General features: G+C 37.6%; 51 protein-coding genes and 2 pseudogenes (1 of these 53 only partly in view). 34 read left to right on the top strand and 19 right to left on the bottom strand.

The window, feature by feature from the left end; genetic code table 11:
• From BCR24_RS09635 to BCR24_RS09585, 11 genes are all read left to right on the top strand, one after another.
• Positions 1 to 344: the 3' portion of a winged helix-turn-helix domain-containing protein gene (locus tag BCR24_RS09635; protein WP_069640339.1), read on the top strand. 328 nt of this gene lie to the left of the window's left edge; 344 of the gene's 672 nt are visible here — the last part of the coding sequence; its start codon lies off the left edge, out of view; the stop codon is at positions 342 to 344.
• A gap of 139 nt (positions 345 to 483) precedes the next feature.
• Complete coding sequence (locus BCR24_RS09630; RefSeq protein WP_069640338.1) at positions 484 to 4,152, top strand: pectate lyase-like adhesive domain-containing protein; 3,669 nt, start codon at positions 484 to 486, stop codon at positions 4,150 to 4,152.
• A gap of 14 nt (positions 4,153 to 4,166) precedes the next feature.
• Entirely contained in the window at positions 4,167 to 4,490 is a 324-nt protein-coding gene (locus BCR24_RS09625) for an EF2685/EF0750 family sortase-dependent surface protein (RefSeq protein ID WP_069640337.1), read from the top strand.
• Positions 4,487 to 5,296 (top strand): WxL domain-containing protein, encoded by an 810-nt coding sequence (locus BCR24_RS09620; protein WP_069640336.1) that lies wholly within the window; start codon positions 4,487 to 4,489, stop codon positions 5,294 to 5,296. Before BCR24_RS09625 ends, BCR24_RS09620 begins: the two co-directional genes overlap by 4 nt.
• Before the next feature lie 32 nt (positions 5,297 to 5,328).
• Positions 5,329 to 6,150 carry a WxL domain-containing protein gene (locus BCR24_RS09615; protein ID WP_069640335.1) on the top strand — a complete coding sequence of 274 codons (822 nt, stop codon included), beginning with the start codon at positions 5,329 to 5,331 and terminating at the stop codon, positions 6,148 to 6,150.
• Positions 6,151 to 6,238: 88 nt separating this feature from the next.
• Positions 6,239 to 7,387, top strand: a complete 1,149-nt coding sequence (locus tag BCR24_RS09610; protein WP_069640334.1) for a WxLIP family cell surface protein — start codon at positions 6,239 to 6,241, stop codon at positions 7,385 to 7,387.
• 22 nt (positions 7,388 to 7,409) lie between these two features.
• Positions 7,410 to 8,078, top strand: coding sequence for a hypothetical protein (locus tag BCR24_RS09605; RefSeq protein WP_069640333.1), 669 nt, complete (start codon positions 7,410 to 7,412; stop codon positions 8,076 to 8,078).
• 15 nt (positions 8,079 to 8,093) lie between these two features.
• On the top strand, positions 8,094 to 8,744 hold the full coding sequence (gene lepB, locus BCR24_RS09600; RefSeq protein WP_069640332.1) for a signal peptidase I: 651 nt from the start codon (positions 8,094 to 8,096) through the stop codon (positions 8,742 to 8,744).
• Between the two features lie 443 nt (positions 8,745 to 9,187).
• Entirely contained in the window at positions 9,188 to 9,763 is a 576-nt protein-coding gene (locus tag BCR24_RS09595; protein WP_069640331.1) for a TetR/AcrR family transcriptional regulator, read from the top strand.
• 108 nt (positions 9,764 to 9,871) lie between these two features.
• Entirely contained in the window at positions 9,872 to 11,566 is a 1,695-nt protein-coding gene (locus tag BCR24_RS09590; RefSeq protein WP_069640330.1) for an oleate hydratase, read from the top strand.
• A gap of 284 nt (positions 11,567 to 11,850) precedes the next feature.
• Entirely contained in the window at positions 11,851 to 12,072 is a 222-nt protein-coding gene (locus BCR24_RS09585) for a hypothetical protein (protein ID WP_069640329.1), read from the top strand.
• 60 nt (positions 12,073 to 12,132) lie between these two features.
• On the opposite strand, the gene BCR24_RS09580 is transcribed toward BCR24_RS09585, so the two are convergent.
• Entirely contained in the window at positions 12,133 to 12,870 is a 738-nt protein-coding gene (locus BCR24_RS09580) for a class A sortase (RefSeq protein ID WP_069640328.1), read from the bottom strand.
• A 269-nt stretch (positions 12,871 to 13,139) separates the two neighbouring features.
• Here BCR24_RS09580 and BCR24_RS09575 point away from each other — a divergent pair, with 269 nt between their 5' ends.
• Complete coding sequence (locus tag BCR24_RS09575; protein WP_083244374.1) at positions 13,140 to 13,922, top strand: hypothetical protein; 783 nt, start codon at positions 13,140 to 13,142, stop codon at positions 13,920 to 13,922.
• Between the two features lie 84 nt (positions 13,923 to 14,006).
• On the opposite strand, the gene BCR24_RS09570 is transcribed toward BCR24_RS09575, so the two are convergent.
• The 6 genes from BCR24_RS09570 to BCR24_RS09545 form a co-directional block, all read right to left on the bottom strand.
• A complete protein-coding gene (locus tag BCR24_RS09570) occupies positions 14,007 to 14,411 on the bottom strand; it encodes a DUF1622 domain-containing protein (RefSeq protein ID WP_069640326.1) in 405 nt (134 codons plus the stop codon).
• A gap of 19 nt (positions 14,412 to 14,430) precedes the next feature.
• Positions 14,431 to 15,177 carry a class I SAM-dependent methyltransferase gene (locus BCR24_RS09565; protein WP_069640325.1) on the bottom strand — a complete coding sequence of 249 codons (747 nt, stop codon included), beginning with the start codon at positions 15,175 to 15,177 and terminating at the stop codon, positions 14,431 to 14,433.
• Positions 15,178 to 15,268: 91 nt separating this feature from the next.
• A complete protein-coding gene (locus tag BCR24_RS09560; RefSeq protein ID WP_069640324.1) occupies positions 15,269 to 15,652 on the bottom strand; it encodes an ACT domain-containing protein in 384 nt (127 codons plus the stop codon).
• A gap of 17 nt (positions 15,653 to 15,669) precedes the next feature.
• Entirely contained in the window at positions 15,670 to 16,137 is a 468-nt protein-coding gene (locus BCR24_RS09555; protein WP_069640323.1) for a GNAT family N-acetyltransferase, read from the bottom strand.
• Positions 16,138 to 16,239: 102 nt separating this feature from the next.
• A complete protein-coding gene (locus tag BCR24_RS09550) occupies positions 16,240 to 16,716 on the bottom strand; it encodes a GNAT family N-acetyltransferase (RefSeq protein WP_069640322.1) in 477 nt (158 codons plus the stop codon).
• Between the two features lie 173 nt (positions 16,717 to 16,889).
• A complete protein-coding gene (locus tag BCR24_RS09545; RefSeq protein ID WP_069640321.1) occupies positions 16,890 to 17,255 on the bottom strand; it encodes a hypothetical protein in 366 nt (121 codons plus the stop codon).
• A 241-nt stretch (positions 17,256 to 17,496) separates the two neighbouring features.
• Between BCR24_RS09545 and BCR24_RS09540 the strand changes: the two genes are divergently transcribed.
• The 3 genes from BCR24_RS09540 to BCR24_RS09530 all read left to right on the top strand — a co-directional run bounded on the left by BCR24_RS09540 (position 17,497) and on the right by BCR24_RS09530 (position 19,773).
• Positions 17,497 to 18,261, top strand: a complete 765-nt coding sequence (locus tag BCR24_RS09540) for a C39 family peptidase (RefSeq protein WP_069640320.1) — start codon at positions 17,497 to 17,499, stop codon at positions 18,259 to 18,261.
• A gap of 153 nt (positions 18,262 to 18,414) precedes the next feature.
• A complete protein-coding gene (locus tag BCR24_RS09535) occupies positions 18,415 to 19,113 on the top strand; it encodes a glucosamine-6-phosphate deaminase (protein WP_069640319.1) in 699 nt (232 codons plus the stop codon).
• Positions 19,114 to 19,215: 102 nt separating this feature from the next.
• The gene (locus tag BCR24_RS09530) at positions 19,216 to 19,773 is read left to right on the top strand and encodes a DNA-3-methyladenine glycosylase I (RefSeq protein WP_069640318.1); all 558 of its coding nucleotides are present in this window, start codon (positions 19,216 to 19,218) and stop codon (positions 19,771 to 19,773) included.
• 301 nt (positions 19,774 to 20,074) lie between these two features.
• Here the strand turns inward: BCR24_RS09530 and BCR24_RS09525 are convergent, their stop codons facing one another.
• Entirely contained in the window at positions 20,075 to 20,611 is a 537-nt protein-coding gene (locus tag BCR24_RS09525) for a DUF4865 family protein (RefSeq protein WP_069640317.1), read from the bottom strand.
• A gap of 103 nt (positions 20,612 to 20,714) precedes the next feature.
• Here BCR24_RS09525 and BCR24_RS09520 point away from each other — a divergent pair, with 103 nt between their 5' ends.
• Both BCR24_RS09520 and BCR24_RS09515 read left to right on the top strand, forming a co-directional pair.
• Positions 20,715 to 21,503 carry a LysR family transcriptional regulator gene (locus BCR24_RS09520; RefSeq protein ID WP_244884611.1) on the top strand — a complete coding sequence of 263 codons (789 nt, stop codon included), beginning with the start codon at positions 20,715 to 20,717 and terminating at the stop codon, positions 21,501 to 21,503.
• 16 nt (positions 21,504 to 21,519) lie between these two features.
• Positions 21,520 to 22,278 carry a MurR/RpiR family transcriptional regulator gene (locus BCR24_RS09515; RefSeq protein ID WP_069640315.1) on the top strand — a complete coding sequence of 253 codons (759 nt, stop codon included), beginning with the start codon at positions 21,520 to 21,522 and terminating at the stop codon, positions 22,276 to 22,278.
• Positions 22,279 to 22,397: 119 nt separating this feature from the next.
• Here the strand turns inward: BCR24_RS09515 and BCR24_RS09510 are convergent, their stop codons facing one another.
• Positions 22,398 to 23,861 (bottom strand): AcpB/EbpR/MafR family transcriptional regulator, encoded by a 1,464-nt coding sequence (locus tag BCR24_RS09510; RefSeq protein ID WP_069640314.1) that lies wholly within the window; start codon positions 23,859 to 23,861, stop codon positions 22,398 to 22,400.
• Between the two features lie 446 nt (positions 23,862 to 24,307).
• Between BCR24_RS09510 and BCR24_RS09505 the strand changes: the two genes are divergently transcribed.
• A complete protein-coding gene (locus BCR24_RS09505; RefSeq protein ID WP_239574244.1) occupies positions 24,308 to 25,723 on the top strand; it encodes a lytic polysaccharide monooxygenase in 1,416 nt (471 codons plus the stop codon).
• 187 nt (positions 25,724 to 25,910) lie between these two features.
• Here BCR24_RS09505 and BCR24_RS09500 read toward each other — a convergent pair whose 3' ends face one another.
• The 3 genes and pseudogenes from BCR24_RS09500 to BCR24_RS09490 all read right to left on the bottom strand — a co-directional run bounded on the left by BCR24_RS09500 (position 25,911) and on the right by BCR24_RS09490 (position 27,694).
• Positions 25,911 to 26,261 carry a DUF4260 family protein gene (locus BCR24_RS09500; RefSeq protein ID WP_069640312.1) on the bottom strand — a complete coding sequence of 117 codons (351 nt, stop codon included), beginning with the start codon at positions 26,259 to 26,261 and terminating at the stop codon, positions 25,911 to 25,913.
• Between the two features lie 2 nt (positions 26,262 to 26,263).
• Positions 26,264 to 26,686: a MerR family transcriptional regulator gene (locus BCR24_RS09495; protein ID WP_069640311.1), complete on the bottom strand. Its 423-nt coding sequence runs from the start codon at positions 26,684 to 26,686 to the stop codon at positions 26,264 to 26,266.
• Positions 26,687 to 26,827: 141 nt separating this feature from the next.
• A pseudogene (locus tag BCR24_RS09490) lies at positions 26,828 to 27,694 on the bottom strand (AraC family transcriptional regulator).
• A gap of 150 nt (positions 27,695 to 27,844) precedes the next feature.
• Between BCR24_RS09490 and BCR24_RS09485 the strand changes: the two are divergent.
• Both BCR24_RS09485 and BCR24_RS09480 read left to right on the top strand, forming a co-directional pair.
• Positions 27,845 to 28,648, top strand: a complete 804-nt coding sequence (locus BCR24_RS09485) for a MerR family transcriptional regulator (protein ID WP_069640310.1) — start codon at positions 27,845 to 27,847, stop codon at positions 28,646 to 28,648.
• A gap of 74 nt (positions 28,649 to 28,722) precedes the next feature.
• On the top strand, positions 28,723 to 29,343 hold the full coding sequence (locus BCR24_RS09480; RefSeq protein WP_069640309.1) for a GyrI-like domain-containing protein: 621 nt from the start codon (positions 28,723 to 28,725) through the stop codon (positions 29,341 to 29,343).
• 190 nt (positions 29,344 to 29,533) lie between these two features.
• Here BCR24_RS09480 and BCR24_RS09475 read toward each other — a convergent pair whose 3' ends face one another.
• The 3 genes and pseudogenes from BCR24_RS09475 to BCR24_RS09465 form a co-directional block, all read right to left on the bottom strand.
• A complete protein-coding gene (locus tag BCR24_RS09475) occupies positions 29,534 to 30,169 on the bottom strand; it encodes an NAD(P)-dependent oxidoreductase (RefSeq protein ID WP_069640308.1) in 636 nt (211 codons plus the stop codon).
• Positions 30,170 to 30,288: 119 nt separating this feature from the next.
• Complete coding sequence (locus BCR24_RS09470; protein WP_069640307.1) at positions 30,289 to 31,110, bottom strand: endonuclease/exonuclease/phosphatase family protein; 822 nt, start codon at positions 31,108 to 31,110, stop codon at positions 30,289 to 30,291.
• A 156-nt stretch (positions 31,111 to 31,266) separates the two neighbouring features.
• Positions 31,267 to 33,367, bottom strand: a pseudogene (locus tag BCR24_RS09465) (PTS transporter subunit IIBC); the annotation flags it as partial.
• A gap of 182 nt (positions 33,368 to 33,549) precedes the next feature.
• Here BCR24_RS09465 and BCR24_RS09460 point away from each other — a divergent pair.
• The 4 genes from BCR24_RS09460 (at position 33,550) to BCR24_RS09445 (ending at position 40,435) form a co-directional block, all read left to right on the top strand.
• On the top strand, positions 33,550 to 35,889 hold the full coding sequence (locus tag BCR24_RS09460) for a glycoside hydrolase family 65 protein (protein WP_275579448.1): 2,340 nt from the start codon (positions 33,550 to 33,552) through the stop codon (positions 35,887 to 35,889).
• Entirely contained in the window at positions 35,882 to 36,556 is a 675-nt protein-coding gene (pgmB, locus tag BCR24_RS09455; protein ID WP_069640304.1) for a beta-phosphoglucomutase, read from the top strand. Before BCR24_RS09460 ends, pgmB begins: the two co-directional genes overlap by 8 nt.
• Before the next feature lie 113 nt (positions 36,557 to 36,669).
• Complete coding sequence (locus BCR24_RS09450; RefSeq protein WP_069640303.1) at positions 36,670 to 37,689, top strand: LacI family DNA-binding transcriptional regulator; 1,020 nt, start codon at positions 36,670 to 36,672, stop codon at positions 37,687 to 37,689.
• 280 nt (positions 37,690 to 37,969) lie between these two features.
• Positions 37,970 to 40,435, top strand: coding sequence for a heavy metal translocating P-type ATPase (locus BCR24_RS09445; RefSeq protein WP_069640302.1), 2,466 nt, complete (start codon positions 37,970 to 37,972; stop codon positions 40,433 to 40,435).
• Positions 40,436 to 40,707: 272 nt separating this feature from the next.
• Here the strand turns inward: BCR24_RS09445 and BCR24_RS09440 are convergent, their stop codons facing one another.
• Entirely contained in the window at positions 40,708 to 41,025 is a 318-nt protein-coding gene (locus BCR24_RS09440) for a winged helix-turn-helix transcriptional regulator (RefSeq protein WP_069640301.1), read from the bottom strand.
• A 399-nt stretch (positions 41,026 to 41,424) separates the two neighbouring features.
• On the opposite strand from BCR24_RS09440, the gene BCR24_RS09435 reads away from it, so the two are divergent.
• Complete coding sequence (locus BCR24_RS09435; protein WP_083244373.1) at positions 41,425 to 42,333, top strand: AEC family transporter; 909 nt, start codon at positions 41,425 to 41,427, stop codon at positions 42,331 to 42,333.
• An 84-nt stretch (positions 42,334 to 42,417) separates the two neighbouring features.
• Here the strand turns inward: BCR24_RS09435 and BCR24_RS09430 are convergent, their stop codons facing one another.
• Positions 42,418 to 43,935 carry a UDP-N-acetylmuramoyl-L-alanyl-D-glutamate--L-lysine ligase gene (locus BCR24_RS09430; RefSeq protein ID WP_069640300.1) on the bottom strand — a complete coding sequence of 506 codons (1,518 nt, stop codon included), beginning with the start codon at positions 43,933 to 43,935 and terminating at the stop codon, positions 42,418 to 42,420.
• Positions 43,936 to 44,399: 464 nt separating this feature from the next.
• Here BCR24_RS09430 and BCR24_RS09425 point away from each other — a divergent pair, with 464 nt between their 5' ends.
• The 5 genes from BCR24_RS09425 to BCR24_RS16745 all read left to right on the top strand — a co-directional run bounded on the left by BCR24_RS09425 (position 44,400) and on the right by BCR24_RS16745 (position 48,912).
• The gene (locus BCR24_RS09425) at positions 44,400 to 46,049 is read left to right on the top strand and encodes a putative polysaccharide biosynthesis protein (protein ID WP_069640299.1); all 1,650 of its coding nucleotides are present in this window, start codon (positions 44,400 to 44,402) and stop codon (positions 46,047 to 46,049) included.
• Between the two features lie 87 nt (positions 46,050 to 46,136).
• Positions 46,137 to 46,859 carry a pseudouridine synthase gene (locus BCR24_RS09420; protein WP_069640298.1) on the top strand — a complete coding sequence of 241 codons (723 nt, stop codon included), beginning with the start codon at positions 46,137 to 46,139 and terminating at the stop codon, positions 46,857 to 46,859.
• Between the two features lie 118 nt (positions 46,860 to 46,977).
• Positions 46,978 to 47,865, top strand: a complete 888-nt coding sequence (locus BCR24_RS09415) for an ABC transporter ATP-binding protein (RefSeq protein WP_069640297.1) — start codon at positions 46,978 to 46,980, stop codon at positions 47,863 to 47,865.
• Positions 47,862 to 48,683 (top strand): ABC transporter permease subunit, encoded by an 822-nt coding sequence (locus tag BCR24_RS09410; RefSeq protein ID WP_069640296.1) that lies wholly within the window; start codon positions 47,862 to 47,864, stop codon positions 48,681 to 48,683. The genes BCR24_RS09415 and BCR24_RS09410 overlap by 4 nt, the downstream gene beginning before the upstream one ends.
• Positions 48,684 to 48,726: 43 nt before the next feature.
• On the top strand, positions 48,727 to 48,912 hold the full coding sequence (locus BCR24_RS16745) for a hypothetical protein (protein WP_100630387.1): 186 nt from the start codon (positions 48,727 to 48,729) through the stop codon (positions 48,910 to 48,912).
• Between the two features lie 81 nt (positions 48,913 to 48,993).
• Here the strand turns inward: BCR24_RS16745 and BCR24_RS09405 are convergent, their stop codons facing one another.
• Positions 48,994 to 49,845 (bottom strand): NAD(P)H-hydrate dehydratase, encoded by an 852-nt coding sequence (locus tag BCR24_RS09405; RefSeq protein ID WP_069640295.1) that lies wholly within the window; start codon positions 49,843 to 49,845, stop codon positions 48,994 to 48,996.
• A 151-nt stretch (positions 49,846 to 49,996) separates the two neighbouring features.
• On the opposite strand from BCR24_RS09405, the gene pepV reads away from it, so the two are divergent.
• The 4 genes from pepV to BCR24_RS09385 all read left to right on the top strand — a co-directional run bounded on the left by pepV (position 49,997) and on the right by BCR24_RS09385 (position 55,788).
• Positions 49,997 to 51,418 (top strand): dipeptidase PepV, encoded by a 1,422-nt coding sequence (gene pepV, locus BCR24_RS09400; protein ID WP_069640294.1) that lies wholly within the window; start codon positions 49,997 to 49,999, stop codon positions 51,416 to 51,418.
• 269 nt (positions 51,419 to 51,687) lie between these two features.
• Positions 51,688 to 52,983: an NlpC/P60 family protein gene (locus BCR24_RS09395; RefSeq protein WP_069640293.1), complete on the top strand. Its 1,296-nt coding sequence runs from the start codon at positions 51,688 to 51,690 to the stop codon at positions 52,981 to 52,983.
• A 329-nt stretch (positions 52,984 to 53,312) separates the two neighbouring features.
• Positions 53,313 to 54,266, top strand: a complete 954-nt coding sequence (locus BCR24_RS09390; RefSeq protein ID WP_069640292.1) for an ABC transporter ATP-binding protein — start codon at positions 53,313 to 53,315, stop codon at positions 54,264 to 54,266.
• Between the two features lies 1 nt (position 54,267).
• The gene (locus BCR24_RS09385; protein ID WP_069640291.1) at positions 54,268 to 55,788 is read left to right on the top strand and encodes an ABC transporter permease/substrate-binding protein; all 1,521 of its coding nucleotides are present in this window, start codon (positions 54,268 to 54,270) and stop codon (positions 55,786 to 55,788) included.
• Positions 55,789 to 55,857: 69 nt separating this feature from the next.
• Here BCR24_RS09385 and BCR24_RS09380 read toward each other — a convergent pair whose 3' ends face one another.
• Positions 55,858 to 56,148 carry a hypothetical protein gene (locus BCR24_RS09380; protein ID WP_069640290.1) on the bottom strand — a complete coding sequence of 97 codons (291 nt, stop codon included), beginning with the start codon at positions 56,146 to 56,148 and terminating at the stop codon, positions 55,858 to 55,860.
• Positions 56,149 to 57,671 lie beyond the last annotated feature (1,523 nt).

Here is a 57,671-nt window from a genome sequence, read left to right as displayed (position 1 = left end):
CGTTCGTTCGATTAGGAAATAAATATAAGGAGAAGTCAAAAAAAGAGAAAGAGACATCACGAGTAATTCAACTGAATGAACTAAATCAGTCTGTAGTTGTAAATGAAGTAGAGAAAGAGTTGACTCGAAACGAGTACAAGGTATTGTCATTACTCTATGAAAAACCAAATACTACTGTATTATACAGCACCCTAGCAAAATCGTTGTGGCCGGGAAAGGAATTTAACATTTCACGTATAGCCAATATTGTATGCCATATACGGAATAAAATAGGAAAGAACGATACCTGTTCTATTGCGACAATCCGATCAAAAGGGTATATGTTTCGCCTGAATAACTCTTGATAAAACAGATATTGAACGTCTATGTGTTCCGGGAATTTGATTAAAAAGAGAGTATTTCAGGAGACATGTTTTTTTATGTAAGGGGGGTGATACTATTTTTTAGAAGAAACCATGTCGTACATAAGAGAGGAGGAATAAAATGAAAAGAAAAAAAACTATTTTTTTTCTAGTGGGTTTGATTGCATCATTATGTGTGTATCTATATTTAGGTGCGCCACTGATTAAAGCAGATGAAATGACTCAGTCAACTACAGAAATGGCTGCAGCTATAAAATCATCTGAAACGAGTATGTCTAAGGAAGACGGTACAACGATAGATTCCGAACAGAGTATGAAAGAACCAATTCAACCAAGAATGGAAAATATTGAAGCCTATGAACTTACTGCGAATGGTACGGGAATTGTTGCTAAAAATATAGCAAAAACGATGACAGATATCCAAGGTTACAATGGCGATATTGCCGCAATCAAACAAATGATTCTCAAAGAGACAGGTGCCAAAGCATATGGGTTATCCGGGGGATCTGTAGTGGATGTCACAGACAGTATCCAAGTATCTGACTTAAAGGGACTAGAGACCGTTTCATCGAATGATTTGCAAGAATTTCATTTAACGCTAACAGTACCGGCGACTCAGTCAGGAACAGGTAGTGCGTTGAGTAGTGACGTCATCGTATACATTGGAAATGTCGCAAAGGTAAGTAATTGGAGTCAATTAGATGCTGCTCTAATGAGCAATACGGTAACAATCGTTGATGTACAAAGTTCTATGACAAATACGGCGACTGGTAGAGCAGACCGTAATCTTTCAGACAATCGGCCCAATTATGTATTACTAGGGAATGGCTATTCGCTCGATTTCATAGGCTATTCCTATAGATGGGGCACGAATACATCCATCGTGCACAAAGCAGTAGTCGATAACGTTGACCTATATGGCGGACACTACTATGGACCTGTGACAATGTGGGATCGAAATGCCTATGGTTCAAGTATTACGTACCGCAATGTAAATTATACTGGATCACAATTGACCGCTTCTTTCCAAGCTGTTCTGCGCTTTGAAGGGAAAAATGTGATTAAATCGAAAGCTACTCAGTATACATCCTATAATGGGACAGTCCGAAATATGGCTGATACAAACCAATCTGGTTTGGAGTCACACACACTAGTATTTGCATCCAATACAGATACGACTATTGAAGCAGAAAACGGAGACGGTGTGATCTTAGGTAGCTGGTATTCTGACTGGGATACGGTCGCTACTATTCAACCGTCATTAACACTTGAAGAGAATGCCACCGCTACAATTCGTACATTAGGTAATACAGGGGAAACCAACTCTTGGCAAACAAATGGAGGAAGTATTCCGTCCGTCATCAGTGTACAAAGAAATGGAAAAATCGACGTTGGGAAAAATGCTAATCTAAATGTTGAAACGGCTGATGGTACGACACGTGTACCAGTTCGTTTGGGTTATCAGGCAGCAACATCGCAATGGACAACGAGTATCAATCTTGAAGACAGTAGTAATTTCAATGTAACGATCAATGGACCAATCAGTAACACCAATTCTCGTGCGGGATTCATGCTTCAACAAAATTCAGCAATCAATGTGGGAGATAATGCAGAGATGGTCATCAATGCCAATCAAATGACCACTGGAGCACCAGTTATTTCGATGGGACAAAATGCCAAATTTGATGTCGCCCAAAAAGGAAGTCTCGTCTTGAACAAAAACGGAGGAACTGGTCGTCTTTTGGATCTTTCAACGGGATCGAAATTCCAAGTAAAAGACCAAGGTGTGACGAAATTCACTTCTACTAATGAAGGGGCCTCTACTAGTTCAATGATTTATGGTGGAAGTGGGTCATCCTTTATCATTGGTGATAAAGGAACATTTGAGTCTGTGATAAAAGATGGTACAGGCGTAAGGAATATGTTGGATTTTGGTAGTAACACGACGTTCCAGTTTTCAAACGCACAAAAAATCGATTTGGACTCACGTGGCAATACTAACGTAAATCTGATTAATATGAGGAATCCAGGTACGTTTACTGCGGATATCCAAGAGGTTTCTGCTTGGAGTAAAGCAGATGCTAGCCAAGCAACGCCAACTTTCCATTGGACACCAATGTATGGTATGTCAATCAAGTACAATGGTACTACTACAACAAGTGTAGTAGGAAATAGTATTACTAACGCTATTCAGAAAAGCTTTGTAGATAATTATCGGACAGAGAATTTTTCTAGAATTGTATACGACTATATTCCGGACGTTCTTGTAGGATTTGACCAACCAAGCGACAATAAGACACTGGAAAGTGGACAAAAACTAACGGGAACGGTCAATAATAATGCATTGATGCTCTTTTATCTTGTAACGGATGAAAGTGATCCAAGTACAGATGTCCTATTGACAGCACCTACTGTTACCTCTCCTATAGAAGGAGATACACGTAAATTTAATACGATCGCCGATAATAATGGGAAATTTACATTTGATTTACCAAGTAGTGTAACGTTAAAAGCAGGCCAAAAAATCAAAGCATACGCTTGGTTAGATGGTAAAGACAGTTATGCACTCCAAACGGTCGTAGATAAAACACCGCCCGAAGGAGAATCTGTCAACTATCAGGTTGCGTTGAACGGCCCAACACCAACTGCAGATAAATTCGTAAAAAATCCGACTGATTCCAATCCAACGCCACAAAACTTCACGTATGCATTTAATGCTGAAACGCCACAATCAACGGTCGAGGGCTTTATGAGTCAAATTGGCGAACATACAGTGAAAGTGGATTTATTCGATGAAGCAGGCAATAGGACGACCATCGTATCAAAACTTACAGTGAATAAAGTGATAGACGGTTCTGATTTTAATGCACCGTATAAGGACATTCGTGACTTATCCGATGATCAATTAAAGAGCTATATCCTTGAGCAGAGTCAATCAACGGCGTATAAAATTGTTGATGGGCAGAAAACGGATATCAGTTCTTTGATAAAAGTAACTGATTTTGGCGGATTGAATGAGACTGAAAATCTTCGACCTAAAGCATATCCAGTAACATTGACGATAAAAGCAGCAGATTCAGGATTAGCAACAGATATCTCAATAACAATCAATGTGACGGTTGTTGACATGGATGCTGTATTACGTGTTGAATTTGTGAATGAAGCGAATCAAGTGCTTTCAGGTTACACAGTAACTATCAATACAATAGTAGGCAATACCGTAGACTTAACGACAAATGATGCCGTTCAAACTCAAGTAGAAAATGTCACCGCTGCAGGGTATGACATCGCGGAACGTCCAGCTAACGAGAACGCAATCACAATCGATAATACGGCAGTTACTGTACAGTACAAGCTGCAAGGAGTCTTAAGTCTGACATCCGTGCCCAATGCCCTTGATTTTGGAACCTTGACATACGATGCAATGACTAAACGCGTGGAAGATCCATCTTTCGACGAGCAATTAGTCGTAACGGATACACGAGCAGATGCTAAAAATGGTTGGCGTATGACCGCATCTTTATCTACACCAATGCGCAACAGTGAAGGACAAGAATTGGTTAATGCCTTGCGCTATATGAATCAAGGCAAAGAAACAATATTATCTCAGGATGCACAGGTGATTTACACTAATACTAAAGGTACAGCTGGTAGTTATGCCATCAGCGATGGTTGGGGTAAAACATCTGATACAGACGGGATAAAACTCCAAATCAATTCCTCTGATACGGTATATACGGGAGATTATGTCGGCGTCATTACATGGAAAGTGATGGCAGGACAACCATAAAAGGAGAGAGGGAAATGAACTATTCACGCATTATCTTGTTCGGCTGTTCTCTGCTTCTATGGGTGGGTACAATAGTTTCTGGACCCATTGTCCAAGCTAAAGAGGGGACTGGCGGTCAAGTCAGTACGACAGGTAAGATTTCTTTTTATGAAGAAGTGACTGAACCCAGCAGCTCTGCTCCAGTGGAATCAAGCACAGCGAAGCCGACTAAACCCATTGGGAACTTTCCTAGTACTGGGGAACAAATTCGAACGTACAGTTTGATTTTAGGCGGTATGATCCTTTTATTCTTTCTCTTACTCTTTTTACGGAAGCGTAGGAAGGAGGAGCGGGAATGAGCGTAACAAAACAAACTTTTTTACTCAGTATGGTACTAATTATCGTGCTTTTCAGCAGTACTTTCAATTTGACTGCTAACGCAACACCTGCATCGTTAAATCAATCTGGAACTGTTTCAGTTGAAGGGAGCGTAGTGACGAATCCAATCGACCCTGAAAATCCAGGAGTACCTATTGATCCAGGACCAGGTCCGTCCACAGAAGGACCACTACGTATCGACTATGCATCATCTCTGGATTTTGGCGAAAGCAAAATCAGTAAAGGTACGCGTAAGTACAATGCATTAGCACAACAGTTTTTTGGAGAAACTGGACCTAGAGGTAGTTATATCCAAATTACGGATCAACAAGCGGATTCCTCTGGTTGGACACTACAAGTTAAACAAGAAACACAGTTTACCAATCAGATTATTCAAAATAAAAAGGAACAAGAACTCAAAGGAGCCGTTCTTTCCTTAGATAAAGGATGGGCGAATTCTAGCGGCACGAGCGAAGCACCAACGGTGACGCGTGAAACGATTGCGTTGAATTCTATCGGTTCAGCCTATGAAGTAGCGACAGCACGAGCTGGCAGCGGAAAAGGGGTTTGGACCATCGCATTTGGAGCGTCAGATACCAATACGAATAATCAACCACATACCTTGAGCCCTGTAGTGGATGCTTCAGGCAAACCAGTAATAGACCGCACCTACAACAAACCGGTCTATCATAATTCAGCAATCACTTTAACTGTACCAGAGTCGACGGTTATTTATCCGGTCGAATATCAAACGGAGTTAACTTGGATATTAGCCAAGTTGCCTTAATAGATTACACACATTTTAGGAGGAAAAACAATATGAAAGCAAGAAGTCTTTGTACAACAACATTAGCAGCAATCTTAGGAGTAGCGGTGGTAGGAACAGCATCCCCTGCTTTTGCAGCACCAACAGAATTAAGTTCAACAGGAAATGTAACTGTAGAAGAAGGAACAGCTGGTGGTGGTAACCAAGGAACGGTCGATCCAGAAAATCCTGACCAAACATTACCAACACCAGATCCAGACTCTCCAGGAGAAAATACAAACCCAGATACTGGTTCCCTAGTGATTGAAAAAACAACAAATTTAGACTTTGGAACAATTAAAACATCAGCGAATACTGTAACAAGTTTTGCGAAACCAATGAGTTTTGAAAGTGGTGCGAAAACGCGTGGCGCATACGTACAATGGGCAGATGTTCGTGCGGGAGGAACATACGGTTATACAGTGACCGCTCAATTATCAAGCCAATTCAAAGATAGTACAGGAACAAACGTATTGACAGGGTCAACAATTGATTTCAGTAATGGAATAATTGCTGCACAAGGCGACAATACAAATACAGTACCATCAAGTGCACAAACTGCTTTTCAACTAACGGAAGCAGCGAATGATGCCAAAACAATCGTAACGGCAAGCAAAGATAAAAAAGAAGGTAAAGGTCGTTATGCAATGGAATTTGGTCAAAGTAAAGATTCAACTGTGGGTGTCGCAGGTACTGATGCGAATTCAGTGAAATTAACTGTTCCAGCCGCTACAGCTTCAAACATGGCAGCAACAAATTATACTGCAACAGTCACATGGAAAATTACTGCTGCACCAGCTGCAGAAGAAACACCAGAAGTAACGCCAGAAGGATAAGCATGATCTTCGATTTTTGCAGAGGAACAAGTTTAACTTGTTCCTCTGTGTACATAGAAAATATACTTTAGAATAGACGAGGTTAGTTATGAAATCACATACAGTATCTACAAAACATTGGGTGAGTATTTTCTTGAGTGTCATGGTTATTGGTCTCTTTTTTTTACAAGCAGTTCCTAGTTATTCCGCTGCTGAGAATCCAGCAGGTGCTACAGGTTTTACCTACAGTATCACTTTTCCCGACAATCAAGTAGATAAAGAATTAGGCTATTATCAATTAAAAATGACACCAGGCCAGCATCAAAAATTAGCAATTGCCTTAAGCAATCCCAGTGATGAAAAAGTGACCATTGATGTGAAAGTCAATGGAGCAAAAACCAATCAAAATGGGGTCATTGAATATGGGGAGTCTACGATCAAAAACGATCCGTCTCTAAAATTTGACTTTACAGAGTTGGTAAAAGCACCAGAATCTGTCGATCTAGCGCCAGGAGAAACCAAAAACTTAGAGTTGACAATTGATATGCCAGAAACCAGCTATGATGGCGTTATAGCTGGGGGTGTTCAATTGATGCGTGCTGGCCAAACAAATGCCGCAACAGACGGTGGAGGATCGAAAATCATCAATCAATATGCCTATGTTATTGGGATGGTTTTACAAGAAACTGAGACCAAGATAGATCCTGATTTGACTCTAAACAACGTCAAAGCTGGGCAAAGCAATTATCGTAATGCAATTTTCGTCAATTTTTCTAATGTGATGGCTGCGTATTTAAATAATATGACTGTTGAAGTACAAATTACAGAAAAAGGAAAGGAAACGGTATTATACGAACGCAAACAAACAGCGATGCGGATGGCACCAAACTCATTTATTGATTTTCCAGTCAGTATGAATGGAGAGCGAATGGTTCCAGGCGATTATGAAGCGGATATCCTAGTTACTTCAGGGAAAAAAAAATGGACATGGAAAAAGGAGTTTAAGATTACAGATGAGGATGCCAACAAATTTAATGAACGCGATGTAGGTCTGGTTCAAGAAAAAGGATTAGACTGGAAATTGATTCTACTAATCGTTGCAGCCTTTCTCATATTGATCATTCTGCTCTTTATTCTTCTACGTTTTCTTCGAAAAAAGAAACAAACCAAAGAGGACATAGCCAAAAGAGCACGTAAAAAAAAGAAAAAACAAGTAACTGAACTGACAAGCAACAAACGAAAGAAGCCAAAGAATTAATGGAGTATAGGAGCTGAAGAGAGTGTCTATCGTAGATTGGATTTTCGTTACAGGTATCGCACTAACGATCGTTGCACTCCTAGGATCCGCCTATTTTTTGGTACAGATCTTACGAACATCGCAGCAGATTCGCCGGCTACCAGTCAGACGAATAAAAAATAAGAAAAAACGACGTTTTATAGCGCGCAAACGTCAAAAGTTGATAAATAAGAGGAAACGAAGCCTTAGATATTGCCTTATTCTATTGGTAGTGACGGTTCTATTTGGTGGAGCATCTGGCTATCTTTCCTACTATCAATCAATGAATTTGACAACAGATGATTCGGATTCTGTGGTTAAAGGGTATTATCTATTGCGTGATTTTGAACAACAGATCACGATTGCTAAAGAAAAGGGCGATGACGAAGAAAAAATGCAAAAAAATATTCGGTATCTTGCTACCGCAATGGCAAGTTACGGATCGAAAACGGCAAGTACGTCTAATTCGCAAGAAGGGCAGTTGACATTGAATCGCTATTATAATGCCGTCAAACAATTAGGGATGAATGCCAGTACTCAAACCAAAAATTTTTATGGTAATGACGCTGTTGTGGACGATTTTTTAGAAGACATCAAAAAGGTACAGACGTATGAAAAAGCAGCATTCGCTTATTATAATGTGGATGAGTCTGCCTTCTCACAAGAGAAATAAATGGAGTGAGAAACGATGAAACAACGTCCGATACCTAAAAAAAAGAACACGACTAAAGTTAGTCGTAACACCCGTATACCATCTAGTGGGAAAAGACGCAGTCCTTCAAGAGACAAGCGAGTCTCTAAGCAAAAGTGGCGCAGGCGCAGGTGGCAGATAAAAGAATTCTTTCTAGCCGTGACTTTAGTTAGTATAGTAGCTATTGGAGTAAGTGTCTTCTTCATCAGCATCCTAACAGTTCGCGGTTATAGTATGGTTCCGACATTGCGTGAAGGAGACAAGGTATTAATTCAAAAAAAAACAACGTTTCGCCGATTTGACATAGTCGCATACACTGTCGGAGACGGAGAACCGCAGATTCGACGAATCATCGGATTACCAGGAGAGACAATCCGATATACTCAGGATACGTTGTTTGTGAATGAGCAACCAGTGGATGAAAAATTTTTGGTAGACGAAATCAATGAAAGTCAAAAAAATGGGCGTGATTATACAGAAGATTTTGAGCAACAGCCGATTGTGATTCCAGAGGGGTATTATTTTGTACTAGGGGATAATCGACCCTATGCGACGGATAGCCGGCATTACGGATTGGTTGCGGAAAAGCGTTTCCTTGGTAAAGTGACCACACAGTTGTTTCCGTTTAATGAAATCAAAGCATTTTAAACTATAGTGAGGTCAGAATATAGGCTCCATTAATAAAAATAGCAAGTTGAAAATTTTTCTCAATTTTCAACCTGCTATTTTTGAATTAATGGGAGAATTATCCTTTAGGCTGTTGAAATAACTAAAAGAAAGTTTAATTTTAAAGTATTTATGAAATCTTGTTTAGATAATAAATAGTAACGGTTGTTTCTACTACCTCATGAAATATTAAGCATTCATCAATGAATAGATAGCGTATTTTGGTAAGTATAATGGAAGGAAGTAAACAAGATTTATGTTATCAGTTTTGAACAGCAATCATAGAAAAAACGAGAGATGATTTATTAAAAGCCCCTTTCCAAGAGGACCAACCATTAACAATCCCTAAAAATCCCTCAAAACCTTATATTTTCTTTCGCTTTTTTGGTATGATAAACCTATCTAAAAAAAGTGAGGAAAAAACTATGAGTGAATCACAAATAACCAAAAAAGCTATCTCATCGGCACTGATCGAACTATGCGATAAAAAGTTGTTTAGTAAAATCAGCGTTCAAGATATCACCAAAGAAGTCGGTTTGAATCGCCAAACTTTTTATTACCATTTTACTGACAAACAGGATCTCTTGCGCTGGATATATACTCACGATGCATTGATTTATCTGGATTCACCAGATATCAGTATCGACAATTGGGAAGAGCAAGCCTTAAAAATGTTAAAAGCAATCCAAGCTAAAAGTGATTTCTACTATAATACAGTTAGTTCTGATTCAGATATTTTAAGAAAGTGTTTTTCAGCGATCACGAATAGACTATTTATCAATTTATTCGATCAAATGGATAAAGAAAATCAATTGCTTCCAGAAGATAAAATCTTCTATGCTCGTTTTTTTTCATACGGATGCAGTGGTGTCTTAATCGATTGGATATTAGGTAGTTATAAAGAGTCACCGCTAGAAATCGCTACACAATTATTCCGACTAGCTAAAGACACAGAGTTTTTCTCGTATCGTTTATACGCCCAAGAAAACGAACTATTGTGACAAATTGTCCATAGTGTCTAAAAAGAAGACGAAATGGAAAGGCTATCACAAGACATTTACATGAAATCATTGTACGCTAGATTCATAAATTGAATCGGAGGGATTTTCATGAAAAAAAGACATATTGGATTAGCAGCAGCTGGTGCATTAGGCGCGGCTTATCTTGCTAAAAAAGTAGCCGCTGAAAAGAAAGACGAAAAAGTTGCTGAAGTGGAAGAAGAGATCAACAGCCGTTATTATGGAGACAAACAAGTTTATCTAATTGGCGGCGGGATTGCGACAATGGCAGCAGCAGCTTACTTGATTCGTGATGCAAACTTTAATGGAAAAAATATCCATGTGATCGAAGGCATGAAAATACTTGGTGGTAGTAATGATGGAATAGGGACAAACGAAAAAGGGTTTGTCGCACGTGGTGGTCGTATGTTGAATGAAGAAACTTATGAAAATTTCTGGGAACTATTTGCTAGCATTCCTTCCCTTGAATGGCCAAACCATAGTGTAACAGAAGAAATTTTGAATTTTGATCATTTACATCCTACTCACGCACAAGCACGTTTAGTGACAAAAGACCAAGAAATCCTTGACGCTCACACAATGGGCTTTGACAATGAAGATCGTTTAGCGATGACAAAATTATTAGCAGCTTCTGAAGAAAGTTTAGATGGTGTAACGATCGAAGAGTGGTTTGGTCCTCATTTCTTTGAAACCAACTTCTGGTACATGTGGCAAACAACTTTTGCTTTCCAAAAATGGAGCAGTGCCTTTGAATTACGCCGTTATATGAATCGGATGATTTTAGAATTTTCTCGAATTGATACCTTAGAAGGAGTTACTCGTACACCTTTAAATCAATATGATAGCGTGATTTTACCATTAAAAGCATTTTTAGAAAAACATGGGGTAGACTTTACCTTAAATGAAGACGTGGTAGATTTAGAATTTAAACCAGGTTCTGAAATCACTGTAACTGCATTAAAACTGGGAAATGGTGAAACCATCGAACTAAATGAAGAAGATGTTGTGATCATGACCAACGGAACGATGACAGATAGTTCAACAGAAGGTGATTGGAGCACACCAGCACCAAAAGTGACGGAAGAATCACGTTCTGCACGTCTATGGCGCAATATTGCCAAGAAAAAAGCAGGATTAGGTAATCCTGAACCATTCTTTGGTAATGAAGCTGAAACGAACTGGGAAAGTTTTACTGTTACTTGTCGAGGGGATAAGTTATTAAAACGAATCGAAGAGTTTTCCGGCAATATTCCTGGATCAGGTGCTTTGATGACGTTGAAAGATTCTAGTTGGTTGATGAGTACCGTTGTTGCGGCTCAACCTCATTTTAAAAATCAAGATCCTGACACGACTATTTTCTGGGGCTACGGTATTTACACAGATAAAGTTGGTGATTATGTGAAAAAACCAATGCGTGATTGTACTGGGGAAGAAATTTTATATGAATGGATCTGTCAAATGGGCTGGCAAGCAGATTGGGATGAAATCATTAAAGATGTGGTGAATGTGATTCCTGCCTACATGCCATATATTGATGCACAGTTCCAACCACGTAAAATGACAGATCGTCCGCAAGTTGTTCCTGAAAATAGCACAAACTTTGCAATGGTCAGTCAATTTGTGGAAATTCCAAAAGATATGGTCTTTACAGAAGAGTACTCTGTTCGAGCTGCAAGAATTGCGGTTTATACACTGTTTGATATTGATAAGGAAATCATTCCTGTTACACCGTATAATCGTGATCCAAAAGTGCTGGCAAAAGCTGCACAAACGATGCTTAGATAAACTAAATTGCTTAAGAGCGTGGGACAAAACGAAAACTCAGTTTTGTTTCGCGCTCTTAATTCGAGTAAACGGCGAGAAAAAAGCAGATCCTTCGGAAATAAGCTTTTGTCTCGTCCTCTTTTTTCGTGAAAAGTAGAGTCAAAACTATATAGGGTCATTGGACTAGAAAAATCTCAGTCTTTAGATGGATGTATCTCTCAAGAGAAACAAGTACAATAAAATAGTAGAGAACGAACCAAGAGAAAAATACGAGATAAAGTTAAAAAAGATTGGGGAAATGAATCATGAAGCGTTTATTTAAAACAGTTGTATTTGAGATGAGTTTGTATTATGGGTTGATGGCACTTGTTTTGCCTTTGATTTACGCCGTTACCTATCATGTAGCTTTTATATCTGTTTTCAACGTAGAATGGTTTGCAGTAACGCTGTTCATGTACCCCATTGTACTTGTATTATCTGCAATTCGTTATAGTTATGGTCGAATGAGAAGGACAAGTCGCTTATAGATAGAATTAAAATAAGCTAGGAGAGAAGTTAACACTTCCGTCCTAGCTTATTTTGAAATATTATAACGTCAATTGTTCCATGTTAAACGCATCTGTCATCGCCTGTGTTGCTTCTTTCATCGGTGTAACAGTTTCTAATTCACCTTGTACAGCGATTCGAGTCGTAGCGTACATATCGCCACATGTAATCAAGGTGATCATTTTTTTGCCTGGAACATCATCGATCAACTCAACTCTAGAAGGATCGATTTTTTCAACATAAGTAATCTTATATGTATAAACATTATTTAAGTCAGTTGTATAAATCAATTCACCAGGTTTTGAGTATTCTAGGGGTGAAAATAATGAAATCATATCCTGTACCCGATGACTGGCAAGAGCGTAGTTTCCTTTGCCCATTTCTTGATCAGGTTTCATCGTTCCTGCACCAGTTAGTAAAACAACATTGTCTAAACCACGAAAAATCGGTAAGTTGATTTTTACATCAGGCAATGCAACTGCACCAACAACAGGTAGATTTTTATTGGCTAGCTGCGCTTTAAGAACAGCTTCGGTACTAAGCGATTCAACTGCTTCAAAATCAAAAGAAGTATCTGTTTGATTATTTTTTGCAACGATCTCAGGTGTTAACTTCTCCACTGCGTACTCTTTGCCGTTTTGTTGAATCAACCAATTTCTGATTTGTGTATTAAAAACTAAAGCTAAACCAACAACCAATAATAAAAATAAAAAGATATTGATTAGCCAATTTCTCTTTTTAGATTTTTTCTTTTTAGGGCGTTCTTTTCTTGAGGCCATATGCTTCCTCCTTTTTCTTTTAAGTGTATCATAAATCAAATTGAAACCCTAGTTTAAAATCTTTATTTTTTTCTAAATATTATTATTTAAAAGGATCCTTAAAAATAGGGTACGCGAATGCTATTTTTAGACGTTTATCCGCTATCTACTATAGATTGTTGCTCCTTTTTAACTGTTTGTAACTGAATCTTAAAATAAAAGACACAAGCTTTTTTTGCTAAAATATTGTAAAATGAAAGAGAAGACAATTGATAGGGGTGATAGAACAAATGTTGGAATTGATTTATGTACATATTGATATGACAAGTAATGCAGTATTATCAAAAGGAATCACACATACAGATTTTACGCGCTCTATTGTTCATCACCCTAAGAACCTGCTTTTACTGAACCCTTCTGCTGAAGAAGGCGAGTATGATATGCATAGTGGCTTGAAGATCATTCGTGGGCAAGAGAATGTCGAACAGTATTTCTCTATTGCTCATCGTCGCAAGATAAACGAAGAAATCAAATGGATCGATTTTTCAGATGTGACAATGCTCAAGGAATTAACGCCAATGGAAATTTCAGAGTTGCTTTACTTTGGTCATATGAAAACAAGCTTACATTCGCCTTTTTTTTATAAATTACAAAATGATTTCGTTTTTTTTGAATTTGTGGACCATATGACTAGAGTTTACTATCGCTATATTGACGAATTTTATCGTATTTTAGCTGATAAAATCACTCGGGTGATCTTAGAGAAGGTCAATGATCGCAAGACATTTTTCAAACGTGGGATTCCAGTTGAGAAGCTCGATGGCGAATTATTGAAGGAAATGAAACCGATTTTGCAAGAAGGCGTTGTTTTTTGTTTTGATCAGATGGATATCAAAGGCAAAGAATACCATATTCCAATTCATGTGGTAGAAGATTCTTTATGGAAAACCAAGAATTTCGCTTACCGAAAGGAACCCGTAATTGCTATATTGATTTATAATACAGCTAAACGGACTTGGCGTTTAATGCAAGAAGATGAATTTGGCTTTATCGAATTACCGAGACAGGCTTAACTAAAATAACAAAGAAGAGGCTCTTTACCAACATTAGTTGGCAAAGAGCCTCTTTTATTGAATTTATCCTTCTAGGCCGTGTCATCACAGATCAACTCGTTTTTTTTGGTCATCTTTACTTTCTTTATCTTTCAATGCATCTTCGATTTCTTTATGCAAGAAATAGGAAATAACCGTTCTGATCACAACTAAAATCGCTAGTTTTAAAATATCTTGAAAAGTCGGTTTGATGATCGACTCAATAATATCTGCAGCAATTAAAATTTCTAAACTAAGTAAGATATAACTACCTAGAAAACTTTTAATAAAGTTGTTTTGTCGAGCCATTACAACACGGTTTCGATCGGTACGTTCACTTTTCAGGAAATCGATACCCGCCATAATAACACCCCAAATCAAGACGACAATCGAAAAAATATTCAACGCTAAAATAAATAAGTCAAAGAAAGGAATCAAGTTGTCCATAATGTTTTGAGCTAGGTCGTGCATAGAAGAAACCTCCTTTGGGCTAATTAGTTTGGTTCGTTGTTTTTTTTGCAGAAACGATCAGCATCATTGGTCTACGCAACTCATCACGCATCTCAGTATTGGCCGCTAACATTTCAGGAGCTGGCATCGGTTCAATCAAATGAGTGAGTTGAAAACCATTGATTAACAGCCCGTTTATGTAAGTAGTCAATGTTTTATGGTATTTTAAGACCTGCTCGCCTAAGAAACTGGTTTCACGAATGCTTTCGTCGAAGTAGCGATCAACTGGCCAGTAAAGTGGCTGACCGTTTTGATCATAAATCCATTCTTGCGTTCCTTGTGCTGAGAAAATCGGATGCTCTGTGGAAAAAATAAAATCGCCGTTAGGTTTTAAACAGTCATTGACTTTTTTTGCAATTGTATCAAAAGAAGAAACATAATGAAGTGATAAGGAACTGATCACGATATCAAACGTTTCATTTAAAGTATCAATTTCTTCCATACTCATTAAAAGGTAGCTGATTTTTGAAGAATCAGTCATGGCTTGGGCTCTTTCAATCATTCGCTCAGATAAATCAATGCCAATGACTTTTTCCGCACCCTGTTCCACTGCATAACGACAATGCCAACCATAGCCGCAGCCAAGATCAAGGACTGTTCTTCCAGTGAAGTCAGGTAATAGTTTTTTTAACTCATACCATTCTCCAGCACCTTCAAGACCTTTTTTTGAACGAGTCATTTGACTGTAAGCATCAAAAAAATGAGGATTATCGTATTCATTTTTCATATTATGTCTCCTTTAAACCAGCGTTCATGTTATCCCTTTTATTGTAGCAGATTGTTCAAATAATACCCATAAAAGAGAATTCAATGAAATATTATTGAAAGGTATGACCGTACTGGCTAAGTACATGGATAGCTTTTTCTTTATCCCTATTTTTAATCAGAAGGTAATCAGTATTATAAGTAGATAAAGCAAAAATTGAAATTAGATTTTCAGCTAATGGATTGGCTAACTGAGTCAAAATACCAACGAGAGAAAAATCCAACTCGCCGACGACCTGGATAATGAACCAGTTACTATCAATAGATAAAGCGTCTTTTGTTTCGATGGTTGCTGTCGGTACAACAAGAGAACACTCTTCTTTGGTGTAGGTAATGCTTTTGAACGTGTCTATTTTATAAAAGAAAGTGGGGATTTCAGCATGAGCAGGTAATTTTAAAATTGTATAATCGATAGAATCTAATAGCTTGAGTTGCATAGGATACCTCCATTTATTTAAAGTAGAATCTGTAGAAAAACTTGAGAACCATAAATATCAGGCAACTCACTATAAATATTTTGAAACCCAGCTTCTTTGCATAATACCTTGGTGAAAGCCTGATCTTCATTGACGATGATCATCAGTTCATCAATAGTCGGAAACTGTTGTCGGACGAAGGCTGGTAATAATTGAACCGCTTGTTGGACATAGCCATTCCTTAAATGACGATAATCAGTTGAGAGATCTTGTACTAATAAACAGTTTTTATTTGTAGAGTAAAAGCTGCCACCGTTGGCTTCATAAAGGGTTAAAAAAGCTACTAAATAGTCGCCTTCAAAAGCAAGAATAGCGTGTCGCAGTGGATCTTTTTTTATTAAAGCTGTAGCTATTTTAGGTTCACGAACGTAGCGCATTTTTTTTTCTGATAAGCAGTAATTATGAATAAGTGTTTCGTGGGTATCTTCATACATGGTTAGATACATGATCGTTCCTCCTGCCTTACGTAATGTTTCTTTTAGCCGATAGGAAAATAACGATTCCTCTATAGCTAGTATAACTTTTTTGACGGCACTTGTGCAGTTGATTTATAGTATTTTTTTCATTGGGGTAAAAATAATTCCATCAATTTCCTGCTGAATGTCTGTAGGGCTAAAGCTTAGATGTTTGTAAGCTTTAATTGCGTAAGGGGAAGAGTTGAGTGTCAGTTCTGAAATATTGTGAAATGTTTGGCAGTATGTCGCAACGGTTTCCACAAGTCGGCGTGCAATCCCTTGTTTGTGATAGGCTTTGTCTACAAAAAGTAAGGAGATATGGTTTGGTAGACGCAATGCAATCATTCCTGTTATTTTTGATTCATCGGAGAAATGGGACCAAATCATCAATTCTTTGGCAACTAGTTGTTGAGTGATTTCATCAAAAGTGATAAATTGTTTGAAACGTTCGATCCCTTCATTAGCGTAATCAGGTGCTTCAAATTCTTGGAAAACTGAGTGAACAAGTGTGAGTGCTTCTTTAAGCTGAGCTCCATTTGTAGATAAGAGCGGTTTGATTGTGTTGTTCATAGTATCCTCCAATGCTTCTTTTTGTTCATTTTATCACAAAAAGATCGATTCAAATCACATGATTGGAGAAAATGCTTGTTCTCCTAGCCAATGGATGAGCGAAATGGTAGAGAGAATTGATCTTTAAATAAAAAAATTAGAGAAAAGCGCTTATGCTCCTCTCCAACAGTTTTTTATTTAATCAGACGTTTGTCATTTTTAGACAAGGTACTAACTTTTTTTATATGGTCAACAGTGATCATCCGGATTTGTTGGCTATCTTCTTGTAAGCGTAACATGATCGAATCACTTATATTCTTGGAGACGATCCATCCAGAAACTGTTTCGAATTTTTGAGAAGTCGGCACTTCTTTTAATTGTAAAACAACTAAACTTTTTTGCGCAGAAGCAACTTGTAATTTCTTAAGAATTTCTTCACGCTCTTTATTTTTACTCTGCTTATCTTTAGAGTCGTCTAAAAATGCCGAAAAGAAACTTTGGGAAGATTGGCTGATCAATTTTGAAATGCTTTTCATTGTTGATTTATGGTTGTTGTCCATTCTTCTACCTCCTTCGCGAATTTACTGCTACTATCAGACTCTGAATAATCAGGTACTACTATTCTACCTAATAAAGAGAAATAATTCAAGAAAATATGTTCGCAATAACTTTATAAATGATTATTCTTACTTGCTTTTTTCAGCAGATTCAGTAATATTAGAAGTACTGATTACGTTTAAGTAATTTGTTTGAAAGTGAGAGAAATAGCTGGAACTTTCAACTTAAAAGAGGGAGATATCAATGAAGCAAAAAATAGAAAAAAAATCAACATTACCTATTATTGCATTACTAGTAGTAGCAGCATTTGCAGGGGCTATTTTAGCCAAAGTAGCACCGATGGAAGAAGGGCATGGTTTTTCAGCATTATTTGCTGATGGAAAAGCAGATGAACCAAAAGTAACGGAGACAAGTGAGAGTTCAAAAGAACCAGAGAAGGTCAAAAAACTCACCTATACAGAACAAGTCAATGAAGATTTAAGACAAGGAAAATTTGTCAATCGAATGCCGATCGAGTTATTGTTACAAACTGATGATAAATGGAAGGCCACACCTTATGGTATGGGGAATCCTGATGGAAATACTCTAGAAATCAATGGCTGTGCGATTCTTTCATTAGCGATGGTCTCTTCTTTTTTAGATAACAAACAATATACACCACAAGATATTCTAAATTGGTCCAAAAATGATTACTATTTAGAAGGGGAAGGAACAGCGTGGTCAGCTTTCTCTGATTTTGCAATGGCTAAGGGCTATCAATTTGAAGATCTTGAAACAGATATTACTGCTGTTGAAGAACAGCTAAAACAAAATCATCCAGTCATTATTTCCGTGAAACCAGGTTTATTTACAGAAACTGGCCATATCATGGTACTTACTGGGACAAATAATGGGAAATTCTGGCTGAATGACCCAAATGATTCTGAAATTAAAGGACATTCGAAAAAGGAATTTACAGCAGATGAATTAATGAATGAAGCTTTGAATTTTTGGGCGATCTATAAATAAAAAAAAGGTGAACCAGACCAACCTTTGTGTGAGGAGGGCGGGTTCACCTTCAATCAAAAAAGAAAACGTTCTATTTATTTTGATTAAGCCATTGACATGGGATGGTTCCCACATTATACAATTGGAGTATAAGAAGGAAATGGAGTGAACGGAATGAAAATTATTATCGAAAAAGATTTTGAAGCGATGAGTGAAACAACTAAAAATATTTTATTAGGTCATATGAGTCAAGATAAACGCGTTAATTTATCTATAACAGCTGGCAATACACCTGTTGGAGTCTATAAAAGAATGGTAGACATTGTCAAAGACTCCCCAGATTATGCGAATGTTCATTATTATAATTTCGATGAAATTCCTGTAGCAGATCAAGCAGAAGGCATCACGATTACTGATTTACGTAAATTATATTTAACACCTGCAAATATCAATGAAGCAAACATCCATCCTCTAACAGTAGAAAACTATGCAGAACAAGATAAACGATTAGCGATGGCTGGCGGTTTGGATGCAATGCTGATTGGATTAGGCGGAGATGGCCATTTCTGCGGGAATATGCCGACAACGACAAGTTTTGAAAATTTGACTTATAAAATCAAAGTCACTGGAGAGGAGCCGTGGTTTGTACCAGATATGATGGAAGCAGGACTAGAATTCGTGACGATGGGTCCTGTCAGTGTGATGCGTGTGAAGCATTTGATTTTGATCGTAAATGGTGAGAAAAAAGCTGAGATGGTCAAAAAGGTACTGCGAGGTCCAGTAACAGAAGAGCTTCCAGCATCCGTCTTACAGTTACATCCAAATCTTACAGTTATTTTAGACGAAGCTGCAGCCAGTGAGCTTGACAAATAAAAGAATGAAAAAAATTAAGGCGATAAAATGTCTTAATTTTTTTACACATTTTACAAACGTATGTTCTCGTGTTATGCTTAGTAAAAAAGAATGGAGTAGGATATGGAAAAAATTCGGTGTGATTGGGCAAATGGCAATGAACTAGAAGAGAAGTATCATGATGAAGAGTGGGGCACTGCGCAACACGATGATCAAAAACTCTTTGAAATGTTGATTTTAGAAAGTATGCAAGCTGGTTTGAGCTGGTCAACGATTCTGAAAAAAAGAGCGACCTTGACTAGTGCCTATGATCAGTTTGATTATTTAAAAATTGCAAAGTATGACCAAGAGAAAGTCGATTTGTTATTAGAAGATCCAGGCATTATTAGAAATAAACTAAAAATCAAGGCCACGATCAATAATGCACAGGCCTTTATGGCAATTCGAGAGGAATATGGTCGCTTTGATCGATTTATCTGGGCTTACGTAGATGGAAAGCCTATCAAAAATCGATGGCAAGATATCAAAGAAGTCCCAGCTTCTACAGAATTGTCTGATAGAATCAGTAAAGATCTGAAGAAAAAGGGCTTTAAATTCTTGGGGACAACGACCGTTTATGCGTTTATGCAAGCAACAGGCATGGTAGATGATCATTTACTTCATTGTTTTAAATGCCAGTAATGATAAAAAATAGAGTCTGGGACGTAACTCTACGAGTTATGATGTGCACCCTAAAAGTTGTACGTGAAAAATACAATTTTTTGGGGTCACATCATTATATCTCAGACTCAAGGAATCCGTATAAACGGTGGGAGCAGAAGCAATCACTACGCTTCGATCACATCAAATTCTAAGTGCTAAAGCACTAAGATTTGAAGGCTTCGGAAATAAGCTGAAATTCACAAAAATTTGAAGAGCAATTTTCGTGAATTCCTTCTTATTTCTCGGGATTAAACACTCCTGTCCCAACCTCCATTTTCTTTTAACTGGTAGAAATATGAAGTATCTCATATAGAGCTACGGTACTGTGCAGAGGTTTTTCAGCGTAAAATTCAAAAACGGCTGCTAGCCATTTATCAGGATTATAGATGGCTAGATAACCTAGACTATTTTTCGAGAGTGTTTGATTGTGTACGATTTTTTTGCCTATATCAATCAAAGATAATTGTTCATTGATTGGAATCATTTGTTCCGTTAAATAAATAGCATCCGTAAAATTTTCTGGTAAAACTAAGGTTAAAGGTATACCGATTTGGACCGACTGCCAGCCAAAGTCACGAATGATATGGTCGTAAAATCCTCCAAAAATAAATTGATTCATCCCTTCAGACTCGCGCCATACATATAAAGGCGCATATGAATTAGAAATTGCTCCTTGAACTTTTTCTGAAATAAGATAAGCTTTAAAAAGTAATCCCTCAAAATGATCTGTTTTTGTTCCATTGGTCGTTACTCGATTTCTAATCACTGACATGTCATAATCGTCTGGTAAAGTTATTTTGTATTGCATCGCATTCATTTCTGTTGCCTCCTATTCTTGATAAATTCATTATATTCTTTTCAAAAAGTGTTGCATAATATGCAAAAATGATATAAGGTATCAGTAATTGTGATAGCAAGAAATGGGTGGTAAGATGGAATTGAACGATTTAACGATCTTTCAATGCGTAGCAACCGCTGGTTCGATGTCAGAAGCCGCCAGAATAATGGGGTATGCACAATCCAATATAACTGAACGCATTCGACTATTAGAAGAAGAACTGACAGTGAGGCTTTTTGAGCGGACAAATCGAGGGGTTATACTACTTCCAGAAGGAGAAAAGTTATTGGAGTACGCAACAATAATTTTGATCCAAATCGATGAAATTCAACGTCATTACAAAAAAATCCCGCTAAAGATCGGTTGTACACAAACGATTGCACTTAATTACTTTGAATTAACCAAGGTCATCCCTTATCAGCCTGCGATAGAGCTAATCATTGAGGGGACAGATCGCTTAGAAAAAATGTATGCAAGCAAAGAAATTGATGTATTGATCACAAATAAAAGGACTTCTCTTGATAGCAATGTTTTATTTTATGAAGAGGTTGGCCGGCTGTCTGCCTCAGATATACAAGATGTGTGTCTGATCAGTCGGGACAAGGAATGTCCATATAGAAAGATGATGCTATCTTTAATCAATCCGCAGACATGTAAAATTGTCGAAGTGGACTCTATTTACTTGATGATCGACCTAATAAAAAAAGGAGTAGGTTGGTCGATATTACCCAAGCGTTTCTTTCTGGAGAAGCAAAATCAATCGTTGCTTTTTGCTCCAATTGAGCAGCAAGTTCCTATATATATCGTTGGAAATCAAAAGGACAGGCAACATGTTCGTTTATTTTTGGAGCAGAGCAACGATCTGATATAGAGAGGATTTGATTTATGTGAGCGATATTTATAAAGATATCAATTCAAACTATGAGCGATTGTCAGAAGCTGAGCGGGGAGTCATCGATTTTATTTTAAAATTCGAAAAAATTGAAGAACTAAAATTAAAAAATATTAAAGAAGTGCTATATGTATCAAATGCTACAATCATCAGAGCATGTAAAAAGTTGAATTATGCGACATTCAGTGAATTGAAAGCTGCATTTGTTCAATCAAGGGAAGAAAGACAACGTAGTTACCCAGTGGCTTCTAACTTTGTCCGTGTCTTAGAGGATATAAAAAAAGACACCTTGACAACTTTAGAATTGATCGATGAAAATAATGTCGATCAAATTTGTAATTGCTTGATTAATGCAAGAAGGATCTTTTGTGTAGGGACGGGTTCAAGTTCTCAAGTAGCCACTGAATTTAATCGTAAACTAAAATTGAGTGGACTGTGGACAAATGACTATTCTGATAAATTTTTAATCGAATGTATTCCTCAAATGAGTACAGATCAGGATGTAGTCATTGTTTTTTCTTTAAGTGGCCAAGTGGATGAGATCAATGAAACCATGATCAAAGCAAAATGTAATAGAACAAAAATTATTTCAATCACGAATGTAGCTGCGAATAAACTAAGAGCGATCAGTACGTATTCTTTATTGACTAGCAGTTCTGGAGATCAGAAAAAAATTCGTTCAAGATTGATGTTACATGTAATGAGTACACTGATTTTTGAAAAGTTAATAACAAAAGTACCTAGTTTTGAGTAAAAACTGTACATAAATAGGTATTTTTTATAAAAACTATGAATGGTTATCATCAAGAAGGAGCGTGGACAAAACTAAACTTTAGTTTTGTCCACGCTCCTTTTATTGTATACAAGTACCAGTTAATTTTGATCAAAATAATCTTCATAAACCAACATTAATTTATCAAAACTCTTCGCATCTGGAATCAAAGGAATAACGATAGTTGGAATCGTATTGATATAGATTTCTGGGATATTGGTGATAATACAATCATATTCTACTGCTTGTTTTTCTAATTCTTCTAGAGATGTAATATGTAAAGGTGTGCAAGAAAAACGGCCACGCAAATAATAAGTGATCCGCTCAGAAAGCATATCCATATACTCTATACTAGAGTTAAATAAAAGGCAGGCTTTCATAGTAGGTGTTGAATACTCTAAACGATCAAGCAAGTCAGGCCAATTTGTGAATAGAATAGAAATGGATTCGTTGATCATGTACTCTTTATGTGGGCTAGAGTAAAAAATTGCTTGTAAAGACTGAATCAATTCCATCGGAAAATGGCCATACAGATTCTTAATGCTTAAAAGAAACTCTTTATTTTTATCATGTAAAATATAAGTCCGTCCGTGAATCTGATAGTCTAAATTATACAGACGTATAAAAATATTTTCGAAATTGTGGCATTTACTGTCCATCTTTTTTTCTATTTCCAATAGAAGAGTTTCAATTTTTTGATATTTTAAATAGGCGTTTCGATCATTTTTAATCATTTTTTGTGCTTGTGCTAGAGAGTCGATGTATTCATCGCTGAAAAACAAGTAAAAAAAAGTATTTAAGTTTGCTTGGGATAAAGGCAATTGGAATTGACTATAAAACTCATCGCAAGCATATGTATCATTGAGAATCGCAAATTGTTTTTCTGCGATATCAGACAGTTGATTTTCACTATTATGTTTTAAGAGATTAATAACGGTGTACGTATAAAAACGTAGGCGATTCAATAAAGAAAAATCTAAATCATGTGAGGATTTATTTGGAAGCGCCTGTTTCACGATCTGAAGGCCAACTTGGTCTAAAATAATCAGTTGAGGCGGAGTCAGAAGACTTTCTGCGACGCCATACTTCTCATAAAAATAGTGCTGCATAAAATTGCAAATACTGTGTGGGTCACCAACGAGCTGCATTTTCTTCAAGTTAATGGTGAAGCCTTCTAATTGAAGCAGTTGATTCACTCGTAGGACGATTCGTTTGATTGTGGAGACGCTGGTGTACAGATTGTCAGCTAAGTCGATGATTGTAGAAAAACTATGTAAAAAAATATTTTCGATAAGTTGGAACTCAACGCTATTTTTTATGAATTTTTGATAGATACTCGTTTTGCAGAAGTCATAATTTGCTGCGAGACGAATCCCATACTTTTTGGAAGCTTCGATCGTAGTAGGTGCTAGCAATGCTTCTAGTTCAATAATATCTGATTTTAACGTTTTTACTGGGGCATTTAAAGTCTCTGATGCGGTGGCTAAAGTAACCCAATCATTGTCGGCTAATAATTCTACTAGCTCCAATTGCCTTTTGGAGCGTGAGGAAAGAATGTCTTTCATGGTATCAACACTTTCTTTTTTTGTTTTTTTATTTATCTTTAACTTCTAATGAAATAAATCTCAAGGTGTTTCTTATTTTAACGTGAAACAATCCGCTTTGTCTATATAGCAATCACTATTACTTTATACTTTTTAAAATGATTTGAAATATATCATTCAATTTTTTCTTTTAAATAGAAAAATATGACCTTTTAAGGGGGGGTTTTTAGATAACATTTGTGATATTCACCTTGTATTGTTTGGAATTTGTTTTTGTTTTCTTATAATAGAAAAAAAGATCAACTATTACTTTTTTTTGACCATAAATGACCCTTTTTTTTCTTACATAACGTTTAAACTATTGTTAAGCCAGTTAAAGGCAAAATAGTAAACGGAGGAGAATTATAAAGAAAAAATTAGTAGGGTTTGTATTGGTCTCATCAATTATTTTAGGTGGAGTAGGTTTGATGAACGCAGAGGAAGCCAATGCTCATGGCTATGTAGAAAAACCAGCAGCTCGAGGTTATCAAGGTTCATTAGATAAAAATACAATGGGGTGGAGCGCGGCGATGGAGAAATACGGAATGGTAATTACCAATCCGCAATCGTTAGAGTTTGACAAAGGATTCCCGCAAGCAGGACCCGCTGATGGCAAAATTGCTTCAGCAGAAGGTGGCAAAGGACAAATTACTGACTCAGTAATGGATAGTACTGGTATGAATCGTTGGACAAAATCAGACATCAATACTGGTTTAAATATATTTACGTGGCATTATACAGCACCTCATAGTACGACTAAATGGCATTATTATATGACTAAAGTTGGTTGGAACCCAGAAAAACCATTAGCAAGAGCTGATTTTGATTTTCTTGGCGAAGTCAAACACGATGGCTCAGCAGCTTCAAACAATAAGTCGCATCAAATTGTTGTCCCAGAAAACCGTTCAGGATATCATGTGATTTTAGCAGTCTGGGATGTCGCAGATACAACAAATGCGTTTTATAATGTCATTGATGTGAATGTAAAAGGCAATGGTGAGGTCACACCTCCAACTGAGGTAGTGCCAGAAACGCCAACAAATGTAAAAGCAACTGAGGTAACGACGTCTTCACTTAAATTAACGTGGAGCCCTGTTACAAATACAAAAGAATACAATGTCTACCGTGATGGTAAAAAAGTAGGAACAGTTGGTGGTGCCCAATTTAATGATGCAAATTTATCAGAAAATACAACATATACTTATCAAGTAGAAGCAGTTGGAACATCCGGGGAAGTTTCTGAAAAAAGTACAGCAGTGAAAGTGACGACCCAATCATCTGCTGTAGAAGATGATCAAAAACCAACAGCGCCAACAAATGTACACTCGATGGGTACGACTGAAAATACCGTCGATTTAATGTGGACCAAAGCAACTCACTTCTTAGGTGTTAAACACTACGAAATCTATCGTGATGGTAAAAAAGTAGGAACAACTGAAAAAACAAGCTTTAAAGACACTGGTTTAAAGGCAAACACAACGTACAACTATACAGTAAAAGCAATTAGTGTTGGTGGAAATGTATCAGAAACGAGTGCAGTATTTTCTGTGAAAACAAAAGAAGCACCAAGTGGTCAGACAACGTGGGATGCTGACAAAGTGTATAATGGTGGGGATAAAGTAATCTTTGGTGATTTAGAATATGAAGCAAAATGGTGGACGAAAGGTGATCGTCCAGATAAATCCGATGCGTGGAAACTTCTTTCAGATAAAGTACTGAATTGGGAAACGAGTAAAGCCTATAGTGGCGGAGACAAAGTGATCTTCCAAGGAAAAATTTACAAAGCAAAATGGTGGACACAAGGCAACGAACCAGCAACTTCAAATGTTTGGGTACTAAATTAATCAATACAACTTGTAGACACAGTAATAAACAAATAATCATTACGACATAGTATGAGCAATAAAGAGATTGAGACAGGAGTGTTTAATCCCGAGAAATAAGAAGGGATTGCTTCTGCTCCCACCGTTTATAAGGATTCCTTGAGTCTAAGATATCACTCGTAGAGTGATATCTTAGACTCTTTATTTATCATAAATTTTGAATATGTGTATGTTTAAATTCATCTGGATATTTCAGACCATAACCTAAGGTTCGATCCATAAAAATATGAGCGCTCCAAATGATCGCAATCGGCAATAAGAGGATGATAGGTATGACAAGATAAAGTAAAAGTAGTAATACAGGGAAAACTAAAGTGTGGCCTAAATTGTAAATTTTAGCGCCGAGTGAGGAACCACCTAAATAACCGATCATGGTGATATCAGGTAGTAAAAGAAAAAGGAAGAAATAAAAGATTGGGAACCCTAGATAGATAAATAATGAGAGAGCTAAAAGAAAGAGTGTTCCATTTTCTAAACGTAAAATGGTTTTATTGGTCATGTTTAATGCACCTCCAATCCATAGCTAGCCAATTGATCGATCAAACTGAATAATTCGGCGTGCTGTTCTACATAGCTATTATTTTCAATCGTAGTATTTATTTTTAGTAGCAGTTGATAGGCCATTTCGTAAAAATCAATTTTTTTCTTAATAAAGTCGATTTTGTTGATTAGAAATTTAGTTGAGTCGTCGTTGCATTGAATGGAAATCGGGCGTCTTTTTAATTCAAGTACATAGCTGATTTCCTTTATCGAAAAATCCAATGCTTTTAAAGCTAAGATGATTTTAAGGTCTTGCTGATCCGCTTCTGTAAATTCACGATAGCCGTTTGGCTGACGTTCAGGCTTTAGCAGACCAGAGCGTTCATAAAAGCGAATAGCATCAGTTGATAAGTTGAAGCACTGGGCAAATGCGGTTATTTTCATGGATATCCCTCCTATACAATTAGTGTAACATTGGATATAAGTCAAAGGTCAAGAGTGGATTCAGAAAATCTGCAGTTACGACTAACAAACCAAAGCCGCTGACATCATACTCAACAGCTCAGGTTTGAGAGTAACTCGGGATCATTGTGATTTTATAACAGGCAGCCAAACTTCAAAGCTGGCATTGCTTGGATTAGCATCAAGGTAAAGTTCGATATCAGGGCCATTCGCGTATTCGTATCCAGAACTTGGCAGCCAATCTGTGACGATTTATTTTTCTAACTCTTGGATAGCGTGAGGCATTGCACCATGTCCAGAAAAAACAGCCCATGTGAATGCTGGTATAGTGTATTCTTCTAATGTATCCGGAGCTGGTTGATCACTTGCAACGGCGATATAATATGATGTTCCTTCACTGCTTGAAAAATCATTTTTGTCTGTAGGGGCAGCTTCAAAACCGACACTAATCCCCATTACGCCTCTTGGTTCCTGAGTCATTAGCGGAATCAAATTGTTCAATGTGCCGTCCATTCCGACTTGCTGCCAAAATAATGGGGTTTCCTTAAAGTTTTCCTCAATGTCTGCAGATAATGCTTTTTTTGCGCCGATAATCCGAAACGCTTCTTTTGTTTCAATGCGATATTCCATTTCTACATCTCCTTTGATTGTGATATGGAACTTGATTCTAGGATATGAGGTTAGTAGACTCCCTTCTTCTTGTGCTTGAGAAGGCGTGATTCCGTGCTGGTTTTTAAAAGCGCGGGCAAATGAATTCGGTGATTCATAGCCGTATTTAATGGCGACATCAATTACTTCAACACCTGCTAAAGACAATTTTCTACGTCGAATGTAAACGGCTAAGGGGACGCCAACCATGTAAGAGAAAATACGTTGGTAATGATAAGTAGAGCAGCAGGCGAGGGTAGCTAAATGCGCAAAATCGATTTCTTCTGTTAAGTGTTTTTCGATATAGTCTAATGAATTTTCCAGTCTAGTAACCCATTCCATGATATGATCAACTCCTGATTTCATTGTATAATAGTTAAACTAAGTGTGCCTCACTTTCTCTGCCCAAAAAAGAGTGGCAGGGAAAATTTACGGGATACTTGACTTTCAAGTGCAGTGTAAGGTTTATACTATAAAAAAGGTGGTGAGCAGATGAAGTACAAAATCAATGAATTTTCAAAAATGACAGCTATTCCAAAATCAACGTTACGTTATTATGATCGAGAAGGGTTGCTGATTCCTTCTTTAAGAGATCAAGAGAATGGCTATCGCTATTATGACGAAGCAGATTTCACATTAGCGAATCAACTGACGTTATTAAGAAATAGTGATTTTTCGATTTTAGAAATCAAAGAAGTGTTGAATGGTATTGAAGAAGAGGGCGATTTAGCCTATTATTTGCTTGAAAAAAAGGCCTTTATTTTAGAAGAAATACAAGAGAAAGAACGATTGATGAAAAAAATCGATCAAATGATAACGGTAGGTGAAATAGATGCTTGTGAGCAAAAATATAGAATTGAACCACATACCAAATCAGCGCAAAGAGTCATTACTAGGAGATGTACTTGTCCATTTGATGAAATGGGACCGGAAGTGGATCACTTATATCAAGCAGCTAAGGAGGCTGTTGTGGGTGAGCTGTTCACGAGTCAACGTGAGCTGTTAGATGAGAAAATACAATATGAAATAGCTTTGCCTGTTCGGCAGTTTATTGAAAGTAAACAGGTGAAAAATGAGATTTTTCCTGAAATGACAGGGATTCGAACACTTCATTACGGGGATTATCAGGAGATTGGTCAGGCGTATAAAGTATTGATCGATCATGTAGAGCAACATCGATTGGAGACAGATTTTTCGTTTATCAATACATTTATTAAAGGAAGTGGCAAGAAGTTCAAGGGGAACCAAGCGAAATACGTTACGGAAATTTTTTTACCTATCAAATCGTTTATCTAGCTTTGCGGGTCAATAATCCATCCTATCGTAATTGTAAGCACCTGTTTAGCCTTTAAAATAAGGAGGAAATAACAATGAAATTTGAGTGGAGAAAACAAGAGAAGGAACTATATTTACCAAAAGAAAAACCAATCAAGATTAACGTTCCAGAACAAAAATTTTACACACTATCGGGGCAGGGGGATCCTAATGGACAACAATTCTCAGAAGAGGTCAGTGCTTTGTATGCGCTATCCTATGGTATCAGAATGTTGGCTAAAAAGGGGCTGATTGGTAAGGAACCCTTTGAATATAGCGTTTATCCTTTAGAAGGACTTTGGGCGTTATCAGATGAAGCGGTGGCAGAGGGGCGGGCCTTTGATAAGGCAGATTTGGTCTATAAAATTATGATTCGACAACCTGATTTTATTACGGAAGAGATTGCGTTCGCTAATTTAGAGCAGGTAACTAAAAAGAAACCAAATCCGAATAACCAAAAGGTAAAATTTGAAACAATCGAAGAGGGGATATGTGTACAAATGCTGCATGTAGGTCCATATAGTGAGGAAGGCAAAACATTTGAAGTGATGGAGCGTTATTGTAGCGAACATCGATTGAGTAGAAAGACATTTTCCCATAGAGAAATCTACCTTTCTGATGGGAGGAAAGTAGCGCCTGAAAAAATGAAAACAACACTACGCTATCCTGTTAAATAATTCCTATAAGAGAGGCATAAGAGCAGCTTTTTATGCTCAGAATATCGCTAAAAAGGAGTTAGTCGTCATGCTAGCTCCCTTTTAGCTATTATTTGTATTGATTTGAAGTGAAAAAGGCGTTGGCTTTGTATTACTGTATAAGCTAGCGAGCTACTTCTTCTATCAATTGAAAAAAACATGTCCTGTTTTTTTATGTCTGTCGTTGCGTGTAAAGCGACGTTTTCCCCTCCACCACATTCGACAGTTCTACTGCGAGTTTTTCTCTGGAGATCGGAGTATAATTTTGGACAAGCTTTCTAACACCTGGTATTTTTTGCATAAAGGTAATAACTCGTCCTCCGGTGATTGAAAGAAAGCGAGCTTTACCGACAACAAAACTAGGATAGACAATAGTATAGGGCTGACTGCTATCTTTAATCAATTGCTCTGCTTGTAGTTTCGCATCCATATATTTTCTTAAAGGAAGCGGCGCGCTATTAGCTGAGATAAATAAGAATTCAGCAGTTGGATTATGCTTTTGTAGATAATCTAGAATTAGTTGGACAGGTTGTAGAATAAAGCGATCATAAGTGATTTTTTTGTTAGGATGCTCCCAGAGAATACCAATCGTATCGATGACCCAATCGGCGTGTTTGACAGCTGAATGCCAATGCGTATCCTGTAAAATATCGGAGTGAACCCAGGTTGCTTTTTTTGACCATGGAGCGGTTAAGCCTACCGGCCGCCCACTTCTGGAAATGCTCGTCACATTATGTCCGCGGCTCGTTAATTCTTCTGTTAGTTTTTGTCCAACGAATCCGCTACCACCGAAAATCGTGATATTCATCTGAGTCTCCTCCTTTTGTAAAACGGTTATTATCAGTTAGTTTATCATTGATTTTGAAATGAGAAAAAAGAAACAGTCCGTCGAAAATTGAATTCTCCATAAACGTACTGTTTCGTATTTTATTGAATCGTTACTGCTACGCCAAAATGGTCACTGACAATGGGCGTGTATTTTCCGTCAAACACAACCTGATAGCTGGAAATCGCCATTTCTTGTGAAGTGAAGATGAAGTCGATCCTCAATTTCTCTTGATTTTCCCCCCAGCCATCGATTGCTTTTTCCACAGTGTGTTCGCCCCTTTTTTCTTTAGCAGCTAAAAAACTATCTTGCAACAAAAGAGGACTGTTAAGGACAAGCTCGTAGCCAGTATATTTAGCTGAAGCAGGGTTGTTAAAATCTCCCATGATGATTAATGGAGAACTGAGGTTTTGCAATGCGGCTTCAGTTTTTGACCATTCATCAGCGAATCCACCAACTTCTGTCCACCAAGAATAGTGGCAACTTACAGCAGTGATTGATTTTTTACCAACTTTGGTTTGTCCGATTAATGCAACTCTAGTCCGGTAATCATTAGGATCTTTTTCTGCAGACACAACGAGTGCAGTTGGCTGGATTGGTTGTTTTGACAGTAAGGCAACACCTTCGTGGTAAAGGTCATATCCGATATGATTATAGGTCCAGCTCCAATGGTAGTCGTGCCCTTGTTCTTTTAGTCGTTGAACTAAAAGGTGCGCGAAATTATCCTCATGGATTGGTAATTGCTCTTTGGTTGGGTGGAAATTTTGTGGAGAAATTGCTAGTGAGCTGTCGATTCGCTGATTGACTTCCTGTAGGGCGATTATTGCATAGTCTTCTCTAATGATTTGAGCAGCTAATTGTTGTAATTTTTCTAAGGGATGTTTTTCTAACCAACTATGGGTGTTTAATGTCAGTATGTTCATATTTATTTCCTCCATAAAAACAGGCTCAGAATAAAACTCTGTGAGCTTTACGCCGAACCTGTTTAGAAATTTCCGTATATTAAATGTCTAAGCGTCCGATAGCTGTTCCGGGATTTTGTTTACCGACTTTATCCAAATGGAATGTCTTGATCTTTTCACCGTTGGTAAAGACAACGATCATGGTTGTTTGTTTACCGGCTGCTTTGATTTTTTCTAAATCAGCCGTGGCGATTGCTTCACCTGCGGTTACTTCTTGTCCTTCTTTGACTAGGATCGTAAAGGCCGATTCTTTCATTTCAATCGTATCTAGTCCCATGTGGATCAGGACTTCGAGGCCTTCTGCTGTTTGGATGCCTAAAGCGTGTTTAGATGGGAAAATACTGCTGATTACACCATCAATTGGGGCGTAAATCATTGTGTCTTCTGGAATGACAGCAAAACCGTCGCCCATCATTTTTTGTGAGAAGACAGGATCATCTACTTGATCCATAGTGATCACTTCACCATTAGCAACAGGTACGATTGTTTTTGTTAGACCAAGATACGTTGAGTTGTTTTCGGTCGTAGCGTTTGTTTCAGTTTGCTGCGGTGTGGGAATTGCAACGCCTGAATCTAATAGGTCTTGAATATCTGATTTTAACACATCTGCTTTGGGTCCGTAAACAGCTTGGACACCATTATCTTTTACAATCAGTCCCATCGCGCCAGCTCTTTTCCAGGCATCTTCTGCTCCGACTTTACTCTTGTCAGTAACACTGACCCGTAATCGAGTCATACACGCATCAACATCCACGATATTTTCTTTTCCGCCTAGCAGATGAACGATATCGATGATTTGAGGGTCGATTCCAGCTGTACTCTGAGCGCTGTTTGTAGTTGAGTCAGTTTGACTGTCATTATTATCATAGTTGCCATTTCTACCAGGTGTAGCAAAGTTGAATTTTTTGATCATGAAATTGGCGATGAAATAAGTCAAAACGCCAAATGCGATAGTACAAAGAACGAAATTCAGCAAATCGCCACCTAGACCGGCTTTTATGGCTAAGGGTGTTCGGGTCAAAAGTTCAATATTTCCAAATGAATGAACCCGTAATGCAACGATGTCTGCCATCGCGAATGCTGCACCTTGGATGATGGCATAAACAACATATAGCGGCACTGCCGCAAACATAAACATAAATTCTAAAGGCTCTGTGACTCCTGTTAGGAATACGGCTAAAGCAGCTGAAAGGTACATTGATTTATAGTTGGAACGCTTATCAGGGTCGACATTACGATACATAGCTAGCGTCATGCCCATCAAAATACCAGAAGCGCCGATCATTTGTCCTACTTTGAAACGAGCAGGCGTCCAGTTTTCCAAGACGTAGTTGTATTGTGATGTATCACCAGCGCCTTTTAGATTGACCAAATCAGTTGCCCAAGCTAACCATAATGGATCTTGCCCGAATACTTGCGTGCCAGCTTGTGCACCAGATAAGATTTCATAAGTTCCGCCTAATTGGGTATAGTTGATCGGAATCGTCAACATATGATGCAAGCCAAATGGCAATAGCAAGCGCTCTAATGTTCCGTATAAAAATGGTGCGAGAACAGGTGCAGTATCTTGAGATTGAGCGATCCAAAGACCAAAATTGTTGATACCAGCTTGGATGTAAGGCCAAACAATAGCTAAAAGAATCGCAACGATCGTTGACCAAAGAATCACAACGAATGGAACAAAGCGCTTCCCATTGAAAAACGAAAGAGCATCTGGTAGTTTGCGGTAATTGTAGTATTTGTTGAACGCCATCGCGCCGACGAAACCTGCAATGATCCCGACGAAAACTCCCATATTCAAGGCGGGTGCTTCTAAAACGCTAGTAAAGAAGCCTTTGACCATGATTTTTGTGCCAAATAAGGTGTGCGTAAAGGCTTTGTCATCGGCTAACATATCACTAGTGACACCAAAAATCGAACCAGTGATGCGGTTGATCAAAATAAAAGAAAGTCCAGCCGCAAATGCTCCGCCAGCACGTTCTTTTGCCCAGCTGCCGCCGATCGCAAGTGCGAACAGAATATGCAAGTTGCTGATCACAGCCCAGCCAATATTTTCAATAACCCCACCTGTAGTTGCTAGTGCTGCCCAGTCTGGGTTGATTAGAGGAATCGTTTTCCCGATACTGATCATTAACCCTGCGGCGGGCATAACCGCAATTACGACCATTAATGCTTTCCCAAACTTTTGCCAAAACTCAAAACTTAGTAACTTTTTCATCTTTTTCTCTCCTTTGCAATCATAGTGCAACCGATTTCGTTGAATGTAGTATAAATCAGATTCTTATATTTGTAAACCCTTAACCAAAATTCTCTCTTTTGTATTATTGATAAAATGATATTTCTATTATAATAAAAGGATTTCTATCTAATAAGCAGTAGAGCATAAAGAAATGTTTGACAATGCAATCGGTTGCGTTTATTATGATGCTAAGAAGCAACTCATTTACAGGAGGAGAGAAAATGAAGCATTTAGTTGAAATAGACCCATGGAAAATTACTACACATCAATTAGAACGTAATGAACGCCGTCTTCAAGAGTCACTAACGTCAATGGGAAACGGTTATATGGGAATGAGAGGAAATTTTGAAGAACAATATACAGGGGATCATCATCAAGGAACCTATTTAGCTGGTGTTTGGTATCCAGACAAGACGAGAGTCGGTTGGTGGAAAAATGGGTATCCTGAATACTTCGGAAAAGTTATCAATGCAGTCAATTTTATCGCGATGGACATTTTTGTGAATGGAGAAGTGGTAGACTTAGGTGTACAAGAACCAAAAGATTTTTACTTAGAATTAGCTATGCGTAACGGGCTGTTGACACGCACATTCATTCTTGAAAACGGGAATACAAGGGTCAAATTCAGATTTGAGCGTTTTTTGAGTATTGTGCAACAAGAACTGGCTGTGATTCGAGTAACGGCAGAAGTTCTTGAAGGAAGTGCAGAGATTCAAATTATCTCAAAAATCGATGGCGATGTTCGTAATGAAGATAGTAACTATGATGAAATGTTTTGGGAAGCACAACAATCTGGCTTTGAAGAAGCAATCGGCTTTTTAACAACTAAAACAATTCCAAATCCGTTTGGTATTGAACAGTTTAGTGTAACGGCCGCGATGAAACATATAACAGAGGCCAAAGTAGGTGTTGCCGAAACAGAGCCTTTAGTAGTACAACAATCATTTCAAGCGAAGCTACAAACAAACGAAGCGATCACGCTAGAGAAACAAGTCATCGTCTTAACTAGTCGTGATATTCCAGAAGCGCAACAACAAGAAAAGGCCATTCAACTATTGAAACAAACGACGAAAACCTTCGATGAATTATTGAGTGAGCAAAACGAAGCTTGGAAAAAACGTTGGGAATTGGCTGATGTTGTGATCGAAGGAGACGATGCAGCGCAACAAGGGATTCGGTTTAATTTATTTCAATTATTTACGACCTACTATGGAGAAGATGAACGTTTGAACATCGGACCAAAAGGCTTTACAGGTGAAAAATATGGTGGTGCTACTTATTGGGATACAGAAGCTTACGCGGTTCCTTTATATTTAGCTTTAGCAAAACCAGAAGTAACAAAAAATCTATTGAAATACCGCTATAACCAATTAGAACAAGCAAAACATAACGCTCGCCAACAAGGATTAGCAGGTGCTTTGTATCCAATGGTGACCTTCACAGGAATTGAATGCCACAATGAATGGGAAATCACCTTTGAAGAAATCCATCGAAATGGTGCAATTGCCTATGCTATCTACAATTATGTGAATTACACGGGAGATAAGGAATATTTAAAAAATGAAGGCCTGCAAGTTCTAACTGAAATTGCACGTTTCTGGGCAGATCGTGTCCATTTTTCTAAACGCACTGGAAAATACATGATTCATGGTGTGACAGGGCCAAATGAGTATGAAAATAATATCAATAACAACTGGTACACCAATACGCTCGCAACTTGGGTATTACGCTATACATTAGAGAATTACACGAAATATCAAGCAGAAACACCTGTTGATATTTCTGAAGAAGAGCAAGCACATTGGCAGGAAATCATCGAAAATATGTATTATCCATTTGATGAAGAGTTAGGCGTTTTTGTCCAACATGATACATTTTTAGATAAAGATTTACTGCCGAGAACAGCATTATCACCAGAGGACTTACCATTAAACCAACATTGGTCTTGGGATCGTATTCTACGTTCTTGCTTTATCAAGCAAGCAGATGTTTTACAAGGTATTTATTTCTTTGGCGAACGTTTTTCACGAACAGAAAAAGAACGGAACTTCTTGTTTTATGAGCCGATGACGGTGCATGAATCTTCTTTATCGCCAAGTGTTCATGCGATTTTAGCGGCAGAACTCGGGATGGAAGAAAAAGCGGTAGAAATGTACCAACGGACAGCTCGTTTAGATTTAGATAATTACAACAACGATACAGAAGATGGCCTGCATATCACCTCAATGACAGGGAGCTGGCTTGCAATCGTGCAAGGCTTTGCGCAAATGAAGACGGCTGATGAAAAATTAAGCTTTGCACCGTTTTTACCAAGTACTTGGACAAGCTATGCCTTCCATGTGAATTATCGTGGGCGATTGTTATATGTAACGGTTGATAAAGATCACGTTCGTTTACAACTTGTTTCAGGCTCAGAATTGCCATTAACACTATACGGACACAATGTCGTTTTGGCTGATGAATTAGTGCGTGAGATGGAAAAGGTGAATGAGGATGTTTAAAGGTGTTTTATTTGATTTAGACGGTGTGCTAACGGATACAGCGGAGTATCATTATCAAGCATGGCAACGGTTAGGAAAAGAGATTGGGATTACGATTGATCGTGCCTTTAATGAAGAACTGAAAGGGGTTAGTCGTGAAGATTCATTAACGTTACTACTAGCTCATGGTGGAAAAACAAATGCCTTCACTTCAGAACAATTTACTGAGTTAGCAGCGCGAAAAAATGAGTATTACGTGGAAATGATCCAACAAGTCAGTCCAAAGGATGTTTATCCAGGGATTTTAGAGTTGTTAAAAAGCTTAAAAAGACAAGGAATCAAACTCTCTTTGGCTTCTGCTAGTAAAAATGGTCCTTTTCTATTAAAAAAAATGGCGTTGAAGTCCTATTTTGATGGTATTGCTGATCCGGCCGAAGTTGCAAAGGGAAAACCTGATCCAGAAATTTTTCAATTAGCAGCCAAAAACGTTGGGTTGACAGCAGCAGAATGCATCGGAATCGAAGACGCTAAAGCGGGTATCCAAGCCATTATTGCAAGCCAGGCGTTACCGATCGGTGTGGGGCGTTCAGAAGATCTTGGGACGGATATCGCACTTGTTTCGTCCACGAAAGAATTAACGTTCGAGTTCTTACTATCTATCTGGAACACAGCGAAAGCAGAGGATTGATGCCAAGGAATCATTCCTGAATGAAAAGACGATAACAACAGAGTATCAATCTATGGTATTATTTTCTACGATAGAATGATTTTATAAGATTCATCATGAAAGGAGGAGAATAGATGACAATTACTGTTAAAGATGTTGCTAAAAAAGCTGGTGTGGCTACTTCCACTGTTTCCAGAGTGATCAACGACCACTCAAGTATTTCAGATGCGACGAAGAAAAAAGTCTATAAGGTAATGGAAGAAATGGGTTATGTGCCCAACATTGCTGCGAGAAATCTCGGGAAACGCTCATCAGGTGCAGTTGGGGTGATTTTACCACCTTTAGATTCTCGTGAACGTATGGGAAATCCTTTTTACTTGGAAATCATTGAGTCGATCAATGCTGAAGCGCGCAAACACAGTATGACAACAGCGATTGCTACGGCGCAATCTTTTGAGACGTTGTTAGAGAATGTTCAACTGATGCATCGTCAAAAGCAAGTCGATGGATTCATCTTACTATACTCAGATAAAGATGATCCAGTCATCGATTATCTATTCGAAAATCAAGTTCCCTTCTCATTGATCGGTCAGCCGTATACAAATGAAGATAAGGTCATTTATGTGGATAATGATAATCAATTACTCGGAAAACATGCGACAGATTACTTAATTGAAAATGGGCATAAGGATATTTTGTTTATTACGAATACGACCCATGAAAATGTTTATTATGAGCGTTATTTTGGCTACCAAAAGGCGATGATGTTAGCAAATTTGACGGTATTTCCTTCAGTAGATATGGAAAAACCGGAAGATTATGTAGCGTTTGAACAGCTTTTAAAAGAAACAAAAGCAACAGCGGCTGTCGTGATCGACGATATTTTTGCGATGCGAATGATTCAATTAGCGCAAATGTATGGCTATCGCGTGCCAGATGATTTTTCGGTGATCAGTTTCAATAATTCGATTTATGCAACACTCGTTCATCCTTATTTGACCAGTATCGATATCGATATTGCAGAACTTGGCAAAATGGGGATGCAAAAGTTGATCGAATCATTACAGGAAAAAGCGGCGACAGGCGTTCGGATGGTGATTCCTCATAAACTCATCAAAAGAGAGACAGTCCTTTCTTTGAAAGCGATAGAATGATTTTACTAGCTAATTTTAATGATGAAATAAGGAAGGATAGGACAAAAAAATTGCTTTTGTTCTTACCGTTAAATCGGATTCCTTGAGACTGAGATATGACTCGTAGAGTCACATCTCAGTCTTTTTTACTATTTGGAAATTAAATGATAATAGAAAATAATGGATTATTTGGTTGACAAATGGACTATTCTGCCTTAATATAAAGAAGAAATGATTCGACTACAAATATAGTCATTGTGATTTTGATTATAAAAATGAAGTAAGTAAGGGAGCTGGGAAAATGGAAGCAAAAACATTCGATATAGAAGGGATGACGTGTGCCTCATGTGCACAAACAGTCGAAAAAGAAACAGCCAAACTAACGGGTGTGTCAAAGGCAACGGTCAACTTAGCGACAGAAAAGCTAAATGTTGAATATGATGAAAGCCAACTTTCAGAAACTGACATTCAAAAAGCAGTAGCCGATGCAGGGTATGAAGCATTGAGCAATCTCCAACAACGAACATTTGATATAGAAGGAATGACGTGTGCTTCATGTGCGCAAACGATTGAAAAAACAACAGGAAAATTGAACGGCGTTACAAAAGCATCTGTCAATTTAGCCACAGAAAAAATGGTCGTCGATTATGACCCATCAATTTTAAATGTCTCAGATATAACAAAAGCCGTAGCCGATGCAGGGTACGGTGCAGTCGAACAAATAGATTCGGTTGATACGGTAGACAAAGACCGCGAGAAAAAACAAAAACACATCAAAGATATGTGGCAACGTTTTTGGCTGTCAGCAGTGTTCACGGTACCTTTATTGTATGTTGCAATGGGACATATGGTTGGATTACCATTGCCAGCTTTCATTGATCCAATGATGCATCCTGAAACGTTTGCTCTGGTCCAGTTGATTTTAACGATGCCTGTTTTATATTTGGGCAGAAGCTTCTTTATTGTCGGTTTCAAGGCGCTATTCAAAGGACATCCGAATATGGATTCTTTGGTCGCTCTAGGAACCAGCGCTGCTGTAGCCTATAGTTTGTATGGTACGGTGATGATTTTTGCCGGAGATCCGCAATTTACGATGGCCTTATACTATGAATCAGCAGGTGTTATTTTAACGTTGATCACATTGGGAAAATATTTTGAAGCTGTTTCAAAAGGAAAAACTTCTGAAGCCATCAAAAAATTAATGGGCTTAGCACCGAAAAATGCTCGTGTTTTCCGTAATGGTCAAGAAATGGAAATCCCAGTCGACAGCGTTCAATTAGAAGATATTATTGTCGTCCGTCCAGGTGAAAAAATCCCAGTGGATGGTGTTGTGATCGAAGGCTCATCTGCCATCGATGAATCCATGCTGACAGGTGAAAGTATGCCTGTTGAGAAAAAAGTTGGCGACAATGTTATTGGCGCAAGCATCAATAAGAATGGTAGTTTCCGTTTTAAAGCAACTAAAGTGGGTAAAGATACTGCTTTGTCTCAAATTATCAAGTTGGTAGAAGATGCCCAAGGCTCGAAAGCACCAATCGCTAAAATGGCGGATAAAATTTCTGGTGTCTTTGTACCGATCGTGATGGTGCTAGCTGTTTTAGCTGGTTTAGCATGGTATTTCTTAGGACAAGAATCTTGGGTTTTCGCCCTAACAATTACGATTTCCGTTTTAGTTATCGCCTGTCCTTGTGCTTTAGGATTAGCCACACCAACTGCAATCATGGTAGGAACAGGAAAAGGTGCTGAAAATGGCGTATTGATCAAAAGTGGGGATGCACTTGAAACGACGCACAAAATCCAAACGATCGTTTTCGATAAAACAGGAACAATCACAGAAGGGAAACCCAAAGTAACGGATATTTTAACCGTAAACGGCTTGGAACAAGATGAGCTACTACGTTTAGCGGCATCTGCTGAAAAGGGCTCAGAACATCCATTAGGTGAAGCAATTGTTAATGGAGCTGAGGAAAAAAACTTAGCTTTTGCTGCAACTGAAGGATTTAATGCCATTCCAGGGCATGGAATCGAAGTAACGATCGAAGGCAGCCATTTATTATTAGGAAACAAAAAATTGATGGATGATCGTGCTATTTCTTTAGGTGATTTAGGAACGACTTCAGATCAATTAGCGGAACAAGGAAAAACACCGATGTATATTGCAAAAGACGGTATGATCGCAGGTATTATCGCTGTTGCAGATACGATCAAACCAAACAGCATTCCCGCAATCAAAAAACTACATCAAATGGGCATCGAAGTTGCGATGATCACAGGAGACAACAAACGGACAGCCCAAGCGATTGCGAAACAAGTTGGAATCGACCGTGTCTTAAGTGAAGTCTTACCAGAAGATAAAGCCAATGAAGTAATGAAACTTCAAAATGAAGGAAAAAAAGTTGCCATGGTTGGTGATGGCATCAATGATGCCCCTGCGTTGGCACAAGCAGATATCGGGATTGCGATTGGTTCTGGGACCGATGTTGCGATGGAATCAGCAGATATCGTCTTGATGCGCAGTGATTTGATGGATGTACCGACAGCAGTAGAGTTGAGTAAAGCGACGATCAAGAATATCAAAGAAAACTTATTCTGGGCATTTGCTTATAACACGCTAGGTATTCCAGTTGCGATGGGCGTGCTTTACTTATTCGGCGGTCCATTGTTAAACCCAATGATTGCAGGAGCTGCCATGAGTTTTAGTTCAGTGTCTGTATTGTTGAATGCATTGAGATTGAAAGGCTTTAAGCCTTCAGCGTTGAAGAAATAAGAGCTACTACTATCTATTTAAGTGAAAAGAAACGAAAAACCGACTATTTTCTTAGCAAACAGTAAAAAGATTACTGATTCTAAGATAATTAGTCGATTTTTTTTTATAGAAGTGTAAAAGCGAAAATAAGGAATTTTATACGACGATCGTCAAAATTTCATCTTTTGTTTGGCGTTTTTTCTGGTGTATTTATAGTCAAGTTGATTTCCTCCATTTATTTAAAAGTTTATCGCGTTAAGCAATAAGTGACTTTAGTGTAATGGAAGTAAGGATCATTGTAAATCGGGGAATTTTTTTATACCAACTGGAGCCAACGTTCGCCCATACTCTGTTACGGAATAACTCACAACTATGGGCTTTTCCTGTATGACGGTTCGTTGAATGAGCTTATCTGCTTCTAAGTCTTTTAATTGTAAGCTCAACATCCGTTTAGTGATACAAGGGAGAAAGCGGTGCAATTCACTGTAACGATAAGCAACTTCAAAAATTAAATGGTACAGTAGCACGCATTTCCATTTACCTGAAATTAGTTGTAAGGTTGATTCTACAGAACAACCATCTAAACAATTATGGATTTTTCTTTTTTTCATTTTCTCATGTCCTTCTATTCATTTTCTTCCACTGACTGGAACAGGAACTGCGTTGCTTAATTGCCTCAGTTTAGCATTGACTGACTTTCAAGATGTGATCGGCACAGCTGGTGCGCTCTTTAGTCTGGGTTATTAAGCTTGTTCACCTTTGGAATGAGTCTACTTGATAAGGGAACCTTATACATGATACCAGTGTATTTTTTGGTGATTGGAAGTGTGATGCTGCTTTTAATGCGAGCATTTCTTTTTTCAAAGGATATACAAGCGTCCTAAAGAACATTTACTATAATGAATCAACAATGCATCTGCGTAAAATGCTGTGCAGATGTTTTTTTACATAGAGCGTTTCTTTTTTTGTTATAATTGGAGATAGGAATAAACAAGTGAGGGGCGAGTTGGTTGAAAGAAATTTTACTACAAGCGATAGGTTTTTGTTTTATGATATTTTTAGGCTATTTAATGAAGCGGATCGGACTGTTGAATAAAGCAGACGGGAGCATGTTGTCTGTGATCATTGTAAATATCACGTTACCTGCCACAGTGATCGTGAGTTTAGCGAATGTAGTCGTTTCAGAAACACTATTTTTCTTGCTGATTATGGGGATCATATTGAATGTTCTCGTGATTTTGATTGGCAGTCAAGTCAGTAAAAAGCGTTCTGTTTTAGAACAGAAATTTCAAATGTATACCATGTCTGGCTATAATATCGGTAATTTTAGTTTGCCATTTATTCAAGGTTTTTATCCTTTGGCAGTACCTTTTCTGTTGATGTTTGATATCGGAAATAGTGTGATGCTGACGGGTGGGAGTACGCTACTAATCGATAAAATGGTTGGCTCTAAAGAGGAAACTACGTTGAAAAAAATTAGTTTATCGTTGCTTAAATCTGCTCCTTTTACAGCCTATCTGATCATGTTATTGCTTAGGATCGGCCAAGTTAGATTACCTGTGGAGCTATTAGGGATATTGGATATGATGGCAAAAGCCAATGGTTTTTTATCAATGTTTATGATCGGGTTGTATTTTGAATTAAGACTGCCTAAAAAAGCGCTTCACTTAGTTAAGGAAGTTTTGTTTTGGCGGTATCTATGTGGCGCAGTATTAGCGTTGTTGTTTGCGTTTGTTGTACCATTGTCGCCATTATTACGAATTGTTCTAGTTGTCTTGTGCTTAGCGCCAATGCCGACATTTTCGGTGATCAATAGTGTTAAGGCAGGCATGCCTGAGGAAACGGTTGGCTTTACTTCTTCTGCGAGTATTTTGATTAGTTTGGTTTTGATGACGATTGTGATGATGTTGATGGGATGATACAAGTAAAAAAGAGAGCAAGAAAAACACACAAAGGTATTCGTCTTGCTCTCTTTAACTGTTTATCGGTTTGACGTCTGTATCTTACTTAGTGATCAAGCGTTCCGCAATTTGGAAATCACCTTCATAAGGCATATCTTTCCCATGGACCTTTTGGTACAAGTCTGCCCCTTTACCAGCTAAAATGACAGCATCTTCCGCTAGGCTGATTGCCAGAGCTTCTTTGATTGCTTCACTGCGGTCCGCAATTATTTTGGTCGGGATGTCTGTTGTGATGTGGGCTTTGATTTCTTTACAAATAGTGACTGGATCTTCATCGGCTGGATCATCGGTGGTTAAAATCGCAATATCCGCTAATTCAGATAAAACAGCCCCAAAATCTTTGCGTCTTGAAATCGCTTTGTTTCCTGTGCTACCGATCACAACAAGTAAACGACCAGTTGGATGTTCTTCTTTGACAAACGTTAAAAGATTCTTTAGACTGTCATAATTATGCGCATAATCGACATAAACTTTCGCACCATTTGTATTCGTCAATAACTCCATTCGTCCAGGGACGGTCGTTTCTTTGACTCCTTGCTGACAGTCATTTCGATCTGCGCCTACTAAGGCACTCGCAAGAATAGCGCTCAAGGCATTTCCTTTATTGAAATCGCCACCCAAACGAAGTTGGTAGTCACCGGTGACCATTAGTTGATCCTCTTTTGCTTCAATAGAAAAAGCTAGGGAATCTACTGGATCTGTTTGGTAGCAATAGTCGGTATCCAATGCTGCTTGATTGCCATAAACAAGATAAGGAATACTGTAAAGCTGCGCAGTTTCTTTCAACAAGTGAAAATGATCCGATTCATGGTTCAAAATCATCGTTTTCGACTGTTTGATTAGTTGCCGTTTGCAATAAAAGTAATCATCATATGTTGGATGTTCGATCGGGCTGATGTGATCAGGTGTAATATTTAAGAAAATACCCACATCAAAAAATAAACCATAGACGCGATTGGTCTTGTAGGCTTGTGATGAGACCTCCATAATGAAGTGACTCATGCCGTGGCTCACTGCTTCATTCATCATTTTATAAAGATCAAGGGATTCTGGTGTTGTTAAATGGGATTTAAAAAATGTTTGACCATCTAAAGTTGAATTCATAGTAGACAACATCGCTGTTTTTTTGTTTGTTGTCTGATCTAAAATGAATTTAGTGAAGTAAGCAGCTGTTGTTTTTCCTTTGGTCCCTGTAAAGCCGATCAGTTTCAATTTATGTTGTGGATAATCATAGAAAGTCATACTCAAAACAGCCATTGCTTTTTTGATATCTGTGACAATGATTCCCAATGCTGCGGGCACGTCATAAGGTTGTTCTGCTACATAACTATCAAGACCAGCTGCGACTGCATTTTCTAAGTATTCAGGTTTGAAATTGAGTCCTTTACAAAAGAAAAGTGTCTTAGAACTTACAGTCCGGGAATCATAAGAAAGAGCATCAAATGTTTTGTCAGCCAACGAGTTAGGCAGAGTCAAAGACCAAGTTTGCGTAGAAACAAATTCTTTTAAGAGATGTTCTTTAAGTAAACATTCGCGGATTTTTTCTAAAGAAATAGTCATCATTACGCCTCCAAGCGGTTTTTAAAATCTGAATGTAAGGTTTTTGGAATAAAAATCTGTTAGAAATTCATCATACAATTTAAATGTTAAAACTTCAAGATGCTTGCTGGAAGAGGACGAAAAAAACACGGAGGAGTTCATCGCCTAAAGTGAAGAATTTCCAATATAATTTTTCTATTAAAATAACAAATACATATTAGACATATTTATGTGAAATATAAAGAAAATTATGAATTAAAAGCGATATCTAGTACTTTTATCTTTGAATATAAACAAAAAAAGAAATAGTTATAAATGAAGTGTTTATTTGGTTTTTAGATATTTCAAAAATGAAAACGACTGTTTTTTTACAAAATCTGTGAGGAAACGATAAATAAGTTAATTTATTCAAGAAAGTCGTTGCATATACTTGATTTAACAATTAAAATAAAGAAAGCATGTTCAAAGAAAGTTGGAGGAGTTAAATGATAAATCAACCAAATCCTGCTGATCAACCGATCTTGACTAACCAAGAAAAAATGGTTAAAGGATCGGCTTGGATGACAGCTAGTAATATAATTTCTCGTTTGTTGGGTGCGGTATATATTATCCCATGGTATGCATGGATGGGAAGTCACGCTAATGAAGCAAATAGTTTATCTTCAATGGGGTATACCGTATACGCTCTCTTTTTATTAATATCTACAGCAGGAATACCTGCAGCAATCGCCAAACAAACCTCTTATTATAATTCGTTGAATGAATATAAGATCAGCCGACAGCTTTTTTACAAAGCGCTTCAATTAATGGCTATTTTAGGAGGTATTTTTGCCATCGTCATGTATTTAGCTTCTCCTTTGTTAGCGAAATGGTCTGGTGGGGGAGAAGAATTGATTCCGACGATGCGTTCGCTCAGTTTAGCTGTTTTGATTTTTCCATGTATGAGTGTTGTTCGCGGTTATTTCCAAGGAAACCAAGATATGATGCCCTATGCTTTGTCTCAAATCGTTGAGCAGATTGCTCGTGTCTTTTATATGTTATTGACAGCATTTATCATCATGAGAGTTTTTGAAGGGAATTATGTTGATGCTGTGACCCAATCAACACTGGCAGCATTTATCGGGATGTTAGCAAGTCTCATTGTTCTAATCTACTATTTTCACAAACAAAAACCGATGTTTGACTATTTGGCAGCACATAGTGCCAATGAACACAAAGCTTCAACTCGTGATTTATTGACGGAAACACTAAAAGAAGCATTGCCATTCATCATTGTAGGTTCAGGTGTAACAGTCTTTAAATTAGTCGATCAATTTACTTTTTCTAATTTTATGAATACATTTACGACTTATTCAGGAAGCCAGTTAAGAACGCTGTTTGCGATTTTTAATGCAAATCCGGACAAATTAACGATGGTCGTGATTGCTTTAGCAACCTCGATTTCAGCGACAGGATTGCCCTTGATTACTGAAGCGATTACGTTGAAAAAATATCGAGACTTATCAAAGTTGATCAGTAATAACTTACAGTTATTCATGTTTGTTATGCTGCCAGCAACCTTTGGTATGATCGTTTTAGCTAAACCTCTTTATACGATGTTTTATGCGCCAGATGCGCTAGGCGTTTCCGTATTGATCCAAGCTTGTTTTGCAGGACTATTTATGGGTCTTTATATGTTATCATCGACGATGTTGATGGGGATGTACGAAAATGAGGCAGCGATTAAATATTTTGCTTTAGGCTTAGTGTTGAAATTGATCGTACAATACCCAAGTATTCGTTTGTTTGAAGTGTACGGTCCTTTGATTGCGACAATGATCGGTTTTTCCTTGTCTTGTTTCTTGATCATGAGAAAAATCAAGAAAGTCAGTCACTTTAATTTTGGCTTGACATTGCGACGTGGATTATTGATTTTCTTGATCACATTAGTAATGATGATTGCCGCAATTGTGATGCGCCAATTCTTGTATTTATTCTTAGATCCGTCACGTAAATTCCAGTCTTTCTTGATCATTATGATCGTTGCCGCATTTGGTGGTGCGGTATATGGCTATATCACGTTAAAATTACGTTTAGCAGATAAGTTGCTGGGAGCGGGCGTAGGTAAAATTCGTCGTAAGCTAAAAATAAAATAGAACAATAAGAGGTTGGGATGTGACTCATGGAGTTATGTTCCATCCTCTTTATTAGAAAAAATAAGTTCTGATAGTAAGGGGAAACATATGCGTTTAGATAAATTTCTTGCAGAAACAGGTGTTGGCAGCCGTAAAGAAGCCAAGCAGTTGCTGAAAAAAAGTATGGTTACTGTAAACGACCAAGTAATCAAAGAGGGTAAAACACAAATTGATGAAAAACAAGATGTTGTTAAATTTGCTGGGGAAAAATTGACTTATCAAAAGTATTACTACTATATGCTGCATAAACCTCAAGAGGTGATCTCAGCGACAGAAGATAAATGGGATCAAACCGTGATCGATTTATTGCACGATGAAGATTTCCGAGAAGATTTATTCCCTGTTGGACGTTTGGATAAAGACACAGAGGGGTTGTTGCTACTGACAAACGATGGTCAGCTGGCTCATCAATTATTGTCACCTAAAAAACATGTAGATAAAGAATATTTTGCAGAAGTTGCAGGAATTGTGACAGAAGAAGACATTGATCTATTTGCTGCAGGATTCGCTTTAACGAATAAAGAGCTGGTAAAACCAAGCCACCTAACGATCGAAGCTGTAGATGAACAAAATCAGCTGTCAAAGATTCGCTTGATTATCCAAGAAGGCAAGTTTCATCAAGTAAAACGAATGTTTGAAGCAGTTGATAAAAAAGTCGTTTACTTAAAACGTCTGCGGATGGGCAGTTTGTGGTTGGATGAAAATCTAGCATTAGGTGAGTATAGAGAACTAACTGCAGCAGAGCTTGAAGGATTAAAAGGAAAAGTATAGTCTGATCGAAAGAATGTTGCAGATTCAAACATTCCATTCAATCAGATTTTTTTGACTAATAAGTTAACCTAGATATATACTGCAATTGACTAAGAGGTCAATGAGGAGGAATCGTAAAATGAAGGCCATTGAACTTATAGGCTTGACTAAAGTGTATAAAAAACAAGCAGCGATCGATCAAGTGAATCTTTCTGTAGAAAACGGTGAAATCTATGGTTTTATCGGCCCAAATGGTGCAGGAAAATCAACAACAATCAAAGCGATGTTGAATTTTATTTATCCAGATCAAGGAACTGCGACTTTACTTGGGTTGGATAGTATCAAAGATGCCAAAGAGATTCGTAAACGCACAGGATATGTTTCGAGTGATGTACGATTTTATCCCCATATGACCACAGGTGAAATACTGCAGTATGTAGCTGATTTTCATCAAATAAAAAATAGCAAGCAACAAATCGATTACTTTATCGAGCTGTTCGATATTGATAGACAAAAAAAGATGTCCGAACTATCTTTAGGAAATAAAAAGAAAGTCGCTATCACGGCTGGTATTTTACCAAATCCAGAATTATTGATTTTAGATGAGCCGACCAATGGGTTAGATCCACTGATGCAGCATCGACTATTTGAAGAGCTGGAAAAATATAACCAAAAAGGCATGACGATTTTCTTATCCAGTCATGATTTAAATGAAGTGCAACAGCATGCACACCGGGCAGCATTCATTCGTCAGGGGAAAATCATCACCGTTCAAGATATTACAAAAGAAAAATCACTTGGAAAAGTTATTACATTGATCGGTGATCATATTCCGTTATCGCTTTTCGAAAAGATGGGGGCAGCAATTTTAAAACATCAAGGAAACGAAACACGATTATTTTACGAAGGCGATCTTCATAAGGTTTTACCATTGTTAGGAGATGAGTCGATTGAAGACTTTACAGTCACCAATCCAGAACTAGAGGATCAGTTTATGGCATTGTATGAAGGAGGAGCTGCAAAATGATCACAGCCAAAATCGAAAGTAAGTCATTAGTCAAAGGATTGATTATTTGGACGATTCTATTTGCAGTGATTATAGTTGGATTTAGTGCCGTGTACCCACAAATGCACAGCTCAGAAATGAAAGAGTTGTTGGATGCAAAGTTAAATGGGTTGTCTCCTTCACTATTGAAAACCTTCAATATCAGCGTGAGTGGACAAGCAAGTTTTTTAGTAGCAACAGGTTTTTTTGCGTACTATTTTCAGTATATGTTCTTAGCAGCTTCTGTTTATGCAATGATGTTGGGAAGTCAGTCATTGATCAAAGAAGAAACGGACGGAACGATTAAATTTTTATATGCACAACCAGTAACGCGTAGCGGCATTGTTACAAGTAAGATAGCAGGAAACGTCTTTATCTTAGCAATTTTTTGGCTAGTATCATTTGCCGTTTCCTTAGGAGCAACGTTAACATATCGGCAATCAACAGATTCAGTAACGACGATCATCCGAGAAATTGGGAAGATTTTTACGCAGGAAAGTTTGATTTTATTGTTTTTCTTGTCTTTAGGTTTCTTCCTTTCAACACTTTTAAAATCAAGTAAACAAAGTACGAGTATTTCTTTAGGGATCGTATTTGGCTTTTATTTGATCGGGATTTTTTCCGATTTGAAAGAATCATTTAATTGGGCCAAAAACATTTCTCCGACCCATCTAGGAATTCCAAGTAATTTGCTGGATAAAGGATTGTCGGTAGTAAGTGTTGGTGTCTTAAGTGTTTTGATTGTGTTATTTTTTGGTGGAACATATTTGGTTTATCAACGGAAAGATTTGAAAATCTAAGGTAATTTTATTAGACACCTTTCTGATAAAACCGACAGACTACATGAATCGTAATTGGAAACTGACGATTCAACTGTTATTAAAGACTGTCGTACAATTGCCTGTTAAAAAGGAGAGTTCTAAGCAGGATATCGTTCAGTTGATAGTAGGCGTAGTTAATCAAATTATTGAGGAAAGCCTTCCGTTTGGAAAGAAACATCCTGAAGCTAGTGAAGTTTTACGAATGTAATTTCTAGCAGAGTGGATGGAAGTATATATGGGGATTTTACAAACTGATTTTTTTAGAAAAAAGACAGAAGGAAAGTGAGCCTCATTTTCCTTTTGTCTTTTTATTTATGTTTTCAGCCAGTTTCATGAAGCGAGGAATCTGCTGACTAATTTCAGTTGGTAAGACAACATAACGTTTTTTACCCAATTCTTCACCAATCTGGCTATGAAGATACACTGCTGCACAAATTGCGGCTTCTTTATCAGGAAATTGAGCTAAAAAACCAGTGATCATGCCAGCTAAAGTATCCCCCATTCCCCCAGTAGCCATAGCTGGAGTGCCTAAGGGATTTCGATATTGTTCATTCGTCGTATAGATTTCAGTTCGATGGCTTTTTAACACGATCGTTGCACCTAATTTTTTTTGAGCTGCTTGATTATTATCTATCGTCTGATGCGTCAGCTTAAGACCGCTCAGACGCTGCCATTCCATTTGGTGCGGAGTGAAAACTATGTGTTCTGGATAATTTAAGTGACTGTCGCTCTGAGCAAATAAGGAGATAGCAGATCCGTCAATCACAAGCCATTGAGTAGACGTTTGCTGTTGAAGAACCAGTTGCAACAGCTGTTGACTGTGTGAATCTAAACCTAGCCCAGGACCAATCAAGAGAACAGTTGCTGTACCTAATAACTCACTGACTGCTCGCGTAAGTGTCCAGTCAAGCACCATTGCTTCTGGTAAACGAGCATGCAGTGCGCTGTGATTATGTTTGGCTGTAATAACGGAAACCAATCCAGTCCCTGTTCTGACAGCAGCTTCGGTACTCATGATGATCGCGCCGCCATATGTTGCATTGCCGCCAACCAATACTGCACGTCCAAATGTTCCTTTGTGAGATTCTTGTGGACGTGGCTGGATCACTGCGGTTAAATCGTCTCTGGTTAAGTCTTTCATCCCGATAGTCTCCTTTAATTGCTTTTCTTTTAGTATAAATCTGTTTTGGAACAAGAGCAAAAGATTATGAAAAAACCATTTCCGCCTTTTTCTTTTAAACAAGTTAGTGGTATGATGGGAAGGTAGAATAATGAATTGGAGTGACTAAAAAATGACAATTGATTGGCAAAAAGAAGTAGACGCACGTAAAGATGCGCTATTAGAAGATTTACAAAATCTATTACGCATCAATAGTGAGCGTGATGACTCAAAAGTTACACCAGATGCACCATTTGGACCAGGACCTGTTGCTGGCTTGAAGCATATGTTAGCTTATGGCGAGCGTGATGGTTTCGTTGTGAAAAATGTTGATAACTACGCTGGACATATCGAGTATGGTGAAGGCAACGAAACCTTAGGCATCTTCGGTCACATGGACGTTGTACCTGCTGGGGACGGTTGGGATACAGATCCTTATGAACCTGTCATCAAAGATGGTAAAATCTTCGCGCGTGGTTCAAGTGATGATAAAGGCCCAAGTATGGCGGCATATTATGCGTTAAGAATCATCAAAGATTTAGGCGTACCATTATCTAAAAAAGTTCGCTTTGTTGTTGGAAGTGATGAAGAAAGTGGCTGGGGTGATATGGATTATTACTTCAAACACGAAGAAAAACCTGATTTTGGTTTCTCTCCTGATGCAGAATTCCCAATCATCAACGGTGAAAAAGGAAACGTATCGTTATACGCTCGTTTTGGCGGATCAAGCCAAGGCGAATATGAATTAGAAAGCTTTAATGCTGGCTTACGTGAAAATATGGTTCCAGGTACGGCAACGGCTGTAATCACAGTTCCAACTGTCGAAGCAACTGAAAAAATGCAAGGCGCATTTAGCGTATTTGTAGATGAGGAGCCAATTTCTGGCGAATTTGAAGCGAATGGTGCAACTGTTACAATCAAAGTTGTAGGAAAAGGCGCACACGGCGCTAGCCCTCAATCTGGGATCAATGCGGCAACATACTTAGCAATATTTTTAAACAGCTATGCATTTGCTGGCGCAGCAAAAGAATTTATCCAGGTTGCTGCAACGCTTGTTCATGAAGATTTCTATGGTGAAAAATTAGGCGTAGCCTTTGAAGATACTAAGATGGGTAAATTAACAATGAACGCTGGTTTATTCGTCTTCAAGAAAGATGCTGAAGAAGGCAACTTTATGAGCTTGAATTTCCGTTACCCTAAAGGCACAACAGCTGCTGAATTAGAAGCGGGTGTGAAAGCTACAGCAGGTGCAATCGGTGCTGAAATCGTTCAAGGTGGACGTAACCAAGAACCACATTACGTGCCAGCGGATGATCCATTGGTTGAAACCTTATTACAAGTTTACGAAGATCATACTGGTCAAAAAGGCCATGAACAAATCATCGGTGGCGGAACTTACGGACGTTTACTAAAACGTGGCGTGGCGTATGGCGCAATGTTCCCAGGTTATACAGACACCATGCATCAAGCCAATGAATTTATGGCGTTGGATGATTTATTCCGTGCGACAGCTATTTATGCGGATGCGATTTATAGATTGGCTGGAAAAGTATAAATTGTATTATAAAAGAACTGGTAAGAATTGTACTGAATTATAGAAAGGCAGCTACTTTACTCGATTTTTTACAGAGTAAGGTAGTTGCCTTTTTTTAGATATTTAAAAGAAATTTATATTTTTTGAAAGTGAGGTATTATACGATGTATTCACTCGATTTGGATGTTTTGTATTTTATTTTTTTTGTCTGCTTAAGCATTTATAGTGTTAGTTATATATGGTATCATAAGTGGGTAATCAATTATAGTTAAAAAGATAGGAGTTTTATAATGAGATTAAAAAAGTGTAGTTTTGTTATTGTAGCAACATCATTATTCCTGTTGATACCCATTCACGCTTTTGCAGAAAATGATAGAGAAACTAACGAGCTAACTAGAGTAGAAACAACTGAAAAATCTGATGCTAGTCTTTCAGAAGTACATGCTTCACAAAATTTGACTTATGAATACGCTAGTCAAGAAGAAATTCGTATCGTTAGTGAATGGGGAACAAATTATGATATGAGGATTGCTGTTGGAGGCCATGGTATTTTTAATCAGCCAAAGGGGCTAAAAGGGACAATTACTTATGGAAATACCACAAATCATATAAATAGAGAAGTAAAGGTAACGTATGCCAAAATGTTGTCTAATAAAGAAACATACTATCAGTATAAGATGGATGGAAATACGTATTGGACAAATTCAGATGCATTTGCTGGTGCAAAAGATCCTTATGTTGTAAGCCAGTGGGGAACAAATTATGATATGAGGATTGCTGTTGGAGGCCATGGTATTTTTAATCAGCCAAAGGGGCTAAAAGGGACAATTACTTATGGAAATACCACAAATCATATAAATAGAGAAGTAAAGGTAACGTATGCCAAAATGTTGTCTAATAAAGAAACATACTATCAGTATAAGATGGATGGAAATACGTATTGGACAAATTCAGATGCATTTGCTGGTGCAAAAGATCCTTATGTTGTAAGCCAGTGGGGAACAAATTATGATATGAGGATTGCTGTTGGAGGCCATGGTATTTTTAATCAGCCAAAGGGGCTAAAAGGGACAATTACTTATGGAAATACCACAAATCATATAAATAGAGAAGTAAAGGTAACGTATGCCAAAATGTTGTCTAATAAAGAAACATACTATCAGTATAAGATGGATGGAAATACGTATTGGACAAATTCGGATGCATTTGGACCTAGAGCTACGAAAAATGATGCAGTTGTCAATCTGGCTTTAAAATATTTAGGTGTACCTTATTTGTGGGGTGGGAATACGCCAGCTGGTTTTGATTGTTCTGGTTTAGTTCAATATGTTTATAAAAATGCAGTAAATATTACTGTACCAAGAGTTACGACAGGGCAAGAAAGCTCAGGCAAAGAGGTAAGTCTATCTTCGTTACAAAAAGGGGATTTACTTTTTTGGGGAAATAGAGGCAGAACGGATCATGTTGCTATTTATATAGGTAATAATAAATTTATTCATGCACCACAACCAGGTGGAGTTGTAGAAATTGTCAATATAAATTCATATAAACCAAATTTTGCACGTCGAATTTTGCCAGATTTATAAGAACAAAGTCTAATGTATCGTGATTATTTTGGGGAAATCAAATGAGTGCAAGAATAGAAGGATAATTGATTTGAGATTAGATACAAAGCTTAGTATGGATTTTTGATTATGATAGTTTTTTTAAAATATAACTTGGCTAAATAATACCTTTATTTATAAAGAAATTCAAAAACCTGACAGACAGTTGTCAGGTTTTTTTCTGTACAATAGAAACAAGTCGTTAGAAACATCGGACATTTTCAAGTATACTTATAAACATATTTAAAAATAATGAAAGATTACCTAAAAATAAAGAGCATATGCATACAAGAAAAAAATGAGGTGAATAGATGATTAAATTTCAAAACGTATCAAAAAAATACAACGATCAATTTGTATTAGAAAACTTCGATGTTTCAATTGAAGACGGTGAATTTTTTGTCTTAGTTGGTCCAAGTGGAAGTGGAAAAACAACCACTTTAAAAATGCTTAATCGTTTAATCGAGCCAACAGATGGCGATATCTATTTTAATAACAGACGATTGATTGATTACAATTTAAAAGAATTACGCTTAACGATCGGCTACGTTCTCCAACAAATCGCTCTTTTCCCAAATTTGACAGTTGCTGAAAACATCGAATTGATTCCCGAAATGAAGCACTGGAGTAAAGCAAAAAGACGAGAACGAACGGAAGAATTACTCAGAAAGGTCAGCTTACCACCAGAGGAATACCTCCATCGGAAACCTGCTGAATTATCTGGTGGTGAACAGCAACGTATTGGGATTTTACGTGCGATTGCAGCCAAACCAGATATTATTTTGATGGATGAGCCGTTCAGTGCGTTAGATCCAATTTCAAGAGGGCAATTACAATTATTGATCAAAGAACTACACAAAGAATTAGCGACTACTGTTGTTTTTGTGACCCACGATATGAATGAAGCGTTGCTTTTAGGTGATCGGATTTGTGTGATGAAGGATGGGCAAATCGTTCAAACCGATACACCGGAAGCTATCAAAAATCATCCAGCCAATGAATTTGTTGCGCAGTTCTTCCAACATGAACAGGCTAATTTAGAAAATTATTGTGCAGAAGATTTATTAGAAGCAGGATTTATTGAAGCTGGGCAAATAACCGGCGAAACGATAGTGAATTTAGGCACCGATTTACCAACTGTGATTGGCTTACTTGTTGATGGGAAAACAGTTGTACTAGTTAATGAGAAAGGATCTATCGGTGAAATCACAGATCGAACGATTTTACGCTTCTTAGAGACAAAGATAGAAAAAGGTGTTCAATAATATGGGAAAACTGATAGAAACATTCGTGGCCCGCAAAGAAGACTTTATCCAAGCGGTTGTTGAACATATCCAACTATCGTTACTGTCATTATTGATTGCGATTCTCATAGCGATCCCGTTAGCGATTTTACTGACTAATTACAAAAAAGTCGCTGAATTTGTTCTGCAAATTACTGGGATTTTCCAAACGATTCCGTCACTGGCTTTATTAGGATTACTGATTCCGGTTATTGGGATTGGCAGTCCGCCAGCAATTGTTGCGTTAGTGATTTATGCGTTATTTCCGATTTTGCAAAATACGTATACAGGTTTGACTGAAATCGATCCTTCTTTAGAAGAAGCAGCCGAAGCCTTTGGGATGAACAAACGGGAAAAACTAATCAAGTTTGAGTTGCAGTTGGCGTTACCCTATATCATTTCAGGGATTCGTACAGCAACCGTTATGATCATCGGAACGGCAACGCTAGCGGCTTTGATTGGTGCAGGAGGTCTCGGAACATTCATTTTACTCGGAATCGACCGAAATAATGTATACTTGATTTTGATTGGCGCAATTTCCTCTGCTGTTTTAGCGGTCTTGTTTAACTTTGGGATCCATTTGTTGGAAAAAGCCACGGTGAAACGGATCATAGCTGCATTCATGGTATTACTTGCACTATTAGTAGGTTCATTTGTCTACACCCATCAAGAAGCAGAACAAAAAGAAATTACGGTGGCTGGAAAGTTAGGTGCAGAACCAGATATCTTGATCAACATGTATAAAGAATTGATCGAAGCAAATAGTGATATCCACGTAAATTTAAAATCAAACTTTGGTAAAACCAGTTTCTTATTTAACGCACTAAAATCTGGTGAAATCGATGTCTACCCTGAATTTACAGGAACCGTACTGGAAACGTTTTTGAAAGACAATAAGAATACATCCAATGATCCAAGAGAAGTGTACGAGTATGCGCGAGATCAAATTAAAGAACAAGAAAACATGGATTATCTGGAACCAATGCAGTATCAAAATACCTATGCAGTTGCAGTCAAACGATCATTTGCAGAAGAAAATGATCTGAAAACTATCGAAGATCTGAAAAAAGTCGAAAGTCAGTTAAAAGCTGGTTTTACACTAGAGTTTATCGATCGTGAAGATGGGTATAAAGGCTTGCAAAAATTATATAACTTGAATTTAGATGTGAAGTCGATGGAGCCATCGTTACGTTACCAAGCAATCAATAATGGGGATGTGAATGTGGTAGATGCCTATTCGACCGATAGTGAACTAAAGCAATATGATTTGGTGATTTTAAAAGATAATAAACAACTATTTCCACCGTATCAAGGTGCGCCATTGCTGAAAGCTGAAACGCTTGAGAAATATCCGGAATTAAAAGAATTATTGCAGCCTTTAGTTGGTAAAATCACGGAAGAAGAAATGAGTGAGATGAATTACCAAGTGAATGTGGAGCAAAAAGATCCGGCGACCGTTGCGCATGATTATTTGGTGGAGCATGGGATGTTGAAGGAAGACTAAGAATTTCAAGTATAGAAAAAACAAAGTACAACAAGGTAAATGCTCATCTTGTTGTACTTTGTTTTTTTATTATATTGGTAGTCCTTGAAAGGGTACTAGATTCACTTTTTTTAGTGAAATCGTGTTTTTTCCAAAAATCAATTCAAGTTGATTCAGTAGTTGACCTTCACTAAGGGTTGTAGTCAAGGAACCTTTGTTTTTCTTGCCATTAAAGTATTTCCAGACACCGAGTTTGTTTAGTTTACTTTGCTTGAAAGGATCTTGGCAATTTAAATTAGAAGCTACAACAATTGTATAAACGGAACCAGTGGATAGAATATTTGTTATTTGCTTTTCCTGTTCGGATAATTTTAGCCCCATAGAAATTTCCTCCTTTAATTTTTTATTATAAGAATAGTATAGCAGTGTGTGATTGCGCTTTCAAATCGTGTGACCAAATTTTTATTTACAGTGTTGAAATTAATCTAAATTATTTTACTGAATAACTAGGATAAGTTGTTTTTTTTTCTTGTATATATTGTATAATAAAGAGGAAGGTAATCGAGTTCAATCACGATTACAAAAAGCCAGTGCTACTAACACTGACTCTTTAGTTGAGTTTTGACTAAAGCTCGATAGTTTGTTGCAATGCCACTATCTTACTTTAGCGGGTCAGATAGTGGTCTTTCTTTTACCTAAAAATCAAAGTGATAAAGACTTTAATCGCTTCGACAATATAGTAAGCTACAAGCGTAACTACTATTTTCGAAGCGATATCTTTTAACAAATCTTTCAAGGACCGCTTTTCCAATGTATTAAAGCAGGACGAAAGCGATAAAGACATATCTTTATGGCATCAACTCCTTTTTCAGAGCTTCAGCCGTTATTCAACTCGTTATAGTATATCAAAAATTGTATTGATAGTGTATTAAGTATTTTACAAAAATCAGTATGATAAGTTGCTTTCCAGAGACTTTATAAGGTATAATTGTTGAGAAGGTAATCGATAATCATTACGATTACAAAAAAGCCAGTGCTGATACACTGACTCTTTAGTTGAGTTCTGACTAAAGCCCGATTGTTTAATGTTGCCACTATCTTACTTTAGTCGAGCAGATAGTGGTCTTTTTTTACTCAAAAATCAAAGTGATAAAAAGTTTAATCCCTTCGACAATATAGTAAGCTACAAGCGTAACTACTATTTTAGAAGCGATATCTTTTAACAAATCTTTCAAGGACCGCTTTTCCTAAGCACTAAAGCAGGACAAAAGCGATAAAGACATATCTTTATGGCATCAACTCCTTTTTCAGAGCTTCAGCCGTTATTCAACTAGTTATAGTATATCAAAAATTGTATCGATAGTGTATTAAATATTTTACAAAATAATAACGAGCAAACAGTCAGCCTAGAAGAATGTTTATCTGATCGAATGCTACGGATTTTGGTAGATAGCATTCTATTTTAATGTACGTATTATTGAATCAGGCAACTTGATTTATCAGTTCGTGCTGATTATTTTTGGCTTCAAAATGTCAAGTGACCACTTAACATCTTGAGGTGTCGGCTGTTTCCTCGTTACTATCATGGCTACAATAATCTGTCTATAAAAAGGCTTGCTCCGTCAAAAGTTAGCACAAAATCGGCAGATCATTATAGCAAAGTAAACTATGGTGAGAGAAGTCAGATTTGCGGTAACTTTCTCAAAACGATTATTCAAATTTCAAAAGATCATTGCCTCACCGTAAAATAGAACGAAAAAAAAAGTTCCGGACACCTGCCGAAACCGCGCTAAGTACAATTAAGAAGCATTGACCTGTTTTTGTCGTTAAACTCAGAACATCAGAAAAAACTAGTAATTGCATGAAATATTGATTAAAATAAAAACAGTCAATGAAAATTGACT

Source organism: Enterococcus ureilyticus (assembly GCF_001730315.1).
Classification (GTDB): Bacteria; Bacillota; Bacilli; order Lactobacillales; family Enterococcaceae; genus Enterococcus_L; species Enterococcus_L ureilyticus.
This window is presented reverse-complemented; position numbering and strand designations above follow the sequence as displayed.

Bases quoted from the DNA above. Each gene is read 5' to 3' on its own strand.
- BCR24_RS09615 (WP_069640335.1), top strand. From the start codon at position 5,329: ATGAAAGCAAGAAGTCTTTGTACAACAACATTAGCAGCAATCTTAGGA.
- BCR24_RS09575 (WP_083244374.1), top strand. From the start codon at position 13,140: ATGTTGGAATTGATTTATGTACATATTGATATGACAAGTAATGCAGTA.
- BCR24_RS09545 (WP_069640321.1), bottom strand. From the start codon at position 17,255: ATGGACAACAACCATAAATCAACAATGAAAAGCATTTCAAAATTGATC.
- BCR24_RS09540 (WP_069640320.1), top strand. From the start codon at position 17,497: ATGAAGCAAAAAATAGAAAAAAAATCAACATTACCTATTATTGCATTA.
- BCR24_RS09560 (WP_069640324.1), bottom strand. From the start codon at position 15,652: ATGCAACTCAAGCTATTAGATTCTATCGATTATACAATTTTAAAATTA.
- BCR24_RS09395 (WP_069640293.1), top strand. From the start codon at position 51,688: ATGAGATTAAAAAAGTGTAGTTTTGTTATTGTAGCAACATCATTATTC.
- BCR24_RS09385 (WP_069640291.1), top strand. From the start codon at position 54,268: ATGGGAAAACTGATAGAAACATTCGTGGCCCGCAAAGAAGACTTTATC.
- BCR24_RS09460 (WP_275579448.1), top strand. From the start codon at position 33,550: ATGCAATCGGTTGCGTTTATTATGATGCTAAGAAGCAACTCATTTACA.
- BCR24_RS09525 (WP_069640317.1), bottom strand. From the start codon at position 20,611: ATGAATGCGATGCAATACAAAATAACTTTACCAGACGATTATGACATG.
- BCR24_RS09570 (WP_069640326.1), bottom strand. From the start codon at position 14,411: ATGCACGACCTAGCTCAAAACATTATGGACAACTTGATTCCTTTCTTT.
- BCR24_RS09620 (WP_069640336.1), top strand. From the start codon at position 4,487: ATGAGCGTAACAAAACAAACTTTTTTACTCAGTATGGTACTAATTATC.
- BCR24_RS09410 (WP_069640296.1), top strand. From the start codon at position 47,862: ATGATCACAGCCAAAATCGAAAGTAAGTCATTAGTCAAAGGATTGATT.
- BCR24_RS09415 (WP_069640297.1), top strand. From the start codon at position 46,978: ATGAAGGCCATTGAACTTATAGGCTTGACTAAAGTGTATAAAAAACAA.
- BCR24_RS09495 (WP_069640311.1), bottom strand. From the start codon at position 26,686: ATGAAAATAACCGCATTTGCCCAGTGCTTCAACTTATCAACTGATGCT.
- pepV (WP_069640294.1), top strand. From the start codon at position 49,997: ATGACAATTGATTGGCAAAAAGAAGTAGACGCACGTAAAGATGCGCTA.
- BCR24_RS09580 (WP_069640328.1), bottom strand. From the start codon at position 12,870: ATGGCCTCAAGAAAAGAACGCCCTAAAAAGAAAAAATCTAAAAAGAGA.
- BCR24_RS09425 (WP_069640299.1), top strand. From the start codon at position 44,400: ATGATAAATCAACCAAATCCTGCTGATCAACCGATCTTGACTAACCAA.
- BCR24_RS09610 (WP_069640334.1), top strand. From the start codon at position 6,239: ATGAAATCACATACAGTATCTACAAAACATTGGGTGAGTATTTTCTTG.
- BCR24_RS09590 (WP_069640330.1), top strand. From the start codon at position 9,872: ATGAAAAAAAGACATATTGGATTAGCAGCAGCTGGTGCATTAGGCGCG.
- BCR24_RS16745 (WP_100630387.1), top strand. From the start codon at position 48,727: ATGAATCGTAATTGGAAACTGACGATTCAACTGTTATTAAAGACTGTC.
- BCR24_RS09405 (WP_069640295.1), bottom strand. From the start codon at position 49,845: ATGAAAGACTTAACCAGAGACGATTTAACCGCAGTGATCCAGCCACGT.
- BCR24_RS09595 (WP_069640331.1), top strand. From the start codon at position 9,188: ATGAGTGAATCACAAATAACCAAAAAAGCTATCTCATCGGCACTGATC.
- BCR24_RS09475 (WP_069640308.1), bottom strand. From the start codon at position 30,169: ATGAATATCACGATTTTCGGTGGTAGCGGATTCGTTGGACAAAAACTA.
- BCR24_RS09380 (WP_069640290.1), bottom strand. From the start codon at position 56,148: ATGGGGCTAAAATTATCCGAACAGGAAAAGCAAATAACAAATATTCTA.
- BCR24_RS09470 (WP_069640307.1), bottom strand. From the start codon at position 31,110: ATGAACATACTGACATTAAACACCCATAGTTGGTTAGAAAAACATCCC.
- pgmB (WP_069640304.1), top strand. From the start codon at position 35,882: ATGTTTAAAGGTGTTTTATTTGATTTAGACGGTGTGCTAACGGATACA.
- BCR24_RS09505 (WP_239574244.1), top strand. From the start codon at position 24,308: ATGAACGCAGAGGAAGCCAATGCTCATGGCTATGTAGAAAAACCAGCA.
- BCR24_RS09390 (WP_069640292.1), top strand. From the start codon at position 53,313: ATGATTAAATTTCAAAACGTATCAAAAAAATACAACGATCAATTTGTA.
- lepB (WP_069640332.1), top strand. From the start codon at position 8,094: ATGAAACAACGTCCGATACCTAAAAAAAAGAACACGACTAAAGTTAGT.
- BCR24_RS09485 (WP_069640310.1), top strand. From the start codon at position 27,845: ATGAAGTACAAAATCAATGAATTTTCAAAAATGACAGCTATTCCAAAA.
- BCR24_RS09445 (WP_069640302.1), top strand. From the start codon at position 37,970: ATGGAAGCAAAAACATTCGATATAGAAGGGATGACGTGTGCCTCATGT.
- BCR24_RS09510 (WP_069640314.1), bottom strand. From the start codon at position 23,861: ATGAAAGACATTCTTTCCTCACGCTCCAAAAGGCAATTGGAGCTAGTA.
- BCR24_RS09530 (WP_069640318.1), top strand. From the start codon at position 19,216: ATGGAAAAAATTCGGTGTGATTGGGCAAATGGCAATGAACTAGAAGAG.
- BCR24_RS09480 (WP_069640309.1), top strand. From the start codon at position 28,723: ATGAAATTTGAGTGGAGAAAACAAGAGAAGGAACTATATTTACCAAAA.
- BCR24_RS09555 (WP_069640323.1), bottom strand. From the start codon at position 16,137: ATGTATCTAACCATGTATGAAGATACCCACGAAACACTTATTCATAAT.
- BCR24_RS09420 (WP_069640298.1), top strand. From the start codon at position 46,137: ATGCGTTTAGATAAATTTCTTGCAGAAACAGGTGTTGGCAGCCGTAAA.
- BCR24_RS09625 (WP_069640337.1), top strand. From the start codon at position 4,167: ATGAACTATTCACGCATTATCTTGTTCGGCTGTTCTCTGCTTCTATGG.
- BCR24_RS09450 (WP_069640303.1), top strand. From the start codon at position 36,670: ATGACAATTACTGTTAAAGATGTTGCTAAAAAAGCTGGTGTGGCTACT.
- BCR24_RS09520 (WP_244884611.1), top strand. From the start codon at position 20,715: ATGGGTGGTAAGATGGAATTGAACGATTTAACGATCTTTCAATGCGTA.
- BCR24_RS09630 (WP_069640338.1), top strand. From the start codon at position 484: ATGAAAAGAAAAAAAACTATTTTTTTTCTAGTGGGTTTGATTGCATCA.
- BCR24_RS09440 (WP_069640301.1), bottom strand. From the start codon at position 41,025: ATGAAAAAAAGAAAAATCCATAATTGTTTAGATGGTTGTTCTGTAGAA.
- BCR24_RS09500 (WP_069640312.1), bottom strand. From the start codon at position 26,261: ATGACCAATAAAACCATTTTACGTTTAGAAAATGGAACACTCTTTCTT.
- BCR24_RS09550 (WP_069640322.1), bottom strand. From the start codon at position 16,716: ATGAACAACACAATCAAACCGCTCTTATCTACAAATGGAGCTCAGCTT.
- BCR24_RS09585 (WP_069640329.1), top strand. From the start codon at position 11,851: ATGAAGCGTTTATTTAAAACAGTTGTATTTGAGATGAGTTTGTATTAT.
- BCR24_RS09565 (WP_069640325.1), bottom strand. From the start codon at position 15,177: ATGAAAAATGAATACGATAATCCTCATTTTTTTGATGCTTACAGTCAA.
- BCR24_RS09535 (WP_069640319.1), top strand. From the start codon at position 18,415: ATGAAAATTATTATCGAAAAAGATTTTGAAGCGATGAGTGAAACAACT.
- BCR24_RS09430 (WP_069640300.1), bottom strand. From the start codon at position 43,935: ATGACTATTTCTTTAGAAAAAATCCGCGAATGTTTACTTAAAGAACAT.